The sequence below is a fragment of the Pseudoxanthomonas sp. F11 genome (genome assembly GCF_037046485.1).
Lineage (GTDB): Bacteria > Pseudomonadota > Gammaproteobacteria > Xanthomonadales > Xanthomonadaceae > Pseudoxanthomonas_A.
The window spans coordinates 1-50,000 of record NZ_JBANLZ010000003.1; the positions used below are offsets into that span (position 1 = coordinate 1).

General features: G+C 68.0%; 44 protein-coding genes, 1 tRNA gene and 2 rRNA genes (1 of these 47 running past the window's edge). 23 read left to right on the top strand and 24 right to left on the bottom strand.

Annotated elements, in window-relative coordinates; all coding sequences use genetic code 11:
- On the top strand, positions 1–277 hold a 277-nt coding region (locus V8246_RS10515; protein ID WP_336189096.1), incomplete at its 5' end, for a winged helix-turn-helix domain-containing protein.
- A gap of 591 nt (positions 278–868) precedes the next feature.
- On the opposite strand, the gene V8246_RS10520 is transcribed toward V8246_RS10515, so the two are convergent.
- The 3 genes from V8246_RS10520 to dtd form a co-directional block, all read right to left on the bottom strand.
- A tRNA-Ile gene (locus V8246_RS10520) sits at positions 869–944 on the bottom strand.
- 288 nt (positions 945–1,232) lie between these two features.
- Entirely contained in the window at positions 1,233–3,086 is a 1,854-nt protein-coding gene (gene rpoD, locus V8246_RS10525) for an RNA polymerase sigma factor RpoD (RefSeq protein WP_312772486.1), read from the bottom strand.
- Positions 3,087–3,187: 101 nt separating this feature from the next.
- Complete coding sequence (gene dtd, locus V8246_RS10530) at positions 3,188–3,628, bottom strand: D-aminoacyl-tRNA deacylase (protein WP_312772488.1); 441 nt, start codon at positions 3,626–3,628, stop codon at positions 3,188–3,190.
- Between the two features lie 98 nt (positions 3,629–3,726).
- Here dtd and V8246_RS10535 point away from each other — a divergent pair, with 98 nt between their 5' ends.
- Genes V8246_RS10535 through V8246_RS10550 form a run of 4 tightly spaced genes read left to right on the top strand, consistent with a single transcriptional unit; the run spans position 3,727 to position 8,139 of the window.
- Positions 3,727–4,626 (top strand): lauroyl acyltransferase, encoded by a 900-nt coding sequence (locus tag V8246_RS10535; RefSeq protein WP_312772490.1) that lies wholly within the window; start codon positions 3,727–3,729, stop codon positions 4,624–4,626.
- 23 nt (positions 4,627–4,649) lie between these two features.
- A complete protein-coding gene (locus tag V8246_RS10540) occupies positions 4,650–6,107 on the top strand; it encodes a hypothetical protein (RefSeq protein WP_336189097.1) in 1,458 nt (485 codons plus the stop codon).
- Positions 6,107–6,610, top strand: a complete 504-nt coding sequence (locus V8246_RS10545; RefSeq protein ID WP_336189098.1) for a PH domain-containing protein — start codon at positions 6,107–6,109, stop codon at positions 6,608–6,610. Before V8246_RS10540 ends, V8246_RS10545 begins: the two co-directional genes overlap by 1 nt.
- Before the next feature lie 14 nt (positions 6,611–6,624).
- Positions 6,625–8,139, top strand: a complete 1,515-nt coding sequence (locus tag V8246_RS10550; RefSeq protein WP_336189099.1) for a PH domain-containing protein — start codon at positions 6,625–6,627, stop codon at positions 8,137–8,139.
- 43 nt (positions 8,140–8,182) lie between these two features.
- On the opposite strand, the gene V8246_RS10555 is transcribed toward V8246_RS10550, so the two are convergent.
- Together V8246_RS10555 and V8246_RS10560 are read right to left on the bottom strand one after the other, a co-directional pair.
- A complete protein-coding gene (locus V8246_RS10555; RefSeq protein WP_336189100.1) occupies positions 8,183–9,211 on the bottom strand; it encodes a CDP-glycerol glycerophosphotransferase family protein in 1,029 nt (342 codons plus the stop codon).
- A complete protein-coding gene (locus tag V8246_RS10560; protein WP_336189101.1) occupies positions 9,211–10,026 on the bottom strand; it encodes a glycosyltransferase family 2 protein in 816 nt (271 codons plus the stop codon). The genes V8246_RS10555 and V8246_RS10560 overlap by 1 nt, the downstream gene beginning before the upstream one ends.
- Positions 10,027–10,188: 162 nt before the next feature.
- Between V8246_RS10560 and V8246_RS10565 the strand changes: the two genes are divergently transcribed.
- The 3 genes from V8246_RS10565 (at position 10,189) to V8246_RS10575 (ending at position 13,371) form a co-directional block, all read left to right on the top strand.
- Entirely contained in the window at positions 10,189–11,133 is a 945-nt protein-coding gene (locus tag V8246_RS10565; RefSeq protein WP_336189102.1) for a UDP-glucuronic acid decarboxylase family protein, read from the top strand.
- Positions 11,130–12,050, top strand: coding sequence for a glycosyltransferase family 2 protein (locus V8246_RS10570; RefSeq protein WP_336189103.1), 921 nt, complete (start codon positions 11,130–11,132; stop codon positions 12,048–12,050). Before V8246_RS10565 ends, V8246_RS10570 begins: the two co-directional genes overlap by 4 nt.
- Positions 12,051–12,120: 70 nt before the next feature.
- Positions 12,121–13,371, top strand: a complete 1,251-nt coding sequence (locus V8246_RS10575; protein WP_336189104.1) for a glycosyltransferase family 4 protein — start codon at positions 12,121–12,123, stop codon at positions 13,369–13,371.
- A gap of 101 nt (positions 13,372–13,472) precedes the next feature.
- On the opposite strand, the gene V8246_RS10580 is transcribed toward V8246_RS10575, so the two are convergent.
- The 4 genes from V8246_RS10580 to def form a co-directional block, all read right to left on the bottom strand.
- A complete protein-coding gene (locus V8246_RS10580; protein WP_336189105.1) occupies positions 13,473–14,732 on the bottom strand; it encodes an O-antigen ligase family protein in 1,260 nt (419 codons plus the stop codon).
- Between the two features lie 214 nt (positions 14,733–14,946).
- Entirely contained in the window at positions 14,947–16,242 is a 1,296-nt protein-coding gene (gene rsmB / locus V8246_RS10585) for a 16S rRNA (cytosine(967)-C(5))-methyltransferase RsmB (protein ID WP_336189106.1), read from the bottom strand.
- On the bottom strand, positions 16,239–17,159 hold the full coding sequence (fmt, locus tag V8246_RS10590) for a methionyl-tRNA formyltransferase (protein WP_336189107.1): 921 nt from the start codon (positions 17,157–17,159) through the stop codon (positions 16,239–16,241). The genes rsmB and fmt overlap by 4 nt, the downstream gene beginning before the upstream one ends.
- A 117-nt stretch (positions 17,160–17,276) precedes the next feature.
- Positions 17,277–17,789, bottom strand: coding sequence for a peptide deformylase (def, locus tag V8246_RS10595; protein ID WP_245089440.1), 513 nt, complete (start codon positions 17,787–17,789; stop codon positions 17,277–17,279).
- 132 nt (positions 17,790–17,921) lie between these two features.
- Here def and V8246_RS10600 point away from each other — a divergent pair, with 132 nt between their 5' ends.
- The 10 genes from V8246_RS10600 to V8246_RS10645 all read left to right on the top strand — a co-directional run bounded on the left by V8246_RS10600 (position 17,922) and on the right by V8246_RS10645 (position 28,185).
- Positions 17,922–19,046, top strand: coding sequence for a LysM domain-containing protein (locus tag V8246_RS10600; RefSeq protein ID WP_336189108.1), 1,125 nt, complete (start codon positions 17,922–17,924; stop codon positions 19,044–19,046).
- Between the two features lie 78 nt (positions 19,047–19,124).
- The gene (dprA, locus tag V8246_RS10605; protein ID WP_336189109.1) at positions 19,125–20,303 is read left to right on the top strand and encodes a DNA-processing protein DprA; all 1,179 of its coding nucleotides are present in this window, start codon (positions 19,125–19,127) and stop codon (positions 20,301–20,303) included.
- Positions 20,300–20,773 (top strand): DUF494 family protein, encoded by a 474-nt coding sequence (locus tag V8246_RS10610; protein WP_142123186.1) that lies wholly within the window; start codon positions 20,300–20,302, stop codon positions 20,771–20,773. The genes dprA and V8246_RS10610 overlap by 4 nt, the downstream gene beginning before the upstream one ends.
- 26 nt (positions 20,774–20,799) lie before the next feature.
- On the top strand, positions 20,800–21,525 hold the full coding sequence (locus V8246_RS10615; RefSeq protein ID WP_336189111.1) for a pilin: 726 nt from the start codon (positions 20,800–20,802) through the stop codon (positions 21,523–21,525).
- A gap of 51 nt (positions 21,526–21,576) precedes the next feature.
- Positions 21,577–22,461 (top strand): RDD family protein, encoded by an 885-nt coding sequence (locus tag V8246_RS10620; RefSeq protein WP_336189112.1) that lies wholly within the window; start codon positions 21,577–21,579, stop codon positions 22,459–22,461.
- A 20-nt stretch (positions 22,462–22,481) separates the two neighbouring features.
- Complete coding sequence (locus tag V8246_RS10625) at positions 22,482–23,459, top strand: RDD family protein (RefSeq protein ID WP_336189113.1); 978 nt, start codon at positions 22,482–22,484, stop codon at positions 23,457–23,459.
- Between the two features lie 210 nt (positions 23,460–23,669).
- The gene (locus V8246_RS10630; protein WP_336189114.1) at positions 23,670–26,168 is read left to right on the top strand and encodes a DNA topoisomerase I; all 2,499 of its coding nucleotides are present in this window, start codon (positions 23,670–23,672) and stop codon (positions 26,166–26,168) included.
- A gap of 20 nt (positions 26,169–26,188) precedes the next feature.
- On the top strand, positions 26,189–26,752 hold the full coding sequence (locus V8246_RS10635) for an L-threonylcarbamoyladenylate synthase (protein WP_336189115.1): 564 nt from the start codon (positions 26,189–26,191) through the stop codon (positions 26,750–26,752).
- A gap of 60 nt (positions 26,753–26,812) precedes the next feature.
- Positions 26,813–27,544, top strand: coding sequence for a DUF4124 domain-containing protein (locus tag V8246_RS10640; RefSeq protein ID WP_336189116.1), 732 nt, complete (start codon positions 26,813–26,815; stop codon positions 27,542–27,544).
- Complete coding sequence (locus tag V8246_RS10645; protein WP_336189117.1) at positions 27,541–28,185, top strand: DUF4124 domain-containing protein; 645 nt, start codon at positions 27,541–27,543, stop codon at positions 28,183–28,185. The genes V8246_RS10640 and V8246_RS10645 overlap by 4 nt, the downstream gene beginning before the upstream one ends.
- 7 nt (positions 28,186–28,192) lie before the next feature.
- Here V8246_RS10645 and V8246_RS10650 read toward each other — a convergent pair whose 3' ends face one another.
- Together V8246_RS10650 and V8246_RS10655 are read right to left on the bottom strand one after the other, a co-directional pair.
- On the bottom strand, positions 28,193–29,248 hold the full coding sequence (locus tag V8246_RS10650) for a type 1 glutamine amidotransferase domain-containing protein (protein ID WP_336189119.1): 1,056 nt from the start codon (positions 29,246–29,248) through the stop codon (positions 28,193–28,195).
- 60 nt (positions 29,249–29,308) lie between these two features.
- Positions 29,309–30,085 (bottom strand): SDR family oxidoreductase, encoded by a 777-nt coding sequence (locus tag V8246_RS10655; RefSeq protein ID WP_336189121.1) that lies wholly within the window; start codon positions 30,083–30,085, stop codon positions 29,309–29,311.
- Positions 30,086–30,143: 58 nt separating this feature from the next.
- Here V8246_RS10655 and V8246_RS10660 point away from each other — a divergent pair, with 58 nt between their 5' ends.
- The gene (locus tag V8246_RS10660; protein WP_336189122.1) at positions 30,144–30,401 is read left to right on the top strand and encodes a hypothetical protein; all 258 of its coding nucleotides are present in this window, start codon (positions 30,144–30,146) and stop codon (positions 30,399–30,401) included.
- 3 nt (positions 30,402–30,404) lie between these two features.
- Here V8246_RS10660 and V8246_RS10665 read toward each other — a convergent pair whose 3' ends face one another.
- From V8246_RS10665 to V8246_RS10680, 4 genes are all read right to left on the bottom strand, one after another.
- A complete protein-coding gene (locus V8246_RS10665) occupies positions 30,405–30,791 on the bottom strand; it encodes a hypothetical protein (RefSeq protein WP_336189123.1) in 387 nt (128 codons plus the stop codon).
- The gene (locus V8246_RS10670) at positions 30,788–31,279 is read right to left on the bottom strand and encodes a hypothetical protein (protein ID WP_336189124.1); all 492 of its coding nucleotides are present in this window, start codon (positions 31,277–31,279) and stop codon (positions 30,788–30,790) included. Before V8246_RS10670 ends, V8246_RS10665 begins: the two co-directional genes overlap by 4 nt.
- 129 nt (positions 31,280–31,408) lie before the next feature.
- The gene (sppA, locus tag V8246_RS10675) at positions 31,409–33,313 is read right to left on the bottom strand and encodes a signal peptide peptidase SppA (protein WP_336189126.1); all 1,905 of its coding nucleotides are present in this window, start codon (positions 33,311–33,313) and stop codon (positions 31,409–31,411) included.
- 70 nt (positions 33,314–33,383) lie between these two features.
- Positions 33,384–34,751, bottom strand: coding sequence for an MATE family efflux transporter (locus tag V8246_RS10680; protein WP_336189127.1), 1,368 nt, complete (start codon positions 34,749–34,751; stop codon positions 33,384–33,386).
- Between the two features lie 102 nt (positions 34,752–34,853).
- Here V8246_RS10680 and V8246_RS10685 point away from each other — a divergent pair, with 102 nt between their 5' ends.
- Positions 34,854–36,065, top strand: a complete 1,212-nt coding sequence (locus tag V8246_RS10685) for a DUF3667 domain-containing protein (protein ID WP_336189129.1) — start codon at positions 34,854–34,856, stop codon at positions 36,063–36,065.
- A gap of 102 nt (positions 36,066–36,167) precedes the next feature.
- On the opposite strand, the gene V8246_RS10690 is transcribed toward V8246_RS10685, so the two are convergent.
- Together V8246_RS10690 and V8246_RS10695 are read right to left on the bottom strand one after the other, a co-directional pair.
- Positions 36,168–36,764: a DUF3106 domain-containing protein gene (locus tag V8246_RS10690; protein ID WP_336189130.1), complete on the bottom strand. Its 597-nt coding sequence runs from the start codon at positions 36,762–36,764 to the stop codon at positions 36,168–36,170.
- Entirely contained in the window at positions 36,751–37,740 is a 990-nt protein-coding gene (locus tag V8246_RS10695) for a hypothetical protein (RefSeq protein ID WP_336189131.1), read from the bottom strand. Before V8246_RS10695 ends, V8246_RS10690 begins: the two co-directional genes overlap by 14 nt.
- Positions 37,741–38,182: 442 nt before the next feature.
- On the opposite strand from V8246_RS10695, the gene V8246_RS10700 reads away from it, so the two are divergent.
- The 3 genes from V8246_RS10700 (at position 38,183) to V8246_RS10710 (ending at position 43,035) form a co-directional block, all read left to right on the top strand.
- A complete protein-coding gene (locus V8246_RS10700) occupies positions 38,183–40,369 on the top strand; it encodes a primosomal protein N' (RefSeq protein WP_336189132.1) in 2,187 nt (728 codons plus the stop codon).
- Positions 40,369–41,688, top strand: a complete 1,320-nt coding sequence (locus V8246_RS10705) for an MFS transporter (protein WP_336189133.1) — start codon at positions 40,369–40,371, stop codon at positions 41,686–41,688. The genes V8246_RS10700 and V8246_RS10705 overlap by 1 nt, the downstream gene beginning before the upstream one ends.
- 69 nt (positions 41,689–41,757) lie before the next feature.
- Positions 41,758–43,035 (top strand): NAD(P)/FAD-dependent oxidoreductase, encoded by a 1,278-nt coding sequence (locus tag V8246_RS10710; protein ID WP_336189134.1) that lies wholly within the window; start codon positions 41,758–41,760, stop codon positions 43,033–43,035.
- On the opposite strand, the gene V8246_RS10715 is transcribed toward V8246_RS10710, so the two are convergent.
- The 7 genes from V8246_RS10715 to V8246_RS10745 form a co-directional block, all read right to left on the bottom strand.
- Positions 43,008–43,481, bottom strand: a complete 474-nt coding sequence (locus V8246_RS10715) for a DUF1203 domain-containing protein (RefSeq protein WP_336189135.1) — start codon at positions 43,479–43,481, stop codon at positions 43,008–43,010. The two genes, V8246_RS10710 and V8246_RS10715, sit on opposite strands and share 28 nt — an antisense overlap.
- A gap of 80 nt (positions 43,482–43,561) precedes the next feature.
- Positions 43,562–44,971 carry a hypothetical protein gene (locus V8246_RS10720; RefSeq protein WP_336189136.1) on the bottom strand — a complete coding sequence of 470 codons (1,410 nt, stop codon included), beginning with the start codon at positions 44,969–44,971 and terminating at the stop codon, positions 43,562–43,564.
- A gap of 131 nt (positions 44,972–45,102) precedes the next feature.
- Positions 45,103–45,981 (bottom strand): RNA polymerase sigma factor RpoH, encoded by an 879-nt coding sequence (gene rpoH / locus V8246_RS10725; protein ID WP_336189137.1) that lies wholly within the window; start codon positions 45,979–45,981, stop codon positions 45,103–45,105.
- 191 nt (positions 45,982–46,172) lie between these two features.
- Positions 46,173–47,015, bottom strand: coding sequence for a metal-dependent hydrolase (locus V8246_RS10730; RefSeq protein WP_336189138.1), 843 nt, complete (start codon positions 47,013–47,015; stop codon positions 46,173–46,175).
- A 103-nt stretch (positions 47,016–47,118) separates the two neighbouring features.
- Entirely contained in the window at positions 47,119–48,348 is a 1,230-nt protein-coding gene (locus tag V8246_RS10735) for a dipeptidase (protein ID WP_336189139.1), read from the bottom strand.
- Positions 48,349–48,440: 92 nt separating this feature from the next.
- A 5S ribosomal RNA gene (gene rrf / locus V8246_RS10740) occupies positions 48,441–48,555 on the bottom strand.
- 126 nt (positions 48,556–48,681) lie between these two features.
- Positions 48,682–50,000: ribosomal RNA gene (locus tag V8246_RS10745) — 23S ribosomal RNA — on the bottom strand; it runs 1,560 nt beyond the window's last position.

A 50,000-nucleotide genomic window follows, 5' to 3' on the forward strand; every position in this document is an offset into this window, starting at 1 on the left:
CTCCACCGGCTGGACCTTCTTCAGCAATCACAGCCACGTGCTCTTCTGCCTGGCGGCAGAGCCGCAGCAGACATTGCGCGAGGTGGCGGCCAAGGTCGGAATCACCGAACGGGCCGTGCAGCGCATCGTGGCCGAACTGGAGGCCGCGGGGGTTCTGGAGCGGCACCGGGACGGGCGGCAAAACACCTACCGAATCGATCGGGCCGTGCCATTGCGGCACCCCCTGGAGTCTCACTGCCGTATTGGGGAGCTGATCGATGTGGTGGTCGAGCGCTAGTGCATCAGGCGGCGTCGACGCCTGCCCGCTTCGAGCAGCACGGCGATTCGGAGTCCGATCTCCGACGAGACAGCGATGGCTAGTGAAGAAGCGGTTTGACCAGACATTCGTCGGTTGAAGAGCCCGAAGAGCAGATCATCGGCCGCCTGCGTGAGGCCGGAGCGGCCGTAGCGGTGAGGGACCGGCGGTCGAACGACGGCAACTGCTTATTGTTGGCGGGTGATCCCGATGGGCGGACGCACGCGGACTGTCCGTAGATGCAGCGATTGGGTTGGCCGAGGTAGGTCACGCGCTGCTGGAGGAACCGGTTCGACCTCATCGCGTACAGACTGTGGCGCGGCGGCCTTCACCTTACAACTCGCGAGTACAAGATCGATGGGCTGTCTCCAGCCCGACCGCCACTCTTGGGACCGCCGAATCCCGCTGTCGAACTTCCCACGCCCGGCGCACCCACCAGGCGGCACGGAGTGCGCGCATTCCTGCATTCTGCTCGGCCGTAGGGCAGCGCGCTTCGCCTGAGATCTGCGGCGGCTCTGTGCCTTTAAGTCGCGGTCCAGTCGCGCTTTCCCAAAAAATTCACTCTCTGCTTTCTGGTGGGCCCACCAGGACTCGAACCTGGAACCAAAGGATTATGAGTCCTCTGCTCTAACCATTGAGCTATAGGCCCGTTGCGCCGGGATTGTACCGGATGGGGCCAGGTCGATTGCGGGGTGGGTGGGCGCATCGGGCGGTGACAGGACGCGCAAGGACGATGGCGGGGAATCGCTTCTAGCGCGCGCGCTCCTAAGTGCGTCCCGTCGCTGCAAGCGACTCTCTTGACCGTGGTGAAGCGTGCCCCATGGAACCCGCGATCCGAGGACCGCGACGAGGCGCCATCGCACGCAGGAAGCATCGATGCAAAAAAAAACGCGACCCCGAGGGGTCGCGCCTGGAGGGTGCGGAACCGCGCCCTGGGTCAGTCGATATCGAGGAAACTGCGCAGCTGTTCCGAGCGCGACGGGTGGCGCAGCTTGCGCAGGGCCTTGGCTTCTATCTGGCGGATGCGCTCGCGGGTGACGTCGAACTGCTTGCCGACCTCTTCCAGCGTGTGGTCGGTATTCATGTCGATGCCGAAGCGCATGCGCAGCACCTTGGCTTCCCGCGGAGTCAGGCCGGCCAGGACGTCGCGGACGGTTTCCTGCAGGTTGATGTTGGTGGTGTTCTCGATCGGGGACTCCACGTTGGTGTCCTCGATGAAGTCGCCCAGGTGGGAATCCTCGTCGTCGCCGATCGGGGTTTCCATGGAGATCGGTTCCTTCGCGATCTTCATCACCTTGCGGATCTTGTCCTCGGGCATGTCCATTTCCTTGGCCAGCTCTTCCGGCGTGGCCTCGCGGCCGTACTGCTGGAGCATCTGGCGGGAAATGCGGTTGAGCTTGTTGATCGTCTCGATCATGTGCACCGGGATGCGGATGGTGCGCGCCTGGTCGGCGATCGAGCGGGTAATCGCCTGGCGGATCCACCAGGTGGCGTAGGTCGAGAACTTGTAGCCGCGGCGGTATTCGAACTTGTCCACGGCCTTCATCAGGCCGATGTTGCCCTCCTGGATCAGGTCCAGGAACTGCAGGCCGCGGTTGGTGTACTTCTTGGCGATGGAGATCACCAGGCGCAGGTTGGCCTCGACCATTTCCTTCTTGGCCTTGCGCGCCTTGGCTTCGCCGTAGGCCATCGCACGGCTGATGTCCTTGATGTCGGCCAGGGTCAGGTGCATCGCCTGCTCGACGGCGATGGTGGCTTCCTGCTCGGCGACGATCTGGTCCTTGACGTCGCGCAGGCCCGAGGACCACTTCTGCTTGCGCTTCAACACCTCGTCCACCCAGCCCAGGTTGGTCTGGTTGCCTTCCCACGCGCGCAGGAATTCCTTGCGCGGCATCTTGGCGACGTTGGCGCACAGGTGCAGCACGCGGCGCTCGTGGTCCTTGATCTGCGCCATCACCTCGCGCAGCTTGCGCACCAGCGTGTCGGTCAGCGGCAGCGGCAGCTTCAAGGTGACGAAGGTCTCGGCCAGCTCGGCGCGCAGCTTGGCGACGGCCTTGTTGTCCGGACCGTTCTTGGCATGCGACTTCTTGAACTTGGCGTAGCCGTCGGCCAGCACCTGCATGCGGCGCGCGACCTCTTCCGGATCCGGCCCCGTCGGCGCCGCTTCCTCGGCGGCATCGTCGCCGCTTTCCTCGTCGTCATCGGCGTCTTCGGCCGCATCGGCGACCTCTTCGGCCGCCGGCACTTCTTCGACCGGCTCTTCGATGTCGTTGAAGCCGACGACTACCTCGGCCAGACGCTTCTTGCCGGCCTTGTGCAGTTCGTACTCTTCCAGCAGCAGCTCGATGGACCACGGGAAGTTGCCCAGCGAAGCCTGCACCTGGGACAGGCCTTCCTCGATGCGCTTGGCGATGGCGATCTCGCCCTCGCGGGTGAGCAGTTCGACCGTGCCCATCTCGCGCATGTACATGCGCACCGGGTCGGTCGTGCGGCCACCTTCGGTGTCCAGCGAGGTCAGCGCGGCGGCGGCTTCTTCGGCCGCGGTCTCGTCGACTTCGCGGTTGCCGGTGTTGCCGTCGGCCAGCAGCAGGGTTTCCGCATCGGGCGCGACTTCATGGACATCGATGCCCATGCCGTTGATCATGCCGATGATGTCCTCGATCTGTTCCGGGTCGACCAGGTCGTCCGGGAGGTGATCGTTGACTTCGGCGTAAGTCAGATAGCCCTGCTCCAGGCCCTTGCTGATCAAGAGCTTGATGTCGGACTGCTGGGCAGGACGTTCGTTGGCCATGGAGGTTGCGCCACCGGGGAGTAAGGAAGGGAGAACCCCGTATTATACCAGCGCGGACCGGGTTGGGTTCCTGAATCCCGGCCGCCGACAAGGGAAGAACGTCACGGCCGCAGCAGGAAGGTCACCGGCCCGTCGTTGACGAGGCTGATCACCATATGGGCCCCGAAGCGGCCGGTTTCCACCCGTCCGGCGTGCGTTCGCCGGCAGATGTCCACCAGCCGGTTGAATCCCTGTTCAGCTTCCGCGGGCGGGGCGGCGGTGGTGAAGCTGGGTCGCATGCCGGAGCGCGTATCCGCCGCCAGGGTGAACTGGCTGACCAGCAACAGCCCGCCCCCGGTGTCGGCGAGGGAGCGGTTCATCCTGCCCGCTTCGTCGGCGAACACCCGGTACCCCAGCAGGCGTTCGGCCATGCGGGCGATCCGGGCCTCCCCGTCGCCCGGTTCCACGCCCACCAGCGCCAGCAGGCCAGCGTCGATGGCCCCGACGACCTCACCGTCCACGCTGACGGTGGCCGAGGTGACGCGCTGGATCAGGGACAGCATGGCGAGGCTCCGCGGGACGGAGCGACAGCATAGCCGCAGCCCCTGCCCGCCCCGGCGCGCCGGGGCGGGGTGCCGCCCCGGTTGGCTACACTGGCCGCATGAAACCGGCCACCCTCGCCTCCCTGGCTTACCACGCCGCCGCCCTGGTCGGCCGTCTTCCCTGGTCCTGGCTGCGCACGCTCGGCGATGCGATGGCCTGGGCCTGGCGCCGGTCCGACGCGCGCGAGAGCCGGGTGGCGCGCCGCAACCTGGAGATCGCCTTTCCGGACCTGCTGCCCGGACAGCGCGAGGATCTCCATCAGGCGATCCTGCGCACCACGGCCCGCCAGGCGCTGGAGACGCTGCGCTTCTGGACCCGGCCGCCCGCCGAAAACCTGCGCCTGCTGCGCGAGCGGCATGGCGAAGCGCTGTACGACGCGGCCCTGGCCAGCGGCAAGGGCGTGATCGTGGCAGCGCCGCATTTCGGCAACTGGGAACTGCTCAACCAGTGGCTGGCCTCGCGCGGGCCCATCGCGATCGTCTACCGCCCGCCGGAGTCTCCGGTGGGCGACGCCTTCCTGCTGCGCGTGCGCGGTGCGGACAACATCCGCCAGGTGCGGGCCGAGGGCCCTGCCGTGCGCCAGCTCTGGAAGGTGCTGAAGGACGGTGGCGCGGTGGGCATCCTGCCCGACCAGCAGCCCAAGGCCGGCGATGGCGAGTTCGCTCCCTTCTTCGGTACGCAGGCACTGACGATGACGCTGGTCTCGCGCCTGGCCGAACGCACCGGCGCGACGGTGCTGTTCGCCTGGTGCGAGCGCATCGGCCCCGGTCCCGACTTCGCGCTGCATGTGGAACCGGCCCCGCCCGGCATCGCCGACCCGGACCCGGTTGCCGCCGTGACGGCGCTCAATCAGGCCGTCGAGCGCATCGCGCGCCGCGACCCCGCGCAGTACCAGTGGACCTACAAACGCTATACCCTGCGGCCCGAGGGCAGCGGCGAGGACAATCCCTACCGCTGAAGGGGATCGACAAGGGGGAATCGATGCGCGTGCGCAGATGGCTGACAGGATGGTTGGCGGGGTGGGTCGTGGTTCCAGCGATGGCGGCACAGGGTCCAGCCGCGCTGAACGAAGTCTCGCAGGCATGGGACCGCTATGCGGAACTGAGCAGCCAGGAGAAGCCCGAGAGCGTGGACCTGCTGGCGGCGTCCAGCCTGGCGCACTTCGGCTTCCTGCGCGACATGGCGCTCTATGCCTCGCCGGAACAACTTCGCCGGCTGCCCAGCGGCGACCGCATCGTGGTCTACCTGCTGCGCGCCACCCAGCCGCCCGCCGCACTGAAGGCGATGGACGACCGTGCGGTCGCGCGGCTGTGCCTGGTCGAGGGGTGGTCCGGGGTGGAATCGGCCACCGACGACCAGCCGCTCCTGGCCCTGTCCAATGTCACCGTGATCGACGACCTGGCGGTGGGGGAAGTGGCACCGCCGACGGAGAGCCAATTCCAGTTCGGCCCCGTCCTGGTGCGCGAGGGCGGACAGTGGCGGTACCGCTACGAATCGATGATGCCGGACGTCTCGGCCTTCATGGACCAGGCCTTCCGGCAGTCCGGGCTGGGCGAGGTGCGCAGCATGGAACTTGCGCTGGCCGCGATGCTGGAGGGCGAGCCCCCCAGCCTGGCCCTGCTGGACCGCACGCCGCTGGACGATGCGGGCATGCGCACCCGCCTCAACGAAACCTGGCCGGACTACGCCGCACCGCTGCGCTGGCGCCTGCGCGCGGTGCGCAGCAAGGCCGAGGCCGGCGATGCGTTCGCCCAGTTCGCCTTCGGCGCGCTGCAGTACGGAGGTGGCATGCCGCAGATGGTGCCCAAGGACACCGCCGAGGGCCTGGCCTGGCTGGAGAAAGCCAGCGAGGGCGGCCATGGGCAGGCCGCCTGGCCTGCCTCGGTGGCCATCACCAAGGAGGGCGCGTTCTCCGACGACGCCATGCAGCGCGCACTGCCCCACCTTACCCGCGCCGCTGCGCACGGCACCGAACCGCAGGCCCTGCTGGCCATGGCGCAGTACCACCATGACGGTCTGGCCGGCATGGCGCGCGACTGCCGACAGGCCGAAGCGTGGGCCGCGCGCGCGGAAGAAGCCGGCGCGAAGCAGGCGCGCAACGAGCGCGTATGGATCCTCGCCACCTGCCCGGTACCGGGCCAGCGCGACACCGTCCGCGCCCTGGAACTGGCGGAGTTCATGATCCAGCGCAGGGACGAACTGGACTGGCACGAACTGGACACGGTGGCCGCGGCGCTGGCCGCCAATGGCGACTTCGCCGGGGCGACGCAGCTCCAGACCCTGGCCCTCGAAAAGATGGCCGCGGACGAGGACCTCTCCAAGGACAGGCGGGCCGCCACGCGGAAGCGGATGAGCGCACGCCTGGGCAAGTATCGCAACGACCGCGATTACGTGCTGGACTACCGCGCCATCGACGAGATGAGGGCAGGCAGGCTGTGATGCAGACCGACACCGACACCCCCATCCCGCCGGCGCCCACCGACGCCTGGCAGGCGCTGCCTGTGCGGGGCGCGTGGCTGGCCGCGCTGGGCGGTGCGGCGTTGCTGTTTCCGTTCGCGTTTCCCGTTTTCTTCCTTTCCCGTGCCACCGACCTGGTGTCGCCCTGGTTGGCCGTGCCGGTGGCCGCGGGTGTGGGCGCGCTGCTCGGCGCCTGGGTCGCGGTGAAGCGGCACCGGCGCACGCGCTGGCGCCTGGACGACCGGGGCTTCGCGGTCCGCCGCGGGAACTGGTGGCAGAGCGAAACCCACGTGCCGATTTCGCGCGTGCAGCACCTGGACGTGAAGCGCGGCCCGCTGGAACGCAGCGCACGATTGTCCACGCTGGTGGTGCACACCGCCGGCACGCGCATGGCCGCCGTGTCGCTGTCGGGGCTGGACGCGGACGACGCCGAGCGCCTGCGCGAACGCCTGGCCACGCAGGTCGACCACGACGACGCGCTGTGATGGACGAACCTGCCATGGACACCGACGCCCCGGAACGCCGCCTGCACCCGTGGTCGTGGCTGTTCGTGCTGTTGCAGCAGCTCAAGCAGTTCATTTTCCCGCTGGTCGCGCTGCTGGTGTTCGGCGCCCGCAAGGGCGACGACGGCGATCCCTGGCTGGCGTTCGCACCCGTGATCGGCATCGCCGTGCTGGTGGTGCTGGCCATCCTGCAGTACTTCACCTACCGCTACGTGATCGGCCGCGATGGCCTGACGGTGCGCGAGGGCCTGCTGCACCGTTCGCGGCGCGAAATCCCCTTCTCCCGCATCCACAACGTGGTGGTGCACCAGTCGCTGCTGCATCGCATGTTCGGCGTGGCGGAAGTGCGGCTGGAATCCGCAGGCGGCCAGAAGCCGGAAGCGCAGATGCGCGTGCTGGGCCTGCGCGATGCACTGGCGCTGGAAGACCTGGTGCGCCACCAGGCGCGCGGCCAAGCGGCCGCGCAGGCCGCCTCGCCCGATGGGCCATCGCGTGCAGACGCGGCCACGCTGCTGACGCTGTCGACGGCCGAGGTGATCCGCCTGGGCCTGATCTCCAACCGCGGCATGATCGTGGTGGCCGCGGGCTTCGGCGCGGCCTGGCAGATCCTGCCGGAGCGGATGATCGAGCAGTTCTTCCGCCAGGGCGCCAAGCAGGCCTTCGGTTATGCCGAACAACTGCACCTGGGCTGGCTGGCCGGCGCCGCGGGCGTCGCCGCGCTGGTAGTGCTGGCGCTGGCCTTGGTCCGCGTGCTGTCCGTAGTGCTGGCGCTCCTGCAGTTCTATGGGTTCCGTCTCAGCGAGGACGCACGCAGGTTGATGGTCGAGCGCGGCCTGCTGGCGCGTCTGCGTACCAGCGTGGCGCGCCGGCGCATCCAGGCATGGACGCTGCACGAAGGCGTGCTGCACCGGTGGTTCGGCCGGCGCTCGCTGCGCATCGACACCGCGGTGGCCGAGAAGGCCGGCCAGCAGGACCAGCGCGCACTGAAGGATCTGGCGCCGATCGCCACGCCCGAGGCGTGCGACGCGCTGGTCAACCACCTGCTGCCGCAGGCGGCATGGCCCCGCGCGGACTGGCGGCCGGTCGCCGCCTCCGCCCGCTGGCGCCTGCTGCTGCCGACCCTGACGTGGCTGCTGCCCGCGACCGGGCTGGCCGCATGGCATCTGGGGCCCTGGGCCTGGTGCGCCCTGGCCTGGCTACCGGCGTCAGCCTATGCGGCGCACCGGCAGGCCTCACGGATGGGCTGGTCGCTGGACGGACATCTGGTCGCGGTCCGCAGCGGTTGGTGGTCGCGCTACTGGCGGTTCGCCGAGATCGACAAGCTGCAGGCGCTGCGGCTGTCGCGCTCGCCGCTCGACCACGCCTGCGGCACCGCCTCGCTGTGGCTGGACACCGCCGGCGCCAGCGGTGTGGCCGCGCCGCTCGCCCTGCGCTTCGTCCCCGAAGCGGAGGCGCGCGAAGCCTTCGACCGCCTGTCGCTGGGCCTGGCGCGCCGCCGGCTGCGGTGGTGACGGTCGCCGGCGGCCGGCGCTCAGGGCCGCAGGCGAGATCGGCTCAGGCAGGGCCCCAGTAGCCGATCCGCTTGCGGATCTTGAGCTTGCGCCACAGGTTCATCGGTTTCGGCTTCCGGTTGCGCGCGCCTGCAGCGATGAAGGCGTCGATGGCGTCCAGCACGCGCTCGCTGGAACGGCCATCGCGATAGGGATGGATGCTATCGGCGTAGGCGACGATCGCCTGCATCAGTTCGGGTGGCCGCGACAGTGCGCGGCGGATCGCCGGTTCGAACTGCGCAGGATCGTCGATATCGATCAACTGCGGGCCGGGACGGCGGTTCTTGAACGTCACCACCGGCTTGTGGGTCAGCAGGAACTCGTTGAGTGCCGACGAGGTGTCCGAGCACATCATGTCCACCTGCGGGAACAGCTCGAGGATGTTGTCGTCGTCGGCGAAGCGCAGGTGTTCGTTCTCAAGCGCGCGGAACTTCGCCACCGTGTCCGGGTTCATCTTGGGGTGGAAGGTGACGATCCAGTGCCACTCGCCGGTGCGCGAGAGCCGCTTCACTTCCTCGTACAGCGTTTCGGCCGCGCTCCACGACGGCGAGAAGGTGGAGTGGTAGAGGATCACCGGCGGCTGGCGCACCGGCGGCACGTCGCCGGCGATCTCCTGCATGAAGGGATCGATCTTCGGCCAGCCGGTCTCCACCACGCTGAAGTGGCCCACCTTGTCGGCGATGGCCTTGAACTGCGCGGTGTCGCGCGGCCCCGTGGTGCAGTACAGGTCGAAGAATCCCCGGATGTAGATATGGCGCGGCTTGCCGGCATCGAAGCCGTGGAAGGTTTCCACCTTCACGCCGGGGAAGAAGTGCGGCACCGCATTGCTGCCGGTGATCACGGCGATGGCGTTCCAGCGGCGGACCTCCTCGGTCGTCGTCAGCAGCTTCTCGTCGGGATGCAGATCCTCGGCGCCGGGGCCGTCGAAGAACCAGGCAGCCTCGCCGCCGCGCGCCCGGATGGCGTCCTGGATCGGGCGCAGGATGGCCAGCGCGTAGCGCTCGGAGCCGTAGAGGAGGTAGTGCTTGGCCATCAGTGTTCCAGTCCGTGTTTGGCGAGCTTGGCGTGCGCGGCGCCGATCGAGGCCGGGTTGTGCCGCATCTCGTAATAGCGCATGCGCTTGTAGGCGGCGTAGCTGGCCGCCGTCTGCGCGATGATGAAACCGCGCCAGCCATCCAGGAAGGCCAGCCGCAGCAGGTAGTCCTTGAGGAAGCTGGACAGGTACACCAGCGGCGTGAGCCACATCCGCACCGGACGCCCTTTGTCGCACCAGTCCAGCGACTTCAGTTCGCTGTAGCGCAGGACCTTCAGCTGCTTGTGCACCAGGCTGGGATTGTCCGCGTGATTGAAGGGGGCGCTGAACTCGGCCGCCGCCCCGTCGAAGCGCAGCGACTCGTGCACGCGCGCATCGGTCCATCGGGCCCGGTCGCGATGGTAGAGCCGCGCCATCCTCTCCCCCACCATAGGCCGGTACCAGCGCATCGGCGCGCCCATCAGCCAGGTGCGCCGGCGCAGCCACGCCGCGGGCCGGCCGGAGGCCATCAGCGCGGGCAGCCCGCGCTCAAGGTCCGCCGCGAGCTCGGGCGAGAGGAACTCGTCCGCATCCAGCACCAGGATCCAGTCGTGGGCGGCCTGGGTGCTGGCGAAGTTGCGCTGGGGCCCGAAGCCCAGCCAGTCCTGGTGTACCACGCGCGCGCCGTGGGCCTGGGCGATGGCGACGGTGTCGTCGGTGCTGCCGCTGTCCACCACCAGCTTGTCCGCGGCGAACGGGACGCTGTCCAGGCACCGGGCGATGTTCAACCCCTCGTTGTGGGTGATGACGACGAGGGAGAGGGGCAAGCTGGGCATCGTCACATTCTAGGGGTCGTAGGTCGTCCCGGGGAGGGCGCAGAATCCCCGTTGCGGCGCTCTTTCTGACTGGAGGCTGTCTCGATGGCAAGACCCCGGCTATCCGGGGGGCGCCCAGCCCGGACAATTGTTAATCACACATCACTTTGCCCCCAGCCCCCCATGCAACGCATTCTGGTCACCGGCGGCGCCGGCTTTCTGGGCTCACATCTGTGCGAGCGACTGGTTGAACAGGGTCACGACGTCCTCTGCGTAGACAACTTCTTCACCGGCAGCAAACGGAACATCGCGCACCTGCTGGGCCACCCCTCCTTTGAACTGATGCGCCACGATGTGACGTTTCCTTTGTACGTCGAAGTGGACGGGATCTACAACCTGGCATGTCCTGCATCGCCGGTGCACTATCAGCATGATCCGGTGCAGACGACCAAGACCAGCGTGCATGGCGCCATCAACATGCTGGGACTTGCCAAGCGCCTTGACGCCCGGATTCTGCAGGCATCCACCAGCGAGGTGTACGGCGACCCCGAGGTGCATCCTCAGAAAGAGGACTACTGGGGCCGGGTCAACCCCATAGGCATTCGTAGTTGCTACGACGAAGGCAAGCGCTGCGCGGAGACCTTGTTCTTCGACTACTTCCGGCAGCACAAACTGGACATCAAGGTGGTACGGATATTCAACACCTACGGCCCGCGCATGCATCCGAACGATGGTCGGGTGGTTTCCAATTTCGTGGTGCAAGCGCTCCGTGGCGAGGACATCACCATCTATGGCGATGGAAGCCAGACGCGCAGCTTCTGCTACGTCGACGATCTGATCGATGCGATGCAGGGGATGATGTCTACCGAGCGAGGCTTCACCGGCCCGATCAACATCGGAAACCCGGGCGAATTCAGCATGCTGGAGCTCGCGGAAAAAGTGCTATCGCTCGTGGGTGGACGCTCGAAGCTGACCTACATGCCACTGCCACACGATGATCCGCGCCAACGCCAGCCCGACATCGAACTGGCCCGTGGGAAGCTGGGCTGGGAGCCCAAGGTAAGCCTGGATGACGGACTGAAAGAGACGATCGCATACTTCCGCCGTCTGCTGCAGGACGCAGCATGACTACGTATGCCGTCATCATCACCAACTACAACTACCAGAGCTTCGTGGTAGAGGCGATTGAAAGCGTTCTGCGGCAAAAGCGCGCGGCCAACCAGATCATCGTGATCGACGACGGATCGACAGACGCATCCAGGCAAGTCCTCCAGGATAAGTTTGGTGCTGATAGCCGCATCAATCTGGTTTTCAGCGAGAACGGTGGTCAGCTGGCTGCATTCCAGCGCGGGATGTCGCTCGTCACTTCGACGATCACCTGCTTCCTCGATGCCGACGACCGATGGGGTCCCGACTATCTGGAACAGATCGCGCACGTCTACGATCAGCGGCCTGACGTCGGATTCATCTTCTCGGACATCATCCTGTTCGGGAACGAGCAGGCCCATTTGCGGTTTGCGCCACGCATGGTGGATCTCGGGTACACCGCCATCAGCACTTATGCGCTCACTTACTGGTACGGAGCGCCGACATCGGCGCTCTCAATGCGTAGCGCGGTAGCGGCATGGGCACTGAACCTCCCAGACGGACTGGCACGCACATGGCGACTGTCGGCCGACAACTGCCTGGTGTATGGCGCCAGCCTTCAGGGCGCGAGGAAATGCTACGTCCCTACCGGCCAGGTCGAATATCGTATCCATGGGAAGAATGGCTGGTGGTCTCAGCGCGGTGATACAGAGATTTATCTCAATCGTTTGCGGTCTCGCGGCCTGATCGGGCACTACGCGCGCGTGGCCGGCCTGGACGACTCCTGCCTCGAGCTAGCGAAGCTGGAATACAAGACCAAGCCCGCGCCGGACTGGAGCGAGACCCGGCGCTACATGGAGGTATGTTGGCGTGACCGCACCAGCATATTCAAGAAGGTAGAAAGGAGTCTGAGTATTGTGAAGCTCTATTTTCGTGCCAAGCAGCGAGCGAAACGGTGAAAGTGCTGCCAACGAACTTCCGTCACAGCGGCGGCGGCTTTTGCGCCCCGCCTACCACCCCGAACGCCGCATGAAACTCCTGTACACCAATTTCCACAGCGGCAGCGGCGGGGGACACACCACGTACATCCGCGAGCTCGCGCGCGGGCTGTCGGTGCGACACGAGGTGCACGTCGCGGCGCCGGAAGGCAGCCGGCTGCTGCGCGAAGCGAGGGAGATCCCCGGCCTCCACGCCTTCGCCCAGGCCTACCCCAACGGCCTGCGCCTGCGGCCCGCGCGCAGGCGGGCCTGCGCACGCCTGCGGGCATACCTCGAGGAACACCGCTTCGATATCGTGCACGTGAACGGGTCGGCCGATCACCGCCTCGTGATCGCGGCCCTGAGGGGCCTGCAGCCCCGCCCGCTGGTCGTGCTGACGAAGCACAACACCAAGCCGCTGCGCGGCCTGCAACATGCGTGGCGTGCCCGCTTCGGGACGGACAAGGTGATCGCGGTATGCGAATTCGTGCGCCACCAACTGAGCCACACCCCGTATCGCCGCTGCCGACCGGAAACCGTCTACAACGGCGTCGACACCGCGTTCTATTCACCTGCCGAACCAGCCGACCGCGTGGATGCGCGACAGCTCTGGATCGGCAGCAACGCCGGCACGGCGGACTACAAGGGATGGACCGACCTGGTAGCGGCGCTGGCGTTGCTGACGCCGGACGAGCGCGGCCGCATCCAGGTCGTCATTGCCGGCCACCCGCCGTCGGCGGCCCAGCGGGAGATGCTGGCGCGATCCGGGTTGCAGGACCGCTTCCATTTCCCCGGCCTGCTGGACGACGTCCGTCCGATGATCGCCCGCCTGGATGCCGGCTTCGTGTTGTCCCATGACATCGAAACGATCTCCTTCGCCTGCCGCGAGATGATGGCGATGGGGAAGCCGGTGATGGTGACCGACTACGCCGGCCTGCCGGAGAACATCCGCCCCGGCATCGATGGCTGGGTCGTGCCGGTGCATGGACACGCCGCGATGGCGGAAGCGCTGCGCGACATGCTGAACGACCGCGAAGACGTCCTGCGCCGCGGCAAGGCGGCCCGCGATCACGCGCTCGCCGAATTCGGCATCGGAACCTTCCTCGATCACACCGAGGCCGTCTATGCGCGGCTGCTGGCAGGCGCGCCCTCGCACGACGCCGAGCCCAGTCCGAGCCAGGACCTGGTGTCCACGGGCAGGCTCATCGGCGAAGCCGGCCACCCACGGCGCCACGGGCCGATGCAGATGCCGGATATGCCTGCCTCATCTCAACCCGTGGCCGATCCACCGAGCGTCTGGTAAGGCGCTCGTGGAACATCGGGTTGCGGTGACGCATCCTGTGCCCGGATGGACTGCGCCTAATGGACGCCTCACGCCTTCCTGCATGTCTCCCGCTGGCAGTGCTATTCCGAGCCGTTTTCCGCCGCAGTCCCCGCAGCGTCGCGCGGCGCCACCCCCATGCCCAGCAACAGTCCGACCAGCACCACGTAGGCGCTGGTGCTGAGGGCATGGGAGAACATCGATTGGGTCAGCCCGGACACCAGGTAGGCGAACACCAGCATCCCCGCGGCCCAGGAGGGACCGACGGGTGCGTGCAAGCGGTTACGGCGGATTTGGCCAATCGCGATCGCCAGCGGCACGCCATACAGCGCCAGTAGCGCGGCCAGGCCCGGCATTCCCATCGTGGCCGCCCACTGCGCGACATCGTTGTGCGCATGCTCCAGTCCGCAGAAATGCCGTGACGCGCCCTGGCAGTAGAGGCTGGCGTCGACCCGCGACTTGAAGGCCTCGATTCCCGCGCCCGTGAGCGGCGCCTCACGGAATGCATCCCACGCCACCGACCACAATGCCAGACGGGCACTGATCGGCTGGTCCACCTGGCCCTGCGCGTAACCCGCCACGTCCGCGTGCAACTGGTCGAATCGGAACTGCGCCGACAGCCACGGCACCGCCCACAACGCCGCCAACAGCAGCGCCAGCGCGACGCCGGTCGCGCCCAGCCGCCACCCGCGATGCCGTGCTTCGTTGCCGGCAAGCAGCATCAGCAGCACCAGCCCAAGACCGGGCAGCACGCCCCGGCTGCCACTGAGGATCACGGCGACTGCGGCCAGCGCCACCACCGTGGCCAACAACAACTGCATCGGGAACCCGTTGCGCGATGGCCGACAGAACACGCCCACCACCAGCAGCGCCAGCACGGCGTTCGCGAACACGATGGGGTTGGCCTCGCCGCCGGCACGGTCCGCGCCCGACGACGCCTGCGCCATCGAGATCGTGAACGCAAGCGCCAAGCCCGCCAGCGCGCCATACCAGAGACTCGACGCACGCACGCGCGTCGACCATGCCAGCCAGGCACACCACGGCAGCAGCAAAGCGCGTGAGGGGTTATCGAGCGCGGACAGGTCGGCGCCGCTGCCCCACATGGAAAGCGCGGCGACGGCCAGGACGACCAGCGCCGTACCCAGCAGGAGATGCAAGGCACGCGGCGCACGCGCATCACGACCACGCCAGGCATCCGGCAGCGCGAGCAGTGTGGCCACCAGCATCAGCATGGCGAACGCGCCCAGCCCCTTGGGCACCACCAGCAATGCCGGGGCACTGAATCCTGACAGCCACGCGAACGCGCGCGCGACCTCCTGTCGACGATGGCTCCTGCCTTGCATTGCCCTGGATCCTTCCCTGTGCGACGACACGTTCATGAAGGCAGCGTGTGCGAACCGACCATGACGACGGAGTCTGCGCCTAGTCTGTTCCCGCCACGTCAAGGCGAGGTGAACAGCGATACCCTGTCTTCGTCGTCAGTATCGCGCACTCAGGGAACGGACCGTCAGCGGCGCATCACCATGCGTGTGGCGTTACCGTGTACTGCTACGCGAATCACGATTTCCGCAGGACGGCGTAGAAGAATCCGTCCATATCGGATTCACCCGGCAGCCGCTGTCGACCACCCCCATCGGCATGCCCCCCCGTTTCATCGAGCGGCTCGACCAGCGCCGCGGCGTGGCGTGCGCGAAATGCCTCCCACTGCAGCGCATTCTCGGCGCGCAGGATCGAGCAGGTGGTGTAGACCAGGCGCCCGCCCGGACGCAGCACCTGCCACGCGGCATCGAGCAGGCGTGCCTGCAGGCGGGTGAGCATCACCAGGTCGTCGGCACGCCGGTGCAGCAGCACATCCGGTTGCCGGCGCACGATGCCCGTGGCGGAACAGGGCGCATCCAGCAGGACCGCATCGAACGGCTCGCCGTCCCACCATGCCGAGGGATCGGCCGCGTCCGCGGCTTGCATGTCGGCCTGCACACCGACGCGATCGAAGGTCTCGCGCACGCGCTGGAGCCTGCGCGCATCCACATCGATCGCCAGCAGGCGCCGCGTGGGGTCACGCTCGAGCAGATGCGCGGACTTGCCACCCGGCGCCGCGCACATGTCCAGCACCCGCGCGCCCGCGGGCAGCCCGTCCAGCAGGTCCGCCACGCGCTGCGCAGCGCCATCCTGCACCGACACATCGCCCTGGGCGAATCCGGGCAGGCCCGTCGCCGCTACCGGCACGCGAAGCAGCAGCGCGTCCGGCACGCCGTCCGGCGCTTCCGCCTCGATGCCCGCGTCCAGCAGCCGTTGCCGATAGGCCTCACGGGTGCCGCGCAACCGGTTGACCCGCAGCCACAGCGGCGCCTCCTGCTGGCTGGCGGCGAAGATGTCATCAGCCTGCGCCGGCCAGTCCTGGCGCACCTGCTGTCGCAGCCATGCCGGCCACAGGGCATCGGACGGCGCCGCCGGCAAGCCCTCGCGCTGCGCGCGTCGCAGCAGCGCATTGACCAGCTTGTCCTGGTGGGGGCGGCCCAGTGCCCGCACGGCCTCGACGGTGGCCGACAGCGCCGCATGAGCGGGCAGGCCCATCACCACCACCTGGGCGAAGCCCACATGCAGAAGCGCGCGCAGTTCGTTCTCGCTGCGTCCCAGCGGCTTGGGCATCCAGGCCGCGAGGGCGGCGTCGCTGCGGGCACGGGAACGCAGCACCGCGAAACAGATCGCTTCGAGCAGCGCTCGATCGCGGGTGTCCTCCACCCGGGGGAGATTGGCCGCCAGTTCGGCCTTCAGCGAGCGGCCGCGATGCATCACCGCATCGACCACGCGGGTCGCGATGACCCGCACCGCGACGCCCGCCTGGGTGGTCACGGCGTCACCAGGTCGCGCCGGGCGTTGAGGTAGTCCGCCGCGGTGATCGCCTTGCCGCCCTCGCGCTGGACCACGCGCAACCGCAGCACGCCGCTGCCGCAGGCGATGTCCAGTCCTTGCCGGCTGGCGGCCAGCAGCGTGCCGGGCGCGGCGGTATGCGCCTGCTCCACCGCCACCGCGCCGTGGATGCGCAGGCGTTCGCCGGCGACCTGGGCTTCGGCGATGGGCCAGGGATTGAAGGCGCGCACCTTGCGCGCCAGCACGTCGGCCGGCTGCGTCCAGTCGAGCCGGGCTTCGGCCTTGTCCAGCTTGTGCGCGTAGACGACGCCGGCCTCGGGTTGCGGATGCGGCGGCAGGCGGACGCCTGCGCGCAGCAGCCCGAGCGCATCGCGCAGCACCTGGGCGCCCAGATCGGCCAGACGGTCATGCAACTGGCCGCCGGTTTCTTCGGGCCCGATGTCCAGGCTCTGCGCCAGCAGCACCGGCCCGGTATCCAGGCCGGCCTCCATCTGCATGAGGCAGACGCCGGTCTCGTCGTCGCCGGCCTCGATCGCGCGCTGGATCGGCGCCGCGCCCCGCCAGCGCGGCAGCAGCGAGGCATGCACGTTCCAGCAGCCGTACTGCGGAATGTCGAGCACGGCCTGCGGCAGGATCAGGCCGTAGGCCACCACGATCATGACGTCGGGCTGCAGTTCGCGCAGCGCGTCCTGGGTGGACTTCTTCTTCAGCGACGGCGGCTGCCGCACCGGGATGCCGCGCTGGATCGCCTCCAGCTTGACCGGCGAGGGCGTCAATCCCCGCCCGCGGCCGGCAGGACGGTCGGGCTGGGTGTAGACGGCCACCACTTCATGGTGGGCATGCGCGGCGCGAAGGCTGGGCACGGCGAACGCCGGCGTGCCGGCGAAAACGATTCTCATGGCGACAGGGTACGGAAGTGGAGAACGGGGAAGGGAAGACCGCGACAGTGGCGTCGACGGGACCGCCGGCGCGGCAGCGAACCGTCATGCCCGGTTCCCCGTTTCCGCCCCGCCGTCTTACGCCACGTGCTTGCGCTGCTTGGCCAGCTTCTTGCGCACCATCTCGCGCTTCAGCGGCGAGAGGTAATCGACGAACAGCTTGCCGTCCAGGTGATCCATCTCGTGCTGGATGCAGACGGCCAGCAGACCATCGGCCCGCAGTTCCTGCGGCTGGCCCTGGCGGTCGAGGAAGCGCACGGTGATCTCGTCGGCGCGGGTCACGTCGGCGAAGATGCCCGGCACGGACAGGCAGCCTTCCTGGTACACCTGTTCGCCGGCCTTGTCGCTCAGCTCCGGATTGATGAAGACCTGGGGCTGGTTCTTCTCTTCGCTGATGTCGATGACCATGAAACGCTGGTGCACGTCCACCTGGCTGGCGGCCAGGCCGATGCCCGGCGCGTCGTACATGGTCTCGAACATGTCGTCGAGCAGGCGCTGGAAATCGGGCGTGGTCACGTTTCCAGCCTCCACCGGCACGGCCTTGGTGCGCAGGCGGGGGTCGGGGAATTCGAGAATGGGGAGCAGGGCCATGGTACGTCTCGGGATGGGGGCGCCAGTGGAATCCGGCAAGGCCTCACGAATTCTAACGCGGGCGCTTGCGTTGCGCCGGGTTTTCTGGACTATAGTGCGGACCACCTGTCGGGGAATCAGGTAGATACCGCCATGTTTAAATGTTTTCGTACGGTTTTCGCCGTCGCGGTGCTGACCGTCGGCACCTATGCGGCTGCCGCCGAGATGGCGGGAAGCCATCCCGACACCTATGTGGTCAAGCGCGGCGACACGCTGTGGGACATTTCGGCCCGCTTCCTGAAGAAGCCGTGGCTGTGGCCGGAAATCTGGCAGGCCAACCCGCAGATCCAGAACCCGCACCTCATCTATCCCGGCGACGTGATCAGCCTGGCCTACCTGGACCGCGTGGCGGTGCAGCCCGGCCCGCGCGAGGAAGCGCCGCTGAATGCCATCCCGCTGTCCGACATCGAGCCGTTCCTGAAGGATCGCCGCGTGGTGGACAGCTTCGAGGGCCTGCCGCACGTGGCCGGCCTGGACGAGGATCGCCTGCGCAGCTCGGGCGGGCACAACATCTACGTGCGCGGCCTGGACGGCGCCCAGCCGGGCCAGCGCTTCACGGTGGTCCGTCCCAGCGCACGCTTCACCGACAACCCGCGCTCGCAGGACCTGGACTTCCGCGGCAGGACGATCCGTGGCGAAGTGGACCTGTGGAAGGACATCACCGAGCAGACCGGCAAGGGCGCGTTCCTGGGCTACGAACTGGTCAAGGTGAACGTGGCCACGTTCACCCGCGGCGTGGTGCCCGGCACCGAGGTCAGCACGCTGGTGGCCGATATCGGCGGACATGAGATCCGCGTCGGCGACCGCCTGATCCCGGTCGATGCGCAGCCGTACGACCTGCACTTCTTCCCCCATCCGCCCGCCCGGGACCCGGCCGGCAAGCTGCGCGTGCTGGCCGTGGCCGATGCCCTCACCTCCGGCGGCCCGCGCGATGTCATCGCCATCTCCGGCGGCCGCCTGGACGGCGTGGACAACGGCACGGTGTTCTCGATCTGGCGCAACGGCAGCCACACCGCCAATCGCATGACGCATCCGGAATCCTCGCGCATCAGCGAGTCGCCGAAGTCGGGCGCCGGCCGCGTGAGCCTGCCGGACGAGTACGCCAGCCACGCCATGGTGTTCCGCACCTTCGACAAGGTCAGCTATGCGCTGGTCATGGAGGGCGTGGAAGCCACCCGCGTGGGCTATGAGCTGAAGCACCCCGACGCGACCTACTGACCCGGGTCGGGCAAATCCTACGCAACACCGCGACGGCGCCCGAGGGCGCCGTCGTCGTCTCGCCCCTACGCTGGCCGCATGTCCCTCGACGATGCGACCGCCCTGGCCCGGCTGGTACTGGCCGGTGGCCCGGCCCAATGCCGGCGACACCTGCTCGACCGCCACGGCTCACCTGCGGCGGCCCTCGCCGCGGGTGCCGGCGCTTGGCGAGCGTCCGGGCTGGATCCAGCGCAAATCGCAGCCCTCCAGGATCGGGCCATCAGCGAAGCCTTGGCACGCATACAGGACTGGCTGCAGGTCCCCGGCCATCATCTGGTGGGCTGGCACGACGCCGACTATCCCCCGCCGCTGCGCACGATTTCCAGCCCACCGCTGGCGCTGTTCATCGACGGCGACCCTGCCCTGCTGTGGCGACCGGCGGTGGCGGTGGTGGGCAGCCGTACGCCTACCAGCGGCGGCCGCGACAACGCACACGCCTTCGCCCGGGGACTGGCTGCATCGGGCATCGTGATCGCCAGCGGCATGGCGCGCGGGGTCGATGCGGAGGCGCATGAGGCGGCCCTGGCCTGCGGGCCGGGGACCACCTTCGCCGTCGTCGGGACCGGCCCCGATCTCACCTATCCCCCCGCCCACGAGCGGCTGCGCGAGCGCTTGGCGCGCGAAGGCGCCGTGGTCAGCGAGCATCCTCCCGGCACCCCCGCCCTGCGCAGCCACTTCCCTGCCCGCAACCGGATCCTGGCCGGCCTGACCCTGGGCACGCTGGTGGTGGAAGCGGCCGAGCAGTCCGGCGCACTGATCACCGCCCGCCAGGCGGGTGAGGCCGGCCGCGAGGTGTTCGCGATTCCCGGCTCGATCCACAACCCCCGCGCCCGCGGCTGCCACCGCCTGATCCGGGAGGGCGCGGCGCTGGTGGAGGACGCCGCCGAGATCATCACTGCCCTGGCGCCGCTGGCCGCCAATCTGGCCGATGCGCTGCGCGTACGGCTTGGGCAGGCTGAATCCGGGACAATCGCAGGCAACGGCGAGACGCTCTTCCGCCTCGACCCCGACTACCAGCGATTGTGGGATGGGCTCGGCCACGACCCTACAGGTATGGATCAGCTCGTCTCACGCACTGGATTGACGGCTGCGGAACTGTCCTCCATGCTGCTGGTCATGGAACTGGATGGCTTAGTAACGGCCGAGCACGGCCGATACCAGAGAAAGACCGGTTTCTTCACCTCCACAGCGTCCACGACGCAGGCCGAGGGGCAATGAAAGAGAGCATCCTGGATGTACTGCTGTACCTGTTCGAACACTACTTCACCGAAGACGCGGACCCGGTCCGCGACCGCGACTCTCTCCAGAACGGCCTGATCCAGGCCGGTTTCAGCCCCGCCGAAATCAGCAAGGCGTTCGACTGGCTCGACGCGCTGGCCGACCAGCGACCGGCCGCCTCCACGCCCCGCGTGGGTGGTCCAACCCGGGTCTTCCATGGTCCCGAGCTGGAGAAGCTGGACGTGGAGTGCCGTGGCTTCCTGCTGTTCCTGGAACAGCACGGCGTACTCGATGCGGACCAGCGCGAGCTGGTCCTGGACCGCGCCATGGCGCTGGACCAGGACGAACTGGACCTGGACGACCTGAAGTGGGTCGTGCTGATGGTGCTGTTCAACCAGCCCGGCTCGGAAGCCGCCTACGCCTGGATGGAAACCCAGATGTTTGCCGACGAGCCCGAACCGGTACACTGAGGCGTTGATCCGCTTCTGGGGGAAGCATGTCGGGTTGGTATTACGCCGACCGGAACCGTGAGCAGCACGGTCCGGTGACGGCGGATGAGCTGGTCACGCATTACCGTTTCGGGCGCATCGCGCTGGGCGACCTGGTCTGGCGCGAAGGTCTGCCGCAATGGCGGCCCTTGCGCGATTTCGCCGCCGAACTGGGCCTGGATACGGCGCCTGTCGATACGGTGCCCACGCCACCGCCTCCCGTGCCGCCGATCGCATCGCCCCATGCGCAGCCGTCACCGCCGCGCGCGCCTGCGCCGCCCGTCAAGAAGCCCGGCATGTCCGGCGGCAAGATCGCGCTGATCGTGGCCGCCGTCATGGTGGTGCCGTGTATCGGCATCGCCGGCATCCTGGCCGCCATCGCCATCCCGGCCTACAACGACTACACGCTGCGCGCCAAGATCGTGCAGGCCAATGCCGAGGTCCAGGCGCTGAAGGTCGACGTGCAGATGTTCCGACTCGACCAGGGCCGCTGCCCGACCAATGGCGAAGGCGACTTCGGTACGCCCGAGAGCTATGCCGGCACCTACGTCACCCGCGCCACCATCGGCGAGTTCGACGACGGTACGTGCGGGTTCGAACTGGAGTTCGGCAACACCGGCAACGCGCAGATCGATGGGCGCAAGCTCTGGTGGGACATGGGCAGCGACAACGAACAGTGGCACTGCTCGTCGGAAGTGGACGACAAGTACCTGCCACTGGACTGCCGCGGCTGATCGACGCCGGCGTGGCGACGCACGCCACGCCCTGCACCGGGGAATGAAGGAATGACGCACTGGTATTACGCCGATGCCCAAGGGCAGCGGCAGGGGCCTTTCAGCGCCGAGGAACTGGCCGGACACGTCCGGGCGGAACGTCTGGTCGCCCATTCGCTGGTCTGGCGCGACGGCCTTGAAACCTGGCAACCGCTGGCGTCGATGGCGTCCGAGCTGGACGTCGCGCTCGGCGCGCCGGCCATGCCGGCAGAGTCCGCCACATCGCCCGCGGCCGATGCGCCCTATGCGCCACCGACCGCCCCGCTCGCCTCCGAACAGCACCCTGTCGCCGGCGGCGACGTGGTGCTGGCCGGCTTCTGGCGGCGCTTGGCCGCGCTGTTCATCGACTCGATGGTGGTGGGCTTCGCCTACTACCTGGTGCTGATCGTCGCCGTGGTGGTGCTGGGCATCGGCGGCAGCCTGCTGCTGCGCAACCAGGACAGCACGGAAGGCATGGCCGCGATGTTCGGCATGATGGCGCTGGTCTACCTGCTGTACCCGGTGATCAGCGCGGCGTACTACGCCGGCTTCGAGTCGTCGGGCAAGCAGGCCACGCTGGGCAAGATGGCGGTCGGCATCAAGGTGACCGACACCGAAGGCCGCCGCCTGACGCTGGGCCGTGCGCTGCTGCGCTGGCTGGCTGTGTTCCTCAACTACATCACGCTGTACGTCGGCTACCTGATCGCCGCCTTCACCGAACGCAAGCAAGGCCTGCACGACATGGTGGTGGGCACGCTGGTGGTGGACCGCTGGGCGTACACGGCGCACCCGGACTGGCAGCAGCGCGGGCTGGGCACCGTCACCAAGGTCATCCTGGCGATCGCCGGCGTGCTCTACGGCCTGATGTTCATCGCCGTGATCGCCGCCATCGTCGTTCCGATGGCCCTGCAATCCTGAAAGATCCACGGAGACCCCGCATGACCGAGTGGTACTACGTCGACAACCTTCGCCAGCGTCAGGGCCCCGTGCCGCAGGACGCGCTGGTGAAGCTGCATCGCAGCGGCGCGCTGACCGACGCCTCGCTGGCCTGGCGCGAAGGCATGGGTCAGTGGACAGCGCTGGGGGAACTCGGCAGCGAACTCGGCCTTGCCGCGCCCGCGCCCGTCGCTGCGCACCCGACCCCTGAGCCCGCAGCCGAACCGGTGGTCGAACGGCCACTGACCGGACGTGCGGTGTTCACGGCCAGTGAGCCCCGCTACGCCCAGCACACGCCTGTGCAGACGGGCCCGGTGGGCGCCGTGGCGGCTGCGGCCACGGCGGCATCGCCCTACGCCGCGCCCCGGGCCGATGTGGTCGAGCCGCGTTCCACGGCGCGCGTGCAAGACGGCCATGTGGTCTACGCAGGTTTCTGGAAGCGCGTGGCGGCCAGCATCATCGATGCGTTCGCCATCGGCATTCCCGTCGCGATCGTGGCCATGATCGTCGGTGGCCTGATGGGCGCGGGCAGCTCCTTCACGACCCAGGTGTTCAACCCGGGCGAGACGATCACGTCGTACCTGCTCACCGCCATCGCCTATGCGTGGTTCCACTCGACCGCCGGCCTGAGCGCGACGCCCGGGAAACTGGCCATCGGCATCAAGGTGGTAAGGACCGACGGCGACAAGATCAGCTTCCTGCGCGGCTTCGGCCGCTACTGGGCCTACCTGCTCAGCGGTCTGATCTTCTGTATCGGCCTGATCATGGCCGCCTTCACCGAACGCAAGCAGGGGCTCCACGACCTGATGTGCGACACGCTGGTGGTCGACAAGTGGGCCTTCACCGCCCAGCCCGAGCGCCAGCGCGAAGAGCTGGGCACGGTGGCCCTGGTCGTGCTGATCCTGGGCGGCGTGCTGCTCGTGGGCGCCTTCATCCTGATGGTGGTGGGTTTCGCCGCGCTGGCCTCGATGGGTCGTTGAGCCGCCGACCCAGGCCGCGACCCGGGTCACGGAACCCGGGCGGCCCCGGGTGTGCCGGCTTGACAGGCCGGGGGCGGCCGTGACACCACTATAAATAGGAAATCTGAACGCCCGGGGCCCGCGCCCCGGGCGTCCGCTTCTCTGGCGCCCGCATTTGGGCCACCCTAGCCGGCCCCGGACGGCCCACCCGAACTCCCCTGAACCCCTGACATGCCCAAGCACCTGCTCATCGTCGAGTCGCCCGCCAAGGCCAAGACGATCAACAAATACCTCGGCAAGGACTTCACCGTCCTGGCGTCCTATGGCCACGTCCGGGACCTGGTGCCGAAGGAAGGAGCGGTGGACCCGGACAACGGGTTTGCGATGCGCTACGACCTGATCGACAAGAACGAGAAGCACGTCGATGCCATCGCCAAGGCCGCCAAGGGCGCCGACGACATCTTCCTGGCCACCGACCCGGACCGCGAAGGGGAAGCCATCAGCTGGCACATCGCGGAGATCCTGAAAGAGCGCGGCCTGCTGAAGGACAAGCCGCTGCACCGCGTGGTGTTCACCGAGATCACGCCGCGCGCCATCAAGGAAGCGATGACCCAGCCGCGCCAGATCGCCGGCGACCTGGTCGACGCCCAGCAGGCGCGCCGCGCGCTGGATTATCTGGTCGGTTTCAACCTCTCGCCGGTGCTTTGGCGCAAGGTGCAGCGTGGCCTGTCCGCCGGCCGCGTGCAGTCGCCTGCCCTGCGCATGATCGTGGAGCGCGAGGAGGAGATCGAAGCCTTCGTCGCCCGCGAATACTGGAGCATCGAAGCCGAGTGCGCGCATCCGCGCCAGCCCTTCACCGCCAAGCTCACCAAACTGGACGGGCAGAAGTTCGAACAGTTCACCGTCACCGACGGCGACACCGCCGAAGCCGCACGCGTGCGCATCCAGCAGGCCGCACAGGGTTCGCTGCACGTCACCGATGTCGGCAGCAAGGAACGCAAGCGTCGTCCGGCGCCGCCGTTCACCACGTCCACCCTGCAGCAGGAAGCCTCGCGCAAGCTCGGCTTCACCACCCGCAAGACCATGCAGGTGGCGCAGAAGCTGTACGAAGGCGTCAACATCGGCGAAGAAGGCACGGTCGGCCTGATCAGCTACATGCGTACCGACTCGGTCAGCCTGTCCGCCGAGGCGCTGGCCGAGATCCGCGATGTCATTGCGCGCGATTACGGCACGCAGGCGCTGCCGGACAAGCCCAACGTCTACGTGACCAAGTCCAAGAACGCACAGGAAGCGCACGAAGCCGTGCGCCCGACCAGCGCGCTGCGCACGCCCGCGCAGGTCGCCCGCTACCTGAGCGAGGACGAGCGCAAGCTCTACGACCTGATCTGGAAGCGCGCCGTCGCCTGCCAGATGGTGCCGGCCACGCTCAACACCGTCAGCGTCGACCTGGCCGCCGGCAGCCAGCACAGCTTCCGCGCCAGCGGCACCACCGTGGTCGATCCCGGCTTCCTGGCCGTGTACGAGGAAGGCAAGGACCAGAAGAACGCCGAGGACGACGACGAAGGCCGCAAGCTGCCGCCGATGAAGCCGGGAGATACGGTGCCGCTGGACCGCATCCATGCCGACCAGCATTTCACCCAGCCGCCGCCGCGCTTCACCGAAGCGGCACTGGTCAAGGCGCTGGAGGAATACGGCATCGGCCGTCCGTCCACCTATGCCTCGATCATCCAGACGCTGATCTTCCGCAAGTACGTGGAAATGGAAGGTCGCGCCTTCAAGCCCAGCGACGTGGGCCGCGCGGTCAGCAAGTTCCTGTCCGGCCACTTCACGCAGTACGTGGACTACGACTTCACCGCCAAGCTGGAAGACGAGCTGGATGCCGTCTCCCGTGGCGAGGAAGAGTGGATCCCGCTGATGGAGAAGTTCTGGGGCCCGTTCAAGGAACTGGTGACCGAAAAGGCCGAAACCGTCGACCGCAGCGAAGCCACCGGCGCGCGCGAGCTGGGCACCGACCCCAAGTCCGGCAAGCCGGTCAGCGTGCGTCTGGGCCGCTACGGGCCGTACGCGCAGATCGGCGACAAGGACACCGACGAGAAGCTGGAGTTCGCTTCGCTGCGTCCCGGCCAGTCGATGCATACCATCACCCTGGAAGACGCCCTGGAGCTGTTCAAGCTGCCGCGCAAGCTGGGCCAGGACAAGGGTGAAGAGGTCAGCGTCGGCATCGGCCGCTTCGGCCCGTTCGCCAAGCGTGGCAGCGTATATGCGTCGCTGAAGAAGGAAGACGACCCGTACACGATCGACCTGGCGCGCGCGGTGTTCCTGATCGAAGAGAAGGAAGAGATCGCGCGCAACCGCATCATCAAGGAGTTCGACGGCAGCGACATCCAGGTGCTCAACGGCCGCTTCGGCCCGTATATCAGCGACGGCAAGCTCAACGGCAAGATTCCGAAGGACCGCGAACCGGCGTCACTCACGCTGGACGAGGTGCAGAAGCTGCTGGAGGAGACGGGCAAGCCCGTGCGTCGCGGCTTCGGCGCCAAGAAAGCCGCCGCGAAGAAGGTGGCGGTGAAGAAGGAAGCGGCGCCGAAGAAGACGGCGGCCAAGAAAACGCCCGCGAAGAAGGCGGCGAAGAAAGCCACCAAGAAAACCGCGACGAAGAAGGCAGCGACCAAGAAAGTGGCGAAGAAATCCGTCGCCAAGGCCGATGCCGGAGACGACGCACCGTTCTGATCCCTGCCACCACGCACGCCATGCCCATCGAACGGACCATCGAGGAAGCCGCGGAAGTGATCCGCAGCGGCGGCATCGTCGCCTATCCCACCGAAGCCGTGTGGGGCCTGGGTTGCGATCCGTTCGATGAGGGCGCCGTCCACCGGCTGCTCGCGATCAAGCAGCGACCGGTGGACAAGGGCCTGATCCTGATCGCCGCCACGCTGGAACAGCTGCGTCCGCTGATCGATTTCGCCGCCGTTCCCACCGACCGCCTGGCCGAGGTGCTGGCCAGCTGGCCTGGCCCGTACACGTGGGTGATGCCCGCCACCGCGCAGGCGCCACGCTGGATCACCGGCCAGCATCGCGGCATCGCCGTGCGGGTCAGCGAACACCCCACCGTGGTCGGCCTGTGCCAGGCCTATGGCGGCGCGCTGGTGTCCACCAGCGCGAACCTGAGCGGCCAGCCTGCCGTCAGCGACTACGACGCACTGGACCCGGCCTTGCTGGAGCGCGTGGACGCCACCGTGCCCGGCCAGACCGGCGGCCTGGCTCGCCCCACCGCCATCCGCGACGCACTGACCGGCCAAGCGCTGCGTGAATGACCGGCGGCCGTTCACGGCGCTCGGCTTTCCATCCCCTGTCCACGCGCGCACCATGACGGCATGCCGCGCCTTGCCCTGCTCCTGCTGCCGGTCCTCCTGATCCCGTCGCCGTCCTCCGCGCAGGCGTCGAAGCCGGCCGCCACGACCGACGTCACGATCTACCGCTGCACGAATGCCCGTGGCGCGCTGACGCTGCGCGACTCCCCTTGCCTGAAGGGCGAGCAGCAGGATGTCCGCACCATGCAACGTCCACGCGATCCGGCGCCGTCGGCGCAGCCGCCTGCACCGACGCCGACGCCGGCCGCACCGGTCCCGAACACCACCGTCCAGGTGGTGTACCTCACACCGCCCCGCCCCCTGTACGAGTGCGTGACGCCCGACGGCGAGACCTACACCAGCGATGACGGTGAAGGGAATCCACGCTGGGTGCCGTACTGGTCGGCCGGCTATCCTGCGTGGTCGCGCGACCGCCACACGGGCTCCGCCAGCGTGTCGGGCAATGTGTCCATCGGCAACGCCACGCTGTCGTTCCAGAGCGGCGATCCCCGACCGCCACGCCCACCGCATCCGCCCCGGCCGGGCCACGGCGGTGCCGGCTACGCGCCGGGTGGCGTATGGATCCGCGACACCTGCCACGCGCTGCCGCAATCGGAAGTCTGTGCACGGTTGTCCGACCGGCGCTATGAAATACTCCGGCGCTACGGCAGCGCGATGTCGAGCGAACGACGCGCGCTGGATCTGGAACAGCGCGACATCGACGCGCGCATCGCCAACGACTGCAGGAACCCATGAGCCGTATCCCCGCTCCCTACGCCCGCCGGCTGTTGCTGGCGATCTTTCTCGGCGCCGCCATCGCGCCCGGATCCCGGGCCGGAGACGTCGTCATCTACCGCTGCACCGACGCCAGCGGTGCCCTGACGCTGCAGAATGCACCATGCCCCAAGGGCATGAAGCAGGAGCAACGCACGTTGCAGGGCGTCAACACCGTGCCGATGGCGCCGGCGAACTCGGCTTCGCCCCCGACCACTGCGCAGATACAACCGGCCGCCCCCGCCCGACCCGCCTCGCGGGAACCCGCACCCGCCGCGCCCGCGGCCGATGCCCCCCGACTGCCGCCACCGGTCCTGTTCCAATGCACCACCTACGACAAGGACACCTACGTCACCGAGGACAGCGAACCCGCCTCCCGCTGCGTCGTGCTGCGCACGACCGGACTGGACGGCAACCCGCAGGGCGGCGCCGGCCAGGCCTGCGAAGTGGTACGCGACACCTGCGCCCGCGTGCCCGACGGCGCACTGTGCGATGCATGGAAGAAGCGCCGCGACGAAACCGAGGTGGCCTGGCGTTTCGCGCGCCGTGAGAATGTCGACAGGAACCGCGCCGAGTACGAGCGCGTGGCGCGCATCCTGTCCGAAAGCGACTGCGGAGAGTAGTTCCGCGTCAGCCCAGCGCCAGCGCCTGGAGATGCCACGCGTCCCCCGCACGCCCCTGCATGGCCGCGACCAGGGCGTGCATCAGCAACAGGCGCTTGTCCGCCTCGGGCAGAGTGGCCCTCGCCTCGCGTGCGGCCGCCATGCCATGCCGGTGGTAGGCCGCCATCACCTGCACCGCCTGCTCGTCGCGCCCCGGTGCGCGGGCGACCGGAACATGGCCCAGCGCACGCACCATGGCCTCCGCCGTGGACCACGTCGACCACGGGTTCTGCCCAGTGACGATGCGGCCATCGACCACCGTGTTGTCCAGATACATCGGGCCTTCCATGTAACGCCCGCCCTTCTCCAGGATGCGGTCCTGAAGCAGATAGGGGAATCGTGCACGCGCATCCTCGATCAGGAACAGCTCTTCGGCGTTGCTGAAGGCCGCCACGCGACGTCCACGCAGCAGCGGCGTGCCGTCGTCCAGCGTCACCTCGAGCAGCGCGGCCGGACCGTGGCAGACGGCGCCGACGACGCCACCGCGCTGGTACACATCGCGCACCAGGCGCTGGATGCCGGGATCGTCGGGAAAATCGAACATGGTTCCCTTGCCGCCGACGAAATAGACCGCGGCATAGCGCGAGGCATCCACGTCGGCCACGCGCAGGCTCGCGGCCAGTTTCCGTTGCGCCCCGGCATCGTTGAGGAAGGCGAAGTCGGCGGCCACCATGTCCTCGTCGTCCCGCCGCATCGGTGGCGGGCCACCGCGGGGACTGGCGATGTCCACCTCGTAGCCATTGGCCTGGAACACGTAGTACGCACGCGCCAGTTCGGTCAGCTCGAAGCCCGACTTCTTTTCGCCACCGGGAAAGTGCGACGTGCTGGTGACCACGGCGAGGATGCGGCCACGCGGCCCGGCCACCGCGTTCCGCATGAAGTCCAGATCGGCCACCGTGCTGCGCGCACCCGCGGGGGGCTGGCTGTCCAGGTCCAGTGCGCGCATGTACGCGAAGCCGGCAATGCCCATGATCAGGACGAGCGCACCGCCCGCCATCGCGACCCGCTTGATCCATCGTCCCATCTTCGTGTCCCCGCTCTGTGACGGGCACACGCTAGCGGGCGCGCATCAAACGAACGTCAATCAGAACCCGTAGCGCAGGAATCCACCATCCACCGCAATGCATTCGCCGGTGATGTAGCTGGAGGCGGGCAGGCAGAGGAATCCGACGGCGGCGGCGACTTCTTCCGGCTCGCCGATGCGGCGCATCGGTGTGCGTGCGATCACTTCGTCGTAGTAGTCCGGGTCCGACAGTGGCCCCGAGGTGCGGCGCGTGCGGATGTACCAGGGCGCAACCGCATTCACGCGCACGCCGTCCTCGGCCCATTCGGCGGCCAGGTTGCGGGTCAGCTGGTGCAGGGCGGCCTTGGTCATGCCGTAGGGCGCGCCGCTGCGCACGGCGGTGATGCCCGATACGCTGCCCACGTTGACGATGCACGAAGCGGCATGCCGGGTGAGCAGCGGATGCGCATAGCGCGACAGCTCGAAGGCGGAGAACAGGTTGGTCTCGAAAATGCCGCGCCACTCGTCCTCGGTGTAGTCCACCGCGGCCCGGGTGACGTTGCCGCCGGCGTTGTTGACCAGGATGTTCAGGCCGTCGCCGTGGTCTTCCACCCAGTCAAGGATGGCGCGGCGGTCTTCGTCGTCGGCCACGTCGGCGGCCAGCATGCTGATCTCGCGCTCGGGGTGCTCTTCGGCCAGATCGTGCCGCACGTCCTGCAGGGCATCCGCATCGCGCGCCACCATCATCACGTCGGCGCCGAAGCCCAGCAGTTCGCGCGCGATCGCCAATCCGATGCCCGCGCTGGCACCGGTCACCAGCGCCCGCTGCCCTTCCAGTCGCCACCGGTTCGCCACCACATGCGCCTCCTTCCTCGTTGGGCGTAGCATAGCGCCACGTCACACGAGGATCGTCGCCATGCCCGGGATCCGCTTCGCCCTGCTCGCCTCGCTCGCCCTGGCGGCCACGGCCTGCCGCGCACCAGAGCCGCCGCCCACCGACGAGCCGCCCGAGCCGCAGGCCACGGCGTCCGCCACGCCCTCCGGCACGGAGCTGCGCGACGCGATACAGGCGCCCATCCAGCAGGCGCAGGCGGTGGAGGCGCAGGTACAGGCCGCCGCCGACCGGACCGAGGCCGCCGAGGCCGACGCCGCCGGCAACGCCAGCGCGCCCTGAACCTCAGCCTTCGCCGTCGGCGGCGAACTCCACCCAGCGCCACTCACCGTCCACGCGCCCCAGGTGGAACTGGTAGGGCGCGCAGGACAGCACGTAGCGGTCGTCCTCGCGCAGCGGGGCCGCGGTACGCAGGCAGTGGCGCACCTCGACGGTCAACAGGGCCGGCACCACCTCGCGCGCCATGCCTTCACGGGCATGGTCCCGGCCTTCGAACAGGAACGGCAGCCGGGTCATGGCGACGACCGCATCGACATCGTTCGCGGCGACGGCGGCGCGCCAGCGCGCGAGAAACGCATCGAATTCCGTGTCGGCATCCCCCGCCCGTGCGGATGGCAGGGTGCTGACGAACGCGAGCGCCAGCGCGGTGACGACACGCATCATCGGCCTCATTCCGGTTCTCCCTCGCAGACCGCCGGCGGCGCGTCGCCCGCGCAGGCGCGCGGCCAGCTCGGCAGGCACAGGGCGGCCCAGGGATGGTCGTCCAGTCCTTCGCAGGCCGGCGCCGGCGCGAATCCTTCGGGCAGCGCCATGCCGGGCATGTCGCACACGCGTGGCGCCGACGCACCCCGCGAGGTGCTCACCACCCGCTGCAGTCGACCGTCCCTGAACCACAGCGTCGCCCAGTGCCAGGGTTCGGGATCGACATCCATCACCCACAGCGTCTTGCAGCCGGTGTAGTCGTCCGGCAGGTCCGCATTCCGTGGATGCACCAGCATGAAGCCCCCGGGGGTCGCCACCAGGCCTGCGTCTTCCGGCGCCGACGCATGCGCGCAGGACGGCAAGCCGGGCAGGCCGGGCAGGCTGGGCTGCGTCGGCCGGGCGCCAGCTGCGTATGCCAGCGCGATCATCGCCAGCACGGCCACCTTCATGCGCTTCATCTGCACTCCACACGCCGTCGATGCTGCCTACAACGCGGATTGCGGGTATGACGGCCATCCCATGGCGCAAACGGAACGGGCCGCCCGGTCACCCGGGCGGCCCGCTGGATCACGCGATGCCGGTCGCGGTCAGAAGCCGCAGAAACAGTACGCCAGCGTCTTCACCGGCGCGCCCTGGCGGTCGTTGACGGCTTCCTCGACGAAGCGCAGCTGCGCTTCCATCTCGGGCAGGCTGCGCGCCAGCAGCGCGCGCGCGAAGTCCGAATCCTTCAGCCAGGCCGCACCGATGCGGCTGCCCGCGAAGCCGCCCATGAACTGCGAGAACGGCGAGGACATCTTCTCGATGTAGCGTACGCGGTACTTGCCAGGCTCTCCCAGCTTGGCACGTTTGGCGGCATCGGCCAGGGCCGCATCCAAACCTGCCAGTTCGTCTACCAGCCCGCGTTCCTTGGCCTGCGCACCGCTCCACACGCGGCCACGGGCGACGGCATCGATCTCTTCGACGGATTTCTTGCGTGCCTCGGCGACCTTGCCGGTGAAATCGGCATAGCCCTTGTCGATGACCGACTGGATCACCTGGCCCACGGCCGGATCCAGCGGACGGGTGATGTCGAACGCACCGGCGAAGCGGGTGGTGCCCACGCCGTCGGTGCGCACGCCGATCTTCTCCAGCGTGCGCGGCACGGTGGGGATCATGCCGAAGATGCCGATCGAGCCGGTGATGGTGGACGGGTCGGCGTAGATGCGGTCGGCGTTCATGCTGATCCAGTAGCCGCCCGACGCGGCCAGGTCGCCCATGGACACGACGACCGGCTTGCCGGCCCTCTTCAGCGCGGCCACTTCGCGACGGATCTGTTCGGAGGCGTACACGCCGCCGCCGGGCGAATCCACGCGCAGCACCACGGCCTTCACGTCGTCGTCGTCGCGCGCCTCGCGCAGCAGGGCCGAGGTGGACAGCCCACCGACGCGGCCGGCCGGCTGGTCGCCGTCGGTGATCTCGCCTTCGGCCACCACCACGGCGATCTGCGGACGCTTGTCCAGCGGATTGATCTTGGCGTCGAGCTGGGTCAGGTAGCCGGTCAGGCCGATGGCGCGGAAGCCGGTGTCCGAATCCTCGTCGGCCACGCCGCGTTCGATCAGCAGGTCCTCGACTTCTTCCTGGGTCTTCAGGCCGTCCACCAGCTTCTGCTGCAGCGCGTACTTGGCCAGGTCGCCGCCCGCGGCGGCGATGCCCTCGGGCAGGGTGTCGATGCCGGCGGCCAGCGCTTCCGGCGTGGTCTTGCGGACCTTAGCGATGTCGGCCAGCAGGCGCTGCCACACATCGTTCATCCAGAACAGGTCGGCTTCCTTGGCCTCCTTGGACGCCGCGTCCAGCACGTAGGGTTCGGCCGCGGACTTGTACTCGCCCACCTTGAACAGGTGCACGTCCACGCCCAGCTTGTCCTGCAGGCCTTCACGGTAGTACTGGCGGTAGCGGCCCAGGCCCTCCAGCATCAGGCTGCCCATCGGATCGAGGTAGACCTCGTCGGCCTGCGCGGCCAGCAGGTACTGGGTCTGGCTGAGGTTCTCGCCGAAGGCGACGATCTGCTTGCCGGACGCACGGAACTTCGCCAGTGCGGCGGCGACTTCGCGCAGCGAGGCGTAGCCGGTGGGCTGCAGCTGGTCCACGCGCAGCAGCATGCGTTCGATCTTCTCGTCCTTCTGCGCCGCCTCGATGGCGCGCAGCAGGTCGCGCAGCTGCACTTCCTCGGCGCTCTTGTCGCCCAGCGCCTTGGCCAGCGCGCGGGTGGCCGGATCGGCGGTGAACTGCTCCACCAGGCGGCCTTCCGGCGCCAGCACGAAGGTGGTGCGCTCCATCAGCGGCTTCACCCCGCCGCTGCCGGCGGCGATGATGAAGAAGATGAAGACCAGGAACAGCAGCCCGAAGAAGATCAGGTTGAGGACCAGCTTGCGGGTGAAATTCGCCACGTCCCACAGGCCGACGAAGAAGGCGGCGACCGGGCTGCGGCGAGGTGCGGGGGCGACTTGGCTCATGGGGAACTCCGGGAAACTGGGACCACTGTAGCGTGCGGCCATCGGGCTTTCATGCCCCGATGGTCACCCGTCAAGCTGACATGACGATGGCCCGGCGCCGGCTGCTGCGCTCGAAGCGCCAGCCCAGCAAGACGGCCGCGGCGGTCAGGCCCACGATCAGGCCCAGCCACATGCCCTGCGGCCCCCAGCCCAGCCCCAGGCCCAATCCGGCGCCCAGCGGCATGCCCAGGCCCCAGTACGACACCACCGCCAGCCACATCGGCACGCGGGTGTCCTTCAGCCCGCGCAGCGCGCCGGCCGACAGGACCTGGATGCCATCGGGAAACTGGAAGGCGGCGGCGAACAGCAGAAGCGTGCCCGCCAACGCGGCCACCGCCAGGTCGTCGGTGTACAGCGCCACCACCAGATCGTGCCCCAGCAGCAGCAACAGCGCCGACATCGCCTGCGTGGCCAGCACGATGACGTAACCCGCGTGCGCGGCGCGGCGGATGCCGGCCCCGTCGCCCGAACCGACCGCATGGCCCACGCGCACGGTGGTGGCCTCGGCCACGCCCATTGGCACCATGAAGCACAGAGCGGACACGTTGATGGCGATCTGGTGCGCGGCGGCGGGGGTGGCTCCCAGGCGCGCGATCAGCAGCGCGGTGACGATGAACAGGCTGCCCTCCATCAGCACGGTGATGCCGATCGGCAGGCCGGTGCGCAACAGCTGCATGATCGGCCCGCGGCGCGGCGGATCGAAATGCGCGAACAGGTGCAGGTCGGCGAACCGCTTCGCGCGCGCCAGATACGTCGCGAATGCGATGGCCTGCAGCCACATGGTCAGCGCCGACGCGATGCCCAGGCCGCCTGCGCCCATTTCCGGAAATCCCAGCTTGCCGAAGGTCAGCACGTAGCCCACCGGCGCCAGCACCAGCAGCCCGCCGAAGCCCAGGATCATCGTGGGCAGTGTCCAGTGCGTGCCCTCGCTGAGATAGCGCATGCAGAAGTAGAGCGTCAGCGCCGGCACGCCCCAGCGGATGCCGTGCAGGAAGGCCGTCGCGCCGGGAATGATGTCGGGCGCGATGCCGAACGCCGCCAGCGCGTGCGGCGCCACGCTGAGGAAGGCGAACATCAGCACGCCCAGGCCCAGCGACAGCCACAGCGCCTGGCGGAACAGCGGCGCGATCTCGTCGCGCCGGTTCGCGCCGTCCAGCTGCGAGACCGAGGCGGTCAGCGAGATCAGCGTGCCGATCGGCACCATCATCGGCAGCCACAGCAGCGCCGTGCCCACGGTCACCGCCGCCAGCGTGGCGGTGGCGTGGTGGCCGGCGATCACGTTGTCGACGAAGCCGATCAGGCCGGTGGACACATGGCCCAGCACCAGCGGCAGGGCGAGCGTGGCCGTCGCACGCACTTCCTGGCCGAAGCGCGGGGTCGGGGAGGGAGACACAGACATGGGGATCAACCGCCGGACTACGGTCGCGCGGTTTCGCGCTGGCACCGGGTCACGGGAGGCCGGTATCTTACCCGCTCGCCACCTGCGCCGCCCGAACGCCCCATGACCCCATCGCACGATGCCGTGCACGCCAGCGCGTGCGAGAACTGCCAGACGCCGCTGCAGGGCGGGTTCTGCCACGTCTGCGGACAGAATGCGCACAACCCGCTGCGCAGCTTCGGGCATGCGGTGGAAGAGGTATTCGAATCGTTCTGGCACCTGGACGGCCGCATCTTCCGCACCCTGCGCACGCTGCTGTCGCCGGGCAGGCTGGCCAACGCCTACCTGGCCGGCCACCGCGCGCCGTACGTGGCGCCACTGCGGTTGTTCGTCATCCTCAGCGTGCTGACGTTCTTCGTGGGCAAGTTCGCCATGGGCAGCGGCGATGTGCTGAGCCCGCCTGCCGTGGCGGACGGCAAGGGCGGCACGACGGTCCAGGTGACGGGCGGGGGGGGCGAAGGCGTCGACTTCGCATCGTTGACCGACCCCGACGAAGTGGTGCGCCTGCGCGACCGCACCATCGACGGGCTGCTAGCTGCGCGCGCCACCATTCCGCCGACGCTCGTGTTCGCTCGCGAACGGGTGGAAGACAACATCCGCGGCACCCAGGCGCGGGCGCGCGCGCGCATCGTCGAACTGCAGCCCGACCACCCGGCGCTGGCCCAGCCCGACCGGATCCCGGAGAACGGGCCGATGCCCGACAGCACGGGCTCGCTGTTCTCGCAGAACGGCAAGCCCTGGCATCCGGTCGACAATCCCGTGCGCGTGGCCTGGCTTCCGGAGTTCGGCAACCGCTGGTTGAACAAGAAGATCGCTCGCGCGCAGGACAACATCCCACGCCTGCAGAAAGACCCGGAACTGTTCAAGAACGCCATGATGGGGGCCGTGCCGTCGGCGTTGTTCGTGCTGGTGCCGGTGTTCGCGCTGCTGTTGAAGCTGGCCTACATCGGCACAGGCCGGTTGTATCTGGAGCACCTGGTGGTGGCGCTCTACAGCCACGCCTACCTGTGCCTGTGCGTGCTGGCGTTCTTCCTGCTCTCCTTCATCGACAGCCTGCTGCCCACGCAGGCGACCGTGGCGCGGGCGCCGGTGTGGCTGGCCGAGTTGCTGGTCATGTTCTGGATGCCGGTCTACCTGTTCTGGATGCAGCAGCGCGTCTATCGCCAGCACCCGGTCGTCACGCTGCTGAAGTACCTCGCGCTGGGCATGCTGTACTTCATGCTGGTCGTCACGGCCATGGTCCTGCTGTCCCTGACCAGCCTGGTGAATGCGTAGGAACGCCGTACCGCGCTTTCCGGGGAGAACCTGTGCCTTTGCGATCGCTCGATCGATCGCCTGGTGCAGGGTGCGGCGGACCCGCTGCGACAGAATCCCCGGCTAGCGTTCACGCCGTTGCTGCAGCCATGCGCGGCGCCGGCCATCAGGCACCGCCAGCAATTCACGCCGGAACGCATCCCGCTCTTGCGGCTGAAGCCGCTGCGCAAGCGCGGCCAGGTCGTCGCGCTGCTCCGCATCCAACCGTCGCAGCACCGCCAGCAGGCCATCGCGCTCGGCGGGCGGGACGTAAGCGAACAGCGGCTGCAGGCGCGGCCAGTCGGCGCCCAGGTCCGGACCCAGCCGCCAGCCCTGCCGCTGCATCGCGTCCAGCATGCCGAACTGCGTGCGTAGCGCGGCCTGGTGCTCCGGCGGCAGCGCCGCGATCTCGCTGGCGGCGGCGCGCAACCGCGCGCGCTGTATCTCGTCCAGCGCGCGCCAGGCGGCGTAGCGTGCGCGACGGTCATCGCGCTCGTGCCGCGGCAAGGCATCCCAGGCCATGCGACGCTGCTGCCACTCGGCTTGCGCCGTGGGCGACATGGCGGCCCAACGGGACGCATTCGTTGCGTCCTGCGCGGGCGACGCGGCGATGGCCGCCACCAGGGCGATGACAGTGATCGCGATCGCGGGGCGCGCCCGCCTGCGGTCAGCGCGCCACATCGCCCGCGGCTCCGGCATCGGCAGTGGACGCCGGTGCCGCCGACGTCGCGCCGGCACCGGCGACGTACCAGGCGAGAAAATCCGCTTCGCGGGCATATGCCTCGTCATCGGCATCGGCCAGGAGCGCGAAATCCCCATGGGCCTCGGCGGCGATCATGTTGTCTGCGCGCAAAGCGGGCGCCTCGGCCGCGGGCAGGGGAACCGACGCGATGACCGGAGCAGGCGGGAGCGCCGAGACCCCTTCTTCCGCGGCGGGAGCCCCTGTGGGTGTCGATGCCGGCGGTGGCGCCTGCCCTTGCCACCACCACAGCGCCGCACCGGCGGCGGCCAGCAGCAGGATCCCGGCCAGCAGGATCCACGACCAGCGGCGCCGGGTATCGACAGTCCCGGACTCTGGCGCCCTTACCGGCGCCCTGGCCGGCACGCGGGTGCCGGCCAGGGCGTCCTCGCGCAGGCGGGCGAGCTTGGCCAGCCGGTCTGGGGGCAGTTCGCGCAGCAGCGTCTGGATCGCCTCGGCCACCGCGCGCCACGCGGCGGCATCGGGATGGCCCAACGCGTCGCGGGGGCAGGCACGGGCCAGGGCATCGCGGTAAGCCGCGCCATCGAGTCCCAGGGCGTCGGCGGCGTCGGCTTCCTGCAGGCCACCGGCCAGCCGCAGCAACAGCGCCGCGCGATCGAGCGGCGCGGCCGCGGCCAGGGCGGACAGCGCGCCCGGCCATCGCGCGTCAGGGGCAACCGTCCGCAATGGCGGCGCGGCGGACAGCAGCGACCAGAAGCGCACCGGCCAGTCGGCCATCGGCAGCGCCGCCGCATTGCCACGGAAGGCACGCAGGGCGGCCGCCAGAGCGACATCGCCGCGGTCCGGATCGCCGCACTGGAGTTCGGCGAACACGGCGCCGCGACGCTCGCAGCCACGCAGGAAGGCGGCCAGGGCGGCGGGGGCGGGAGAGCCGACGGGGTCTTGGGGAGCCATCATGGAATCGGTTGCGGATGACCGATGATAGTCACCCATCCGGCCCGTATGGACGCTTGACAGCGCGCCAGAATCTGCTCTCCCCGATGGCACAAGGGTTTCGACGAAACAACGTTGTGCACAGCGGTCATCGATCCGTCATCCGTGGCCGCTGACCCACCCCTGGCGCCCATGTTTCATTTCGGTTTCACGGCCAAGTTATTGATTTTATTTTAAATTATGTCGCTGGCGCTTTTTTCGCCAACCCGACCCGGATGCTTGCGGGACCGTCATTGCGCCGTGAAGCATTCGCGCCATGCACAGATTTATCCACAACCTGTGTGGATAAACCGGAATCCCCTTTGGGGATCGGCACTTGCGTGATTTTCGTCAAGATTCCGGCAGGACATCGCCGCAACTGTGTGAGACCTGACCGCCATCGGAAGGGGCCGATACACTGCACGCGATGCCGCCCGATCGTGCCCTTCAAGTCGCCTTGCCCGTGCCGCTGCCACGGCTGTTCGATTACCTGCCCCCTGTCGGCCACGCTGCCTCGGCCGGCGATGTCGGCAAGCGGGTGAGCGTGATGTTCGGCAACCGGGCGCTGACCGGGTTCGTCGCCGGGGTCGGCCCGCCGGGCGATCCCGGGCTGGACCTCCGCCCGGCGGACGCACTGCTGGACGGGGCCCCCCTGCTGCACGGCGAACTGCTGGAATCGCTGCACTGGCTGGCCCGCTACACGCACGCCCCGCTGGGCGAGGTGGTGGCCACCGCCCTGCCGGTGCTGCTGCGCCAGGGCGAGCCGCTGCCCGATACCCATGCCTGGCATTGGCGCCTGACGGAAGCCGGCCTTTCGGGACGCGAGCGCCTGCGTGCGGGTAGCCGTCCCCGGCGCTTGGCGGACCTGCTGGCGCAGCATGGCGCCCTGGATGAAGACGTGCTGGACCTGCACCTGGACGCAGGACGCACCGCCGCACGCGATCTGGGCAAGCGCGGGTTGGCGGAGCGCTTCGCGGCCGCACCCGCGGCCGTCGCCGCGTCGCCGCGCGCCGGTCCGGCGCTCAACGACGAACAGCAGACCGCCGCCGACGCGATCATCGGCACTTCGGGGTTCGGTGCCCTCCTGCTCGACGGCGTGACCGGCAGCGGCAAGACGGAGGTCTACCTGCACGCCATCGCCGACTGCCTGCGGCGCGGCCGCCAGGCGCTGGTGCTGGTGCCGGAGATCGGCCTGACCCCGCAGACGCTGTCGCGCTTCCGCGAACGGCTGGGCGTGCCGGTGCATGCGCTGCACTCCGGCCTCAACGACGGCGAGCGCGCCCGCACCTGGGCCGCCTGCCTGCGCGGCGAGGCGCGTGTGATCGTGGGCACGCGCTCGGCGGTGTTCACGCCGCTGCCGGAGGCCGGCCTGATCGTGGTCGACGAGGAGCACGACGGCAGCTACAAGCAGCAGGACGGCATCCGCTACCACGCACGCGACTTCGCGCTGGTACGCGGCAAGGCGCTGGACGTGCCGGTGGTGCTGGGCAGCGCCACGCCATCGCTGGAAACCCTGCACAACGCACGCAGCGGCCGCTACGCGCACCTGCGCCTGGCGCGTCGTGCCGGTGAGGCGCAGCCGCCGGCCGTGCGCGTGCTGGACATGCGCAAGCGCGCGCAGCAGGCCGGCCTGCTGTCGGACACGCTGCAGGCGATCCGCCAGGCGCTGGACGCTGGCGGCCAGGTGCTGGTGTTCAAGAACCGCCGCGGCTACGCGCCGGTGCTGCTGTGCCACGACTGCGGCTGGAGCGCGCAGTGCAAGCGCTGCGACAGCCCCATGACCGTGCACGCGGGTGGCAAGCGGTTGCAGTGCCACCACTGCGGCGCGCGGCAGGCGGCGCCACCAGCCTGCCCCGATTGCGGGGGTCTGGCGTTGCAACCGCAGGGCATCGGCACCGAGCGGCTGGAAGAACTGCTGGCCGAACAGTTCGCAGACGTGCCGGTGCTGCGCGTGGATCGCGGCACCACGCAGAAGCGCGACGGCCTGGCGCAGCAACTGGCGAAGCTGGGCGACACGCCCGGCATCCTGGTGGGCACGCAGATCCTGGCCAAGGGCCACGACCTGCCGCACCTCACCCGTGTGGCCGTGGTCGGCGTGGACGAGGGGCTGTTCTCCACCGATTTCCGCGCGGGCGAAAAGCTGGCGCAGCAGCTCATCCAGGTGGCAGGCCGCGCCGGCCGCGCGGGCAAGCGCGGCGATGTCTGGCTGCAGACGCATCACCCCGATCACCCGCTGCTGAACACGTTGATCAACGGCGGCTACCACGCCTTCGCCGAGGCCGAACTGGAACAGCGCCAGATGGCCGGCTTCCCGCCCTTCGCGCACCTGGCGCTGCTGCGCGCCGAAGCCCGGCACATCGACGCCGCGCAGCAGTTCCTGCAGGCGGCGAAGCGCGCGTTGCGCGCACACGATGCCTCGCTGGAGATGCACGGCCCGCTGCCTGCGCCGATGCCGCGCCGCGCAGGCCTGCATCGCGTACAGCTGCTGCTGTCCTCGCCCGAGCGGCGCGCCCTGCACCGCGCGCTCGACATCGCGCTGCCGGACATCCACGCGCTACCGGAAGCCCGCCGAACGCGCTGGTCGCTCGATGTCGACCCCATGGACCTGTACTGATGACGCCCACGTCCCGCGCCGACCTGACGCCCGCCCAACGCCTGCGCAGTATCTTCAGCGGCTCGGTCGGCAACCTGGTGGAGTGGTACGACTGGTACGTCTACGCGGCGTTCTCGCTGTACTTCGCCGAAGTGTTCTTCCCCGGCGGCGACCGCACCAGCCAGTTGCTGAAGACCGCTGCGATCTTCGCGGTGGGCTTTTTGATGCGCCCGCTCGGCGGCTGGCTGCTGGGCCGCTATGCCGATCGCCATGGCCGCAGGCGCGCGCTGATGCTGTCGGTGGTGATGATGTGCGGCGGTTCGCTGATCATCGCCTGCACGCCGGGCTACGCGAGCATCGGCGTGGCCGCACCGATCCTGCTGGTGCTGGCGCGGCTGCTGCAGGGCCTGTCGGTCGGCGGCGAATACGGTACGTCGGCGACCTATCTCAGCGAGATGGCTTCGCGCGCGCATCGCGGCTTCTGGTCCAGCTTCCAGTACGTCACGCTGGTGATGGGGCACCTGATTGCGTTGGCCGTGCTGATCGCGCTGCAGCGTGTGTTCCTCACCGACGAGCAACTGCGCGAGTGGGGCTGGCGCATCCCGTTCGCGATCGGTGCGGTGGCGGCGCTGGTGGCGTTGTGGCTGCGCCGGAACATGGTGGAAACCGAGTCCTTCTCCCGCCGCGAGGCCGCCGGCACGCCGGACCAGCAGGAGGCGCAGGGCACATTGCGCGCGCTGATGCAGCACCCACGCGCGGTGCTCGCCGTGGTCGGGCTGACGATGGGCGGCACGCTGGCCTTCTACACGTACACCACCTACGTGCACAAGTTCCTCGTCAACAGCGCCGGCATGGCCAGCGAGACGGCCAGCCTGATCAACGCCTCCACCCTGTTCTTCTTCATGTTGCTGCAACCGGTGGTCGGCGCGCTGTCCGACCGGATCGGCCGTCGGCGCATCCTCATCGCGTTCGGCGTCATGGGCACGCTGTGCACATGGCCGATCCTGTCGGCGCTGCAGACGGTGTCCAGCCCGGCGCAGGCGTTCTGGCTGGTCATGGCGGCACTGGTGATCCTCAGCGGCTACACCGCGATCAACGCGGTGGTGAAGGCGGAAATGTTCCCGGTGGAGATCCGCGCCCTGGGCGTGGGCCTGCCGTATGCACTGACCGTCGCGCTCTTCGGCGGAACGGCGGACATGGTCGCCTTGTGGTTCAAGAAGATCGGCATGGAGGCCGGCTTCTACGGATACGTCACCGCCTGCATCGCGTGTTCGCTGCTGGTCTACTTGTGGATGCCGGACACGCGCGAAACGTCGCTGATCGACCGCGATCCGCATTGAGCGTGCGCAAGGGGTACATGCGACAATCCGTCGCAAGGCGCCACGCAGCCCGTGGCCGCGAGAAACGGCATGCAGGCAGCACACCATTTCGTCATCGTCGGCGGCGGATTCGCCGGCCTCTGGGCCACGCGCGCGCTGGCCTCCGCACCGGTACGCATCACCCTGATCGACCGGCACAACCATCACCTGTTCCAGCCGCTGTTGTACCAGGTGGCCACCGCCGGATTGTCGGCACCCGACATCGCCGCGCCGCTACGCCACATCCTGCGCAAGCAGGCCAATGTGGAAGTGCGGCTGGCGGAGGTCGCTGCGATCGCGCCGCAGAAGAAGCATGTCGTATTGGCCGACGGCACGACGATCGCCTACGACGCGTTGCTGCTGGCCACGGGCGCGACGCATGCCTATTTCGGCCACGACGAGTGGGCGCGGCATGCGCCCGGCCTGAAGACGCTGGACGACGCCCTGCAGCTGCGCCGCCACCTGCTGCTCGCCTTCGAGCGCGCGGAAGCCGAAACCGATCCCGGGAGACGTGCCGCGTGGCTCAGCTTCGCCATCGTCGGCGGCGGACCGACCGGCGTGGAACTGGCCGGCACGCTGGCCGAGATCGCGCGGCATACGCTGAAGAACGAATTCCGCCGCATCGATCCCTCGCAGGCGCGTGTACGGCTCGTGGAGGCGGGGCCGCGCGTGCTTGCGTCCTTTCCCGACACGCTGTCGGAGAAGGCGCGCAGGCAGTTGGAAAGGCTGGGCGTCGAGGTCGTCACCGGCACACCGGTCAGCGACATCACCGACGAGGGTTACCGGCTGGGCGACCTGTTCGTGCCGGCGAAGACGGTGGTGTGGGCGGCCGGCGTGGCGGCATCACCGCTGGCGCGCTCGCTCGACGTGCCACTGGATCGCGCAGGCCGCGTGCCGGTGCAGCCCGATCTCAGTGTCGCGGGGCATCCGGACATCTTTGTCGCGGGAGATCTCGCCGCCGTGACCTCGGACGGGCGCCCCGTACCCGGCGTGGCGCCGGCGGCGAAACAGATGGGCCGGCACGTGGCGCAGGTACTGCGCGCCCGACTGGATGGGCGGGCATCGCCCGGCGACTTCCGCTACCAGGACTATGGCAACCTGGCCACCATCGGCCGCATGGCGGCCGTGGTGGATTTCGGCCGGTTGAAGTTCTCCGGCCTGCTGGCCTGGTGGTTCTGGCTGACGGCGCACGTGTTCTTCCTGATCGGCTTCCGCAACCGCCTGGTGGTGCTGCTGAACTGGTGCTGGGCGTACTGGAGCTACCAGCGCGGTGCGCGGATCATCCTGGGCAAGGACGAGGATCAGGCCGGATCGACGCGACAGGCATAGCAGCCGGGTCGCGCGTTGTGGACGTGCAGGTAGGCGACGTCCGGCACGGCGAGCAGGCGTCGCAGGTGGGAGAGTGCGTCGCTTCCTTCCACCACATCGGCATCGCGCATCAGGCCGTTTGCATCGTACGCGCGCAGCGACAGCAGGCGTCGCGGAAAGCTGGGCGGCAGCGTGTCGCGGAACACCGCCGCAGGCTGCTGCATGGCGGCCTCGCGCACATAGATCGGACCGCTGGCACGATAGGGACCTGAAACGTCGTGGTGCAGGAACGGAAGCAGCAACAGCGTCTCGCCCTGCCGCGCGTCTTCCAGGGTGCCCCGGCACGGGAATCCCCGGTCGGCGTCGGCGACGACGCGGCGTATGTTGCGCGCCGCCAGCGCGCCGTCGTCGAGTGCGAACAACGGCTGGAAGGTGTCGGGCGACAGCCCGTGGATCACGAACGACATGGCATCAGGCTCCGGAACAGAGGACGCCATGCTCGCGCCGCCGTCAGAGCGGCGCTATCCGGATCTTGTTCGGCCCGTTTCTAGTCCAACGGATAACGCGTGCCATCGGCCATGACCAGCTCGCCCTCGCCGATGCGCTCGCTGTCGGCGTCGACGGTGATGAACTCGGCTTCCAGACGTCCCTGACCCTTGCTGCCTGTCAGGTCGAAGATGTATCGCTCGCCGTCTGCCGCCCAGGACGCGTCGCGATCGAAGACCGCCTCGCGAATGTCGCCGATATGGCGCCGCACCACCGGGTGCGCCTGCATCGCCGCGTTGGCCTGCAGCACGAAGATGCCGTCCTGGCGCGCGAAGGTCTCGGGAACGTCCCCTCCGACCTGCTCTCCCGGGAACGGAGGCTCGCCCTCGAATGCCAGTTCGCGCCCATCGGCCAGCGTCAGCACGCCCTTGCCCAGGCGTTCGGTATCCGCATCGACGGTGATGAACTCCGCCACGATATGCCCGCGCCCCTTGTCGCCGACCAGTGCGAACGCGAACTCGTTGACGCCCTCCGCTTCGCCGGTCGCGGCCATGTCGAACTCGAAGGTCTGCAGCGCACCGATGTGCTGCTGCACCAGCGGATAACGCTGCACGGCCACGCGGGCCTGGCGGGTGAAGATGTTGTCCTGCATGTCGCCGAACAGATCGTCGACGCCCGCGCCCTCGTCGGCTGCCTCGCCCTCGCCGGGCGGTTCGCCCTCGAATGCCAGCCGCCGGCCATCGGCCAGCGTCAGCACGCCCTTGCCCAGGCGCTCGGTACCCGCATCGACGGTGATGAAATCGGCCTGCAGGCGCCCGCGTCCCTTGTCGCCTGCCACGTCGAACACGAAGGTGTTCATGCCGGGCGCGGCGCCGGTGGCGTCGGTATCGATCTCGAACGTCGTGATCTGCCCGATGTGCTGGCGGATCAGGGGGTAACGCTGCGCGGCTTCCTGTGCCTGCCGGGTAAAGAGGCCGGCGCCCGCTTCGACATCCTCATCATGCTCATGGTCATGCGCGTGGCCGTCCTCCGCAGCCAGCGCATCGGCGTCGCCCTCGATGGCGTGCCGGGTGCCGTCGGCCATGACCAGCATGCCCGGACCCAGCGCCTCCTGAGTAGCGCTGACCGTGATGAAACGCGCGGTGACGCGCCCCTTGCCACGACTTCCCTCCACATCGAACACCAGTACGTCCGGACCGGGTTCGTCCATGCTGGCCGCTTCGTCCAGCGTCACCTTGCGGATCGCGCCCAACTGCGCGGCCACGACGGGATCGACCTGCATCGCCGCACGCGCCTGCGCGTCGTATTCCTCACGATCGATGCCGAAGCGGATGCCACGTTCGGTACTGTCTGATTTCTCGTTTCCGCCCTCGGCCGCATTCGTCGCCGCGATCGCCGGCAATGCCGCCAGGCCCAATGCCGCCACCGCCGCCCACGCGAGCTTCGCCCACCGCCTGCCGCCCCACCCCATGCCGTGCTCCTTTGCCGGTCTGCCGCCCGATGCGGATCGCGGCGTAGTGGACCACACTTCCACCGGATGATGAACACGCCTATGGAAAAGGCCCCTTGCGGGGCCTTCTCGAAAACATCGTGCGACGCGGATCAGGCGGCGAACAGGGCCTTCATCTTCTTCAGCGCATTGGCCTCGACCTGGCGCACGCGCTCGGCGGAGATGCCGTACTCGTCGGCGAGTTCCTGCAGCGTGACCTTGCTATCGCCATCCAGCCAGCGACGCTTGATGATGTCGCGCGATCGGTCGTCCAGGTTGGCCAGGCCTTCGCGCAGCAGTTCCAGCTGGTTGTCTTCGCTGTCTGCGCGTTCGTAGGCCTGCGAAGGATCCTCGTCGTGCGCGACCAGGTAGCTGGCCGGCGACGGCGGTGCGTGGTCCTCGTCTTCGTCCGCGGGGGCATCGAACCCGATATCGCGACCGGAAAGGCGCGCTTCCATCTCCAGCACTTCCCGCTCGGACACATTGAGGTCCTTGGCGATCGCGCTGACTTCCTCGGCATTCATCCAGCCCAAGCGCGTCTTGGACTTGCGCAGGTTGAAGAACAGCTTGCGCTGGGCCTTCGTGGTGGCGACCTTGACGATGCGCCAGTTCTTCAGGATGAACTCGTGCATCTCGGCACGGATCCAGTGCACCGCGAAACTCACCAGGCGCACGCCCATGTCGGGGTCGAAACGCTTCACCGCCTTCATCAGGCCGATGTTGCCTTCCTGGATCAGGTCGCCCAGCGGCAGGCCGTAGCCGTTGTAGCCGCGGGCCACGTGCACCACGAAACGCAGGTGCGAGTGCACCAGCTCGCGTGCCGCATCGAGGTCCTCCTCTTCGCGGTAGCGCTGCGCGAGGGCGCGCTCGTCCTCGACCGTCAGCACCGGGATCTGGTGCACGGCGCTGATATAGGCATCGAGCGAACCCAGGGCACTGGGGATCGGCAGGTTGTTGGCGACCAGGGCGGTAGTGGAGGTGTTCTGGCTCATGGGCAAGGATGTTAGCAGTCGGGGGGTTCGACTGCTAACCTCATGGGAAGTTCCCCATTGTCCCAGCGCTGCAACGATGGCGCCTCATCCCGCCCGACCCTGAGCCCCTTATTAATCAATGGCTTGGCGATGGGCAGGCCGTGTACTGCGCGGCACACGGGTGATCGCGCCGGCTCGCGTGGAGCTGGCGTTCAGGTTCGGGTGCCCATCGCGACGACCACGGGGGGCTGCCGACGGGCTTGGCGCGTCAGTACGCCCGCCGCCAGCGCGTCGGCGCCTGGCAGGCGAGAAGGATGAAAGCCGGGTCGCAGGTAGTCCAACAGATGCTGCAGCGTGCGGCGTGCCATGCCATGGCCCGTGCCCAGATGCCAGGCTGCCTGCCGCCAGGTGGCCTTGCGCCAGAGCCGCCGATCCTGAGCCAGCAGGGCCGCCGCCAGACCGGTCATCAGCAGATAGAACAGGATGCTCGTCGTGAGCGCGCCGAGCAGACGCACCGGATAGCGGGGTGAAACCGCCTGCAGCAGATCGAAGGCGACCGCGCGATGTTCGATCTCCTCCGCGAAGTGCCATTCCATCAGGTCGCGCATGCGCGGATCTGCGGAAGCGAGAATCGACTGGGACAGGAACTCGTATCCCAGGAAGGCATTGATGTGCTCGACGCAGCTGACCAGCGAAGCCCGCAACCAGAGGGGCGCGAAACGGTCCATCACCCGAAAGACCCAGCGGTCGACCATGCGCTCGAACCCGCGGTATGCGTAGCCCTGCGCATCCAGGTTGTCCCAGTAGCGCTTGTGCGCCACGCCGTGTTGCGCCTCCTGACGGATGAAATCCTGGCAACGACCACGCAGTGTCTCGTCGCGCACATGCGGCAGGCATGCGTTGAGGGTCCGGATGTAAAACGCCTCGTTGGCAGGCACCAGGATGGTGTAAGCATTCAGCAGCGACGATACGAATTCGTTCCCCGGCAGCCAGTGCCGGGGAATGTCGATAGGCAACCCGGCGTCGAAGCGGCGTGGCGTGATGCGTTCGTCCATGTCGATGCGTCCCTGCGCGTTCCAAGCGTTCTTCAATGGTCTGCGTCCTCGCCCATCGCGCGGACTGCCACGCTTTGGCTTTGCCTCACGATCCGAGTTACGGCTACGGTGCGGAAGCGTCGCTCGCGTCCTGGACCTGCCTCAGGACGCGCAACAGGTTGCCACCCCAGATCTTCCTCACATCGCCTTCCGAATAGCCCGCCGCCAGCAGGGCCTCCGTGATCCTGGGCAGGGCGGCGACGTCCTCCATGCCCACCACGCCGCCACCGCCATCCCAGTCGGCACCGATACCGACGTGGTCGACGCCCGCGACGCGGATGATGTGCAGCAGGTGCGACATGTAGTCATCGAAGGTCGCCCGCTTGACGGGATACCGCGCTTCGATCGCGCGGCGCTCACTCAGATAGGCCGCCACGCGGCTCGCCGGCAGTCGCTCCTCCGGACCGAACTTCTCCGACAGGGCTTCGAGCGCCGCCTCTCTCTCCGGTACCTTGGGGATGTCGACCAGGTAGCCGCCATAGGCATTGACGTGGATGACGCCTCCTTTCGCAGCAAGCTGACGGATGCGCGCATCGTCGATGTTGCGAGGGTGGTCGTACACCGCGTCCGCACTGGTGTGGGAAAGCACGATGGGCGCGCGCGACAGTTCCAGCAGCTGGTCGAACACCGCATCGCTCGCATGCGAGGCGTCCAGCAGGATGCCGAGCCGGTTCGCCTGCTCCACGAGCGCGCGCCCGGCAGGGCTCAGTCCGTTCCACTCCGCTCCCGCCGGATCCGTCGATGAATCCCCGAACTCGTTGTTGCGCACATGGGTGATCCCCAGCATCCGCAAACCAAGGCGGTGGTAGACCTCCAGCAGGCTTGAGTCGCTCGCCAGCGGCGCCGCGTTCTCCATGCTGATGAAGCTCACGCGCCTGCCGGCCGATGCGATCCGCTCGGCATCGGCCGCCGTGAGCGCAAGCTCCATGTCTGAGGCGTGCGCGGCGAGCATCTCGCGAATGCTGACCAGCCGTTCCAACCCGTGATCCCGGGCCGCGCGCTTGCCCGCCTCATCGCGCGCGCCCTGCGCCGTGTAGATGACCCAGAACCCGCCATCCAGCCCTCCTGCCTTCATGCGCGGGAGATCCACTTGCGACAGCTCGCCTTCGTGGCGATGGTCGTCGGCAATGCTCCATCCCGGCCGTCGCAGGTTCGCCGGCGTATCCAGATGGGTATCGAGCACCAACGCACCCTCATGCATGCGCGCCGCTTCCGCACTGGTGTCCTTCGCTGCGATGTCAGCGCTTGCCAATACCGCCAGCGTGGTGGCCAAGGCCAACAAAGTCCGCTTCATGCTTCGCCCCTGTGAGATGAACCCCGATTGTTGGCGAAAGCCGGGCAATAAAAAACCCCCGTCCTTGTGGGACGGGGGTTTCGGGATAAAGCCCCTGGCGATGACCTACTCTTGCATGGCTTAAGCCACACTACCATCGGCGCGGCTGCGTTTCACTTCCGTGTTCGGGATGGGAACGGGTGGGACCACAGCGCTAATTTCACCAGGGAGAGGGTTGGAGCGTCGCCATCCAGGGAACGGATTAAGGCGCCAATCTCTCATAGGGTCTTGTGACGTAGCGGGCATTGGATTTTCTCTGACGATATCGTCGAGTCCAAGGCCACTTGAGGTTATATGGTCAAGCCGCACGGATCATTAGTATCAGTTAGCTCAATGGGTTGCCCCACTTACACACCTGACCTATCAACCACCTAGTCTTGATGGTTCCTTTAGGGGGCTTGTGCCCCGGGAGATCTCATCTTGAGGCGCGCTTCCCGCTTAGATGCTTTCAGCGGTTATCGCTTCCGAACATAGCTACCCGGCAATGCCACTGGCGTGACAACCGGAACACCAGAGGTTCGTCCACTCCGGTCCTCTCGTACTAGGAGCAGCCCCTCTCAAATCTCCAACGCCCATGGCAGATAGGGACCGAACTGTCTCACGACGTTCTGAACCCAGCTCGCGTACCACTTTAAATGGCGAACAGCCATACCCTTGGGACCGACTACAGCCCCAGGATGTGATGAGCCGACATCGAGGTGCCAAACACCGCCGTCGATATGAACTCTTGGGCGGTATCAGCCTGTTATCCCCGGAGTACCTTTTATCCGTTGAGCGATGGCCCTTCCATACAGAACCACCGGATCACTAAGTCCTACTTTCGTACCTGCTTGATCCGTCGATCTCGCAGTCAAGCACGCTTATGCCTTTGCACACAGTGCGCGATGTCCGACCGCGCTGAGCGTACCTTCGAGCTCCTCCGTTACTCTTTGGGAGGAGACCGCCCCAGTCAAACTACCCACCATACATGGTCCCCGATCCGGATTACGGACCTAGGTTAGAACGTCAAGCACATCAGGGTGGTATTTCAAGGTTGGCTCCGCCGAAGCTAGCGCCTCGGTTTCATAGCCTCCCACCTATCCTACACAGACGAACTCAACGTTCAATGTAAAGCTATAGTAAAGGTTCACGGGGTCTTTCCGTCTTGCCACGGGAACGCTGCATCTTCACAGCGATTTCAATTTCACTGAGTCTCGGGTGGAGACAGCGCCGCTGTCGTTACGCCATTCGTGCAGGTCGGAACTTACCCGACAAGGAATTTCGCTACCTTAGGACCGTTATAGTTACGGCCGCCGTTTACTGGGGCTTCGATCAAGAGCTTCGCCTTGCGGCTGACCCCATCAATTAACCTTCCAGCACCGGGCAGGCGTCACACCCTATACGTCCACTTTCGTGTTTGCAGAGTGCTGTGTTTTTGATAAACAGTCGCAGCGGCCTGGTTTCTGCGACCCCCCTCAGCTATAGCCCGCATGGGCCACCAAAGGGGGTGCACCTTCTCCCGAAGTTACGGTGCCATGTTGCCTAGTTCCTTCACCCGAGTTCTCTCAAGCGCCTGAGAATTCTCATCCTACCCACCTGTGTCGGTTTACGGTACGGTCTGCGTGAGCTGAAGC

What these genes read in the sequence shown, in the direction of transcription:
- V8246_RS10580 (WP_336189105.1), bottom strand. Translation starts at nt 14,732, where the DNA reads ATGCAAGGCAGGAGCCATCGTCGACAGGAGGTCGCGCGCGCGTTCGCG.
- V8246_RS10705 (WP_336189133.1), top strand. Translation starts at nt 40,369, where the DNA reads ATGACGCCCACGTCCCGCGCCGACCTGACGCCCGCCCAACGCCTGCGC.
- V8246_RS10650 (WP_336189119.1), bottom strand. Translation starts at nt 29,248, where the DNA reads ATGGGACGATGGATCAAGCGGGTCGCGATGGCGGGCGGTGCGCTCGTC.
- V8246_RS10620 (WP_336189112.1), top strand. Translation starts at nt 21,577, where the DNA reads ATGACGCACTGGTATTACGCCGATGCCCAAGGGCAGCGGCAGGGGCCT.
- V8246_RS10690 (WP_336189130.1), bottom strand. Translation starts at nt 36,764, where the DNA reads ATGTGGCGCGCTGACCGCAGGCGGGCGCGCCCCGCGATCGCGATCACT.
- dtd (WP_312772488.1), bottom strand. Translation starts at nt 3,628, where the DNA reads ATGCTGTCCCTGATCCAGCGCGTCACCTCGGCCACCGTCAGCGTGGAC.
- V8246_RS10535 (WP_312772490.1), top strand. Translation starts at nt 3,727, where the DNA reads ATGAAACCGGCCACCCTCGCCTCCCTGGCTTACCACGCCGCCGCCCTG.
- V8246_RS10565 (WP_336189102.1), top strand. Translation starts at nt 10,189, where the DNA reads ATGCAACGCATTCTGGTCACCGGCGGCGCCGGCTTTCTGGGCTCACAT.
- def (WP_245089440.1), bottom strand. Translation starts at nt 17,789, where the DNA reads ATGGCCCTGCTCCCCATTCTCGAATTCCCCGACCCCCGCCTGCGCACC.
- V8246_RS10575 (WP_336189104.1), top strand. Translation starts at nt 12,121, where the DNA reads ATGAAACTCCTGTACACCAATTTCCACAGCGGCAGCGGCGGGGGACAC.
- fmt (WP_336189107.1), bottom strand. Translation starts at nt 17,159, where the DNA reads ATGAGAATCGTTTTCGCCGGCACGCCGGCGTTCGCCGTGCCCAGCCTT.
- V8246_RS10550 (WP_336189099.1), top strand. Translation starts at nt 6,625, where the DNA reads ATGGACACCGACGCCCCGGAACGCCGCCTGCACCCGTGGTCGTGGCTG.
- V8246_RS10640 (WP_336189116.1), top strand. Translation starts at nt 26,813, where the DNA reads ATGCCGCGCCTTGCCCTGCTCCTGCTGCCGGTCCTCCTGATCCCGTCG.
- rpoD (WP_312772486.1), bottom strand. Translation starts at nt 3,086, where the DNA reads ATGGCCAACGAACGTCCTGCCCAGCAGTCCGACATCAAGCTCTTGATC.
- V8246_RS10545 (WP_336189098.1), top strand. Translation starts at nt 6,107, where the DNA reads ATGCAGACCGACACCGACACCCCCATCCCGCCGGCGCCCACCGACGCC.
- V8246_RS10720 (WP_336189136.1), bottom strand. Translation starts at nt 44,971, where the DNA reads ATGGGGTGGGGCGGCAGGCGGTGGGCGAAGCTCGCGTGGGCGGCGGTG.
- V8246_RS10560 (WP_336189101.1), bottom strand. Translation starts at nt 10,026, where the DNA reads ATGCCCAGCTTGCCCCTCTCCCTCGTCGTCATCACCCACAACGAGGGG.
- sppA (WP_336189126.1), bottom strand. Translation starts at nt 33,313, where the DNA reads ATGAGCCAAGTCGCCCCCGCACCTCGCCGCAGCCCGGTCGCCGCCTTC.
- rpoH (WP_336189137.1), bottom strand. Translation starts at nt 45,981, where the DNA reads ATGAGCCAGAACACCTCCACTACCGCCCTGGTCGCCAACAACCTGCCG.
- V8246_RS10635 (WP_336189115.1), top strand. Translation starts at nt 26,189, where the DNA reads ATGCCCATCGAACGGACCATCGAGGAAGCCGCGGAAGTGATCCGCAGC.
- dprA (WP_336189109.1), top strand. Translation starts at nt 19,125, where the DNA reads ATGTCCCTCGACGATGCGACCGCCCTGGCCCGGCTGGTACTGGCCGGT.
- V8246_RS10615 (WP_336189111.1), top strand. Translation starts at nt 20,800, where the DNA reads ATGTCGGGTTGGTATTACGCCGACCGGAACCGTGAGCAGCACGGTCCG.
- V8246_RS10735 (WP_336189139.1), bottom strand. Translation starts at nt 48,348, where the DNA reads ATGAAGCGGACTTTGTTGGCCTTGGCCACCACGCTGGCGGTATTGGCA.
- V8246_RS10540 (WP_336189097.1), top strand. Translation starts at nt 4,650, where the DNA reads ATGCGCGTGCGCAGATGGCTGACAGGATGGTTGGCGGGGTGGGTCGTG.
- V8246_RS10555 (WP_336189100.1), bottom strand. Translation starts at nt 9,211, where the DNA reads ATGGCCAAGCACTACCTCCTCTACGGCTCCGAGCGCTACGCGCTGGCC.
- V8246_RS10600 (WP_336189108.1), top strand. Translation starts at nt 17,922, where the DNA reads ATGTTTAAATGTTTTCGTACGGTTTTCGCCGTCGCGGTGCTGACCGTC.
- V8246_RS10700 (WP_336189132.1), top strand. Translation starts at nt 38,183, where the DNA reads ATGCCGCCCGATCGTGCCCTTCAAGTCGCCTTGCCCGTGCCGCTGCCA.
- V8246_RS10680 (WP_336189127.1), bottom strand. Translation starts at nt 34,751, where the DNA reads ATGTCTGTGTCTCCCTCCCCGACCCCGCGCTTCGGCCAGGAAGTGCGT.
- V8246_RS10645 (WP_336189117.1), top strand. Translation starts at nt 27,541, where the DNA reads ATGAGCCGTATCCCCGCTCCCTACGCCCGCCGGCTGTTGCTGGCGATC.
- V8246_RS10625 (WP_336189113.1), top strand. Translation starts at nt 22,482, where the DNA reads ATGACCGAGTGGTACTACGTCGACAACCTTCGCCAGCGTCAGGGCCCC.
- V8246_RS10610 (WP_142123186.1), top strand. Translation starts at nt 20,300, where the DNA reads ATGAAAGAGAGCATCCTGGATGTACTGCTGTACCTGTTCGAACACTAC.
- V8246_RS10730 (WP_336189138.1), bottom strand. Translation starts at nt 47,015, where the DNA reads ATGGACGAACGCATCACGCCACGCCGCTTCGACGCCGGGTTGCCTATC.
- V8246_RS10670 (WP_336189124.1), bottom strand. Translation starts at nt 31,279, where the DNA reads ATGAAGCGCATGAAGGTGGCCGTGCTGGCGATGATCGCGCTGGCATAC.
- V8246_RS10630 (WP_336189114.1), top strand. Translation starts at nt 23,670, where the DNA reads ATGCCCAAGCACCTGCTCATCGTCGAGTCGCCCGCCAAGGCCAAGACG.
- V8246_RS10660 (WP_336189122.1), top strand. Translation starts at nt 30,144, where the DNA reads ATGCCCGGGATCCGCTTCGCCCTGCTCGCCTCGCTCGCCCTGGCGGCC.
- V8246_RS10685 (WP_336189129.1), top strand. Translation starts at nt 34,854, where the DNA reads ATGACCCCATCGCACGATGCCGTGCACGCCAGCGCGTGCGAGAACTGC.
- V8246_RS10665 (WP_336189123.1), bottom strand. Translation starts at nt 30,791, where the DNA reads ATGAGGCCGATGATGCGTGTCGTCACCGCGCTGGCGCTCGCGTTCGTC.
- V8246_RS10695 (WP_336189131.1), bottom strand. Translation starts at nt 37,740, where the DNA reads ATGATGGCTCCCCAAGACCCCGTCGGCTCTCCCGCCCCCGCCGCCCTG.
- V8246_RS10570 (WP_336189103.1), top strand. Translation starts at nt 11,130, where the DNA reads ATGACTACGTATGCCGTCATCATCACCAACTACAACTACCAGAGCTTC.
- V8246_RS10710 (WP_336189134.1), top strand. Translation starts at nt 41,758, where the DNA reads ATGCAGGCAGCACACCATTTCGTCATCGTCGGCGGCGGATTCGCCGGC.
- V8246_RS10715 (WP_336189135.1), bottom strand. Translation starts at nt 43,481, where the DNA reads ATGTCGTTCGTGATCCACGGGCTGTCGCCCGACACCTTCCAGCCGTTG.